Source organism: Aeromonas sp. s2 (assembly GCF_040907935.1).
In the GTDB taxonomy this organism is placed as follows: domain Bacteria; phylum Pseudomonadota; class Gammaproteobacteria; order Enterobacterales; family Aeromonadaceae; genus Aeromonas; species Aeromonas dhakensis.
Map to the genome: position 1 here is coordinate 75,673 of NZ_JBFOCR010000030.1, position 50,000 is coordinate 125,672.

48 protein-coding genes and 2 tRNA genes (1 of these 50 running past the window's edge) are annotated in these 50,000 nt (G+C 59.3%); 27 read left to right on the plus strand and 23 right to left on the minus strand.

The genetic code is table 11. The annotated features are described in order from the left end of the window. The first annotated feature begins 44 nt into the window (after positions 1-44). Genes ispF through rpoS form a run of 7 tightly spaced genes read left to right on the plus strand, consistent with a single transcriptional unit; the run spans position 45 to position 5,602 of the window. Positions 45-521, plus strand: a complete 477-nt coding sequence (gene ispF, locus AB5Y81_RS21225) for a 2-C-methyl-D-erythritol 2,4-cyclodiphosphate synthase (RefSeq protein ID WP_005309431.1) — start codon at positions 45-47, stop codon at positions 519-521. Continuing rightward, entirely contained in the window at positions 521-1,579 is a 1,059-nt protein-coding gene (gene truD, locus AB5Y81_RS21230; protein ID WP_017780945.1) for a tRNA pseudouridine(13) synthase TruD, read from the plus strand. Before ispF ends, truD begins: the two co-directional genes overlap by 1 nt. Beyond that, positions 1,560-2,306 (plus strand): 5'/3'-nucleotidase SurE, encoded by a 747-nt coding sequence (gene surE / locus AB5Y81_RS21235; RefSeq protein ID WP_279484827.1) that lies wholly within the window; start codon positions 1,560-1,562, stop codon positions 2,304-2,306. Before truD ends, surE begins: the two co-directional genes overlap by 20 nt. A gap of 4 nt (positions 2,307-2,310) precedes the next feature. Further along, on the plus strand, positions 2,311-2,928 hold the full coding sequence (locus tag AB5Y81_RS21240) for a protein-L-isoaspartate(D-aspartate) O-methyltransferase (protein ID WP_279484826.1): 618 nt from the start codon (positions 2,311-2,313) through the stop codon (positions 2,926-2,928). Beyond that, positions 2,925-3,506 carry a YqaA family protein gene (locus AB5Y81_RS21245; protein WP_026141142.1) on the plus strand — a complete coding sequence of 194 codons (582 nt, stop codon included), beginning with the start codon at positions 2,925-2,927 and terminating at the stop codon, positions 3,504-3,506. Before AB5Y81_RS21240 ends, AB5Y81_RS21245 begins: the two co-directional genes overlap by 4 nt. Positions 3,507-3,515: 9 nt before the next feature. Beyond that, positions 3,516-4,571, plus strand: coding sequence for a peptidoglycan DD-metalloendopeptidase family protein (locus tag AB5Y81_RS21250; RefSeq protein ID WP_026141487.1), 1,056 nt, complete (start codon positions 3,516-3,518; stop codon positions 4,569-4,571). 47 nt (positions 4,572-4,618) lie between these two features. Further along, positions 4,619-5,602 carry an RNA polymerase sigma factor RpoS gene (gene rpoS / locus AB5Y81_RS21255; protein ID WP_005309444.1) on the plus strand — a complete coding sequence of 328 codons (984 nt, stop codon included), beginning with the start codon at positions 4,619-4,621 and terminating at the stop codon, positions 5,600-5,602. Between the two features lie 84 nt (positions 5,603-5,686). Here the strand turns inward: rpoS and tsaD are convergent, their stop codons facing one another. Further along, positions 5,687-6,700: a tRNA (adenosine(37)-N6)-threonylcarbamoyltransferase complex transferase subunit TsaD gene (gene tsaD, locus AB5Y81_RS21260; protein WP_017780946.1), complete on the minus strand. Its 1,014-nt coding sequence runs from the start codon at positions 6,698-6,700 to the stop codon at positions 5,687-5,689. A 179-nt stretch (positions 6,701-6,879) separates the two neighbouring features. Between tsaD and rpsU the strand changes: the two genes are divergently transcribed. The 5 genes from rpsU (at position 6,880) to AB5Y81_RS21285 (ending at position 11,780) form a co-directional block, all read left to right on the plus strand. After that, on the plus strand, positions 6,880-7,095 hold the full coding sequence (gene rpsU / locus AB5Y81_RS21265; RefSeq protein WP_005309452.1) for a 30S ribosomal protein S21: 216 nt from the start codon (positions 6,880-6,882) through the stop codon (positions 7,093-7,095). Between the two features lie 15 nt (positions 7,096-7,110). After that, on the plus strand, positions 7,111-7,554 hold the full coding sequence (locus tag AB5Y81_RS21270) for a GatB/YqeY domain-containing protein (RefSeq protein WP_017780947.1): 444 nt from the start codon (positions 7,111-7,113) through the stop codon (positions 7,552-7,554). Positions 7,555-7,642: 88 nt separating this feature from the next. Next, positions 7,643-9,430: a DNA primase gene (gene dnaG, locus AB5Y81_RS21275; RefSeq protein WP_017764736.1), complete on the plus strand. Its 1,788-nt coding sequence runs from the start codon at positions 7,643-7,645 to the stop codon at positions 9,428-9,430. Between the two features lie 183 nt (positions 9,431-9,613). Then, positions 9,614-11,509, plus strand: a complete 1,896-nt coding sequence (gene rpoD, locus AB5Y81_RS21280; RefSeq protein ID WP_322111590.1) for an RNA polymerase sigma factor RpoD — start codon at positions 9,614-9,616, stop codon at positions 11,507-11,509. 194 nt (positions 11,510-11,703) lie between these two features. Beyond that, positions 11,704-11,780 (plus strand) — tRNA-Ile (locus tag AB5Y81_RS21285). A 434-nt stretch (positions 11,781-12,214) separates the two neighbouring features. Here the strand turns inward: AB5Y81_RS21285 and AB5Y81_RS21290 are convergent. The 7 genes from AB5Y81_RS21290 to AB5Y81_RS21320 form a co-directional block, all read right to left on the minus strand. Next, complete coding sequence (locus tag AB5Y81_RS21290) at positions 12,215-12,646, minus strand: hypothetical protein (RefSeq protein WP_279484825.1); 432 nt, start codon at positions 12,644-12,646, stop codon at positions 12,215-12,217. Next, positions 12,646-13,020 (minus strand): hypothetical protein, encoded by a 375-nt coding sequence (locus AB5Y81_RS21295; RefSeq protein ID WP_279484824.1) that lies wholly within the window; start codon positions 13,018-13,020, stop codon positions 12,646-12,648. The genes AB5Y81_RS21290 and AB5Y81_RS21295 overlap by 1 nt, the downstream gene beginning before the upstream one ends. 226 nt (positions 13,021-13,246) lie before the next feature. Next, complete coding sequence (locus AB5Y81_RS21300; protein WP_279484823.1) at positions 13,247-13,600, minus strand: hypothetical protein; 354 nt, start codon at positions 13,598-13,600, stop codon at positions 13,247-13,249. Positions 13,601-13,805: 205 nt separating this feature from the next. Further along, positions 13,806-14,066, minus strand: coding sequence for a recombinase-like helix-turn-helix domain-containing protein (locus AB5Y81_RS21305; protein ID WP_279484822.1), 261 nt, complete (start codon positions 14,064-14,066; stop codon positions 13,806-13,808). Between the two features lie 81 nt (positions 14,067-14,147). Beyond that, a complete protein-coding gene (locus tag AB5Y81_RS21310) occupies positions 14,148-14,729 on the minus strand; it encodes a hypothetical protein (protein ID WP_279484821.1) in 582 nt (193 codons plus the stop codon). Positions 14,730-15,761: 1,032 nt separating this feature from the next. Next, a complete protein-coding gene (locus AB5Y81_RS21315; RefSeq protein ID WP_128821499.1) occupies positions 15,762-16,244 on the minus strand; it encodes a hypothetical protein in 483 nt (160 codons plus the stop codon). A 147-nt stretch (positions 16,245-16,391) separates the two neighbouring features. Beyond that, positions 16,392-17,693, minus strand: a complete 1,302-nt coding sequence (locus tag AB5Y81_RS21320) for a site-specific integrase (RefSeq protein WP_270824938.1) — start codon at positions 17,691-17,693, stop codon at positions 16,392-16,394. 168 nt (positions 17,694-17,861) lie between these two features. Here AB5Y81_RS21320 and AB5Y81_RS21325 point away from each other — a divergent pair. Then, positions 17,862-17,938 (plus strand) — tRNA-Ile (locus AB5Y81_RS21325). A 67-nt stretch (positions 17,939-18,005) separates the two neighbouring features. On the opposite strand, the gene AB5Y81_RS21330 is transcribed toward AB5Y81_RS21325, so the two are convergent. From AB5Y81_RS21330 to purH, 4 genes are all read right to left on the minus strand, one after another. Continuing rightward, positions 18,006-18,572, minus strand: coding sequence for a cytochrome b/b6 domain-containing protein (locus AB5Y81_RS21330; RefSeq protein WP_017780949.1), 567 nt, complete (start codon positions 18,570-18,572; stop codon positions 18,006-18,008). Continuing rightward, complete coding sequence (locus tag AB5Y81_RS21335; RefSeq protein ID WP_005309462.1) at positions 18,553-18,927, minus strand: cytochrome b562; 375 nt, start codon at positions 18,925-18,927, stop codon at positions 18,553-18,555. The genes AB5Y81_RS21330 and AB5Y81_RS21335 overlap by 20 nt, the downstream gene beginning before the upstream one ends. A gap of 255 nt (positions 18,928-19,182) precedes the next feature. Then, positions 19,183-20,472 carry a phosphoribosylamine--glycine ligase gene (gene purD, locus AB5Y81_RS21340; RefSeq protein WP_279484820.1) on the minus strand — a complete coding sequence of 430 codons (1,290 nt, stop codon included), beginning with the start codon at positions 20,470-20,472 and terminating at the stop codon, positions 19,183-19,185. 110 nt (positions 20,473-20,582) lie between these two features. After that, positions 20,583-22,175, minus strand: a complete 1,593-nt coding sequence (gene purH, locus AB5Y81_RS21345; protein ID WP_279484819.1) for a bifunctional phosphoribosylaminoimidazolecarboxamide formyltransferase/IMP cyclohydrolase — start codon at positions 22,173-22,175, stop codon at positions 20,583-20,585. A 408-nt stretch (positions 22,176-22,583) separates the two neighbouring features. On the opposite strand from purH, the gene zntR reads away from it, so the two are divergent. The 3 genes from zntR (at position 22,584) to AB5Y81_RS21360 (ending at position 23,894) form a co-directional block, all read left to right on the plus strand. Continuing rightward, positions 22,584-23,021: a Zn(2+)-responsive transcriptional regulator gene (gene zntR / locus AB5Y81_RS21350; RefSeq protein WP_005309469.1), complete on the plus strand. Its 438-nt coding sequence runs from the start codon at positions 22,584-22,586 to the stop codon at positions 23,019-23,021. Next, complete coding sequence (locus tag AB5Y81_RS21355) at positions 23,011-23,547, plus strand: dihydrofolate reductase family protein (protein WP_279484818.1); 537 nt, start codon at positions 23,011-23,013, stop codon at positions 23,545-23,547. Before zntR ends, AB5Y81_RS21355 begins: the two co-directional genes overlap by 11 nt. 128 nt (positions 23,548-23,675) lie before the next feature. Further along, on the plus strand, positions 23,676-23,894 hold the full coding sequence (locus tag AB5Y81_RS21360) for an alternative ribosome-rescue factor A (RefSeq protein WP_017410628.1): 219 nt from the start codon (positions 23,676-23,678) through the stop codon (positions 23,892-23,894). A 253-nt stretch (positions 23,895-24,147) separates the two neighbouring features. Here AB5Y81_RS21360 and hemW read toward each other — a convergent pair whose 3' ends face one another. Both hemW and rdgB read right to left on the minus strand, forming a co-directional pair. After that, complete coding sequence (gene hemW, locus AB5Y81_RS21365; RefSeq protein WP_279484816.1) at positions 24,148-25,293, minus strand: radical SAM family heme chaperone HemW; 1,146 nt, start codon at positions 25,291-25,293, stop codon at positions 24,148-24,150. A 133-nt stretch (positions 25,294-25,426) separates the two neighbouring features. Beyond that, positions 25,427-26,023, minus strand: a complete 597-nt coding sequence (gene rdgB / locus AB5Y81_RS21370; RefSeq protein WP_279484815.1) for an RdgB/HAM1 family non-canonical purine NTP pyrophosphatase — start codon at positions 26,021-26,023, stop codon at positions 25,427-25,429. A 221-nt stretch (positions 26,024-26,244) separates the two neighbouring features. Here rdgB and AB5Y81_RS21375 point away from each other — a divergent pair, with 221 nt between their 5' ends. The 3 genes from AB5Y81_RS21375 to AB5Y81_RS21385 all read left to right on the plus strand — a co-directional run bounded on the left by AB5Y81_RS21375 (position 26,245) and on the right by AB5Y81_RS21385 (position 29,121). After that, on the plus strand, positions 26,245-27,408 hold the full coding sequence (locus AB5Y81_RS21375; protein ID WP_279484814.1) for a multidrug effflux MFS transporter: 1,164 nt from the start codon (positions 26,245-26,247) through the stop codon (positions 27,406-27,408). A 108-nt stretch (positions 27,409-27,516) separates the two neighbouring features. Continuing rightward, positions 27,517-28,566 carry an oxidoreductase gene (locus AB5Y81_RS21380; protein WP_279484813.1) on the plus strand — a complete coding sequence of 350 codons (1,050 nt, stop codon included), beginning with the start codon at positions 27,517-27,519 and terminating at the stop codon, positions 28,564-28,566. A gap of 309 nt (positions 28,567-28,875) precedes the next feature. Continuing rightward, a complete protein-coding gene (locus AB5Y81_RS21385) occupies positions 28,876-29,121 on the plus strand; it encodes a hypothetical protein (RefSeq protein ID WP_005309486.1) in 246 nt (81 codons plus the stop codon). 98 nt (positions 29,122-29,219) lie between these two features. Here AB5Y81_RS21385 and rimJ read toward each other — a convergent pair whose 3' ends face one another. Next, positions 29,220-29,771, minus strand: a complete 552-nt coding sequence (gene rimJ, locus AB5Y81_RS21390; RefSeq protein ID WP_279484812.1) for a ribosomal protein S5-alanine N-acetyltransferase — start codon at positions 29,769-29,771, stop codon at positions 29,220-29,222. Beyond that, the gene (locus AB5Y81_RS21395) at positions 29,771-30,325 is read right to left on the minus strand and encodes a GNAT family N-acetyltransferase (RefSeq protein ID WP_005309490.1); all 555 of its coding nucleotides are present in this window, start codon (positions 30,323-30,325) and stop codon (positions 29,771-29,773) included. The genes rimJ and AB5Y81_RS21395 overlap by 1 nt, the downstream gene beginning before the upstream one ends. A 352-nt stretch (positions 30,326-30,677) precedes the next feature. On the opposite strand from AB5Y81_RS21395, the gene AB5Y81_RS21400 reads away from it, so the two are divergent. Continuing rightward, positions 30,678-32,447: a M4 family metallopeptidase gene (locus AB5Y81_RS21400; RefSeq protein ID WP_279484811.1), complete on the plus strand. Its 1,770-nt coding sequence runs from the start codon at positions 30,678-30,680 to the stop codon at positions 32,445-32,447. Between the two features lie 52 nt (positions 32,448-32,499). On the opposite strand, the gene AB5Y81_RS21405 is transcribed toward AB5Y81_RS21400, so the two are convergent. Beyond that, the gene (locus tag AB5Y81_RS21405; RefSeq protein ID WP_017764724.1) at positions 32,500-33,399 is read right to left on the minus strand and encodes a LysR family transcriptional regulator; all 900 of its coding nucleotides are present in this window, start codon (positions 33,397-33,399) and stop codon (positions 32,500-32,502) included. Between the two features lie 209 nt (positions 33,400-33,608). Here AB5Y81_RS21405 and mdtH point away from each other — a divergent pair, with 209 nt between their 5' ends. Then, entirely contained in the window at positions 33,609-34,802 is a 1,194-nt protein-coding gene (gene mdtH / locus AB5Y81_RS21410) for a multidrug efflux MFS transporter MdtH (protein ID WP_017785680.1), read from the plus strand. A gap of 61 nt (positions 34,803-34,863) precedes the next feature. Here the strand turns inward: mdtH and AB5Y81_RS21415 are convergent, their stop codons facing one another. The 3 genes from AB5Y81_RS21415 to aspA all read right to left on the minus strand — a co-directional run bounded on the left by AB5Y81_RS21415 (position 34,864) and on the right by aspA (position 39,054). After that, positions 34,864-35,964, minus strand: a complete 1,101-nt coding sequence (locus tag AB5Y81_RS21415) for a porin (RefSeq protein ID WP_279974458.1) — start codon at positions 35,962-35,964, stop codon at positions 34,864-34,866. A gap of 200 nt (positions 35,965-36,164) precedes the next feature. Next, complete coding sequence (locus AB5Y81_RS21420; RefSeq protein ID WP_005309503.1) at positions 36,165-37,484, minus strand: anaerobic C4-dicarboxylate transporter; 1,320 nt, start codon at positions 37,482-37,484, stop codon at positions 36,165-36,167. Between the two features lie 127 nt (positions 37,485-37,611). Continuing rightward, complete coding sequence (gene aspA / locus AB5Y81_RS21425; RefSeq protein WP_005309505.1) at positions 37,612-39,054, minus strand: aspartate ammonia-lyase; 1,443 nt, start codon at positions 39,052-39,054, stop codon at positions 37,612-37,614. Between the two features lie 449 nt (positions 39,055-39,503). Here aspA and AB5Y81_RS21430 point away from each other — a divergent pair, with 449 nt between their 5' ends. Then, positions 39,504-39,980, plus strand: coding sequence for an FxsA family protein (locus AB5Y81_RS21430; RefSeq protein ID WP_042051174.1), 477 nt, complete (start codon positions 39,504-39,506; stop codon positions 39,978-39,980). A 23-nt stretch (positions 39,981-40,003) separates the two neighbouring features. Here the strand turns inward: AB5Y81_RS21430 and AB5Y81_RS21435 are convergent, their stop codons facing one another. After that, complete coding sequence (locus AB5Y81_RS21435; protein WP_279485510.1) at positions 40,004-41,404, minus strand: MATE family efflux transporter; 1,401 nt, start codon at positions 41,402-41,404, stop codon at positions 40,004-40,006. A gap of 181 nt (positions 41,405-41,585) precedes the next feature. On the opposite strand from AB5Y81_RS21435, the gene AB5Y81_RS21440 reads away from it, so the two are divergent. The 5 genes from AB5Y81_RS21440 (at position 41,586) to AB5Y81_RS21460 (ending at position 46,350) form a co-directional block, all read left to right on the plus strand. Beyond that, positions 41,586-41,879, plus strand: a complete 294-nt coding sequence (locus AB5Y81_RS21440; protein ID WP_005309514.1) for a co-chaperone GroES — start codon at positions 41,586-41,588, stop codon at positions 41,877-41,879. A 42-nt stretch (positions 41,880-41,921) separates the two neighbouring features. Further along, complete coding sequence (gene groL, locus AB5Y81_RS21445; protein ID WP_005309517.1) at positions 41,922-43,556, plus strand: chaperonin GroEL; 1,635 nt, start codon at positions 41,922-41,924, stop codon at positions 43,554-43,556. A 95-nt stretch (positions 43,557-43,651) separates the two neighbouring features. Continuing rightward, positions 43,652-44,149 (plus strand): hypothetical protein, encoded by a 498-nt coding sequence (locus AB5Y81_RS21450; protein ID WP_005309520.1) that lies wholly within the window; start codon positions 43,652-43,654, stop codon positions 44,147-44,149. Positions 44,150-44,172: 23 nt separating this feature from the next. Then, a complete protein-coding gene (locus tag AB5Y81_RS21455; RefSeq protein WP_017785684.1) occupies positions 44,173-46,104 on the plus strand; it encodes a bifunctional diguanylate cyclase/phosphodiesterase in 1,932 nt (643 codons plus the stop codon). A gap of 57 nt (positions 46,105-46,161) precedes the next feature. Continuing rightward, positions 46,162-46,350, plus strand: coding sequence for a hypothetical protein (locus tag AB5Y81_RS21460; protein WP_080628999.1), 189 nt, complete (start codon positions 46,162-46,164; stop codon positions 46,348-46,350). 73 nt (positions 46,351-46,423) lie between these two features. Here the strand turns inward: AB5Y81_RS21460 and rluA are convergent, their stop codons facing one another. Both rluA and rapA read right to left on the minus strand, forming a co-directional pair. Next, positions 46,424-47,080 (minus strand): bifunctional tRNA pseudouridine(32) synthase/23S rRNA pseudouridine(746) synthase RluA, encoded by a 657-nt coding sequence (rluA, locus tag AB5Y81_RS21465; RefSeq protein WP_279484809.1) that lies wholly within the window; start codon positions 47,078-47,080, stop codon positions 46,424-46,426. A 221-nt stretch (positions 47,081-47,301) separates the two neighbouring features. Continuing rightward, positions 47,302-50,000: the 3' portion of an RNA polymerase-associated protein RapA gene (gene rapA / locus AB5Y81_RS21470; protein ID WP_279484808.1), read on the minus strand. It continues 169 nt past the right edge of the window; only the last 2,699 of its 2,868 coding nucleotides appear in the window; its start codon lies beyond the right edge, outside the window; it ends in the stop codon at positions 47,302-47,304.

Here is a 50,000-nt window from a genome sequence, read left to right on the forward strand (position 1 = left end):
GCGCGCCGGCCGGCGCGACCCGATTCACCCACAGAGGAGCTGGCATGATCCGGATTGGACATGGTTTTGATGTACACAAGTTTGGCGGGGTTGGCCCCTGCATGCTGGGCGGGGTGGCGGTGCCGTATGAACAGGGCCTGCTGGCTCACTCCGATGGTGATGTGGTGCTGCATGCGGTGAGCGATGCCCTGCTGGGGGCCATAGGCGCCGGCGACATCGGCCGCCATTTCCCCGATACTGCGGCCGAATTCAAGGGCATCGACAGCCGCATCCTGCTGCGGGACGTGTTTGCACGGGTGCAGAAGGCGGGTTATGCCATCGGCAATCTGGATGTGACCATCATCGCCCAGGCGCCCAAGATGGCGCCCCACATCGACGCCATGTGCGCCGTGCTGGCCGCCGATCTGCAATGTGATTTGAACCGGGTGAACGTCAAGGCGACGACCACCGAACAGCTTGGATTCACGGGGCGCAAGGAAGGGATCGCCACCGAAGCCGTCGTCTTACTGGTGAAACAATAATGCTCGAACAACTGGCCTACCTGCACGGGGCGCCCACGGCCCGCGGCATCCTCAAGGCGCAAGCCGCCGACTTCGTGGTCAATGAAGATCTCGGGTTTGAACCCTGCGGCGAGGGTGAGCACATCTTCGTCCAGGTGCGCAAAACCGGCGAGAACACCGCCTGGGTGGCGGGCCTGCTGGCCGATGCGGCCGGGGTTGCCCGCAATGCGGTGACCTGGGCCGGTCTGAAAGATCGCCACGCGGTGACCGAACAGTGGTTCGGTATCCACCTGCCTGGCAAGGCAGAGCCGGACCTCTCGGTCATCGAGAGCGACAGCATCCGGATCCTGCAGGTGAAGCGTCACAACAAGAAGCTGCGGGTCGGCTATCTCAAGGGCAACCACTTCACCCTGCGCCTCACCGGACTGGAGCAGGCCGACGGGCTGGAGTCCCGCCTGCAGGCCATCGCCGACCAGGGCGTGCCCAACTACTACGGCGAGCAGCGTTTCGGCCGTGGTGGCAACAATCTGGAGGCCGCCAAGGCGATGTTCGCCGGCAAGCGGATCAAGGATCGCAACAAGCGCTCCCTCTACCTCTCCGCCGCTCGCAGCATGCTGTTCAACGCTATCGTCAGCGCCCGCATCGAGCAGGGGCTGGCCCATCAGCTGCTGGCTGGCGACTGCGTGATGCTCAAAGGCAGCCACTCCATCTTCAGCGAAGAGAGCGTGACGCCCGAGCTGGAGGCGCGTCTCGCCTCCGGCGACGTGCAGCTCACCGCGCCCCAGTGGGGGCGTGGTCGCTCTGCCAGCCAGGGCGCCGCCGCCGAGTTCGAGCAGGCAGTGCTGGCGCCTTATCACGAGTGGTGCGAGGGGCTGGAGAAGGCGGGGCTGGATCAGGATCGCCGCCCCTTGCTGCTCAAGCCGCAGGCCATGAGCTGGCAGTTGGAGGGGGCTGTGCTGACCCTGTCGTTCTTCCTGCCGGCCGGGGCGTTTGCCACCAGCGTGGTGCGCGAGTTAATGCAGGCCGAAGAGGCCGATCATGGTTTCAGGAATCAGTCCGATGAGAATTCTGGTCAGTAATGACGACGGTGTGCATGCCGAGGGTATCCGTGCCCTCAGCGAGGCGCTGGCCGCCTGCGGCGAGGTCATCGTGGTGGCGCCGGATCGCAACCGCAGCGGGGCGAGTCACTCCCTGACGCTGGAAGTGCCGCTGCGGGTCACCCGCATCGCCGAAACCGGATACCATGCGGTGAAGGGAACCCCGACCGACTGCGTGCACCTGGCGGTCAACGAGCTGGTGCGCCCCGAGCCCGACATGGTGGTGGCCGGCATCAACCACGGTGCCAACCTGGGGGATGACGTCATCTACTCGGGCACGGTGGCGGCTGCGACCGAGGGGCGCCACCTCGGCTTCCCCTCGCTGGCCATCTCGCTGGTAGGCAAGACCCATTTCGCCACGGCGGCCCATTACGCGGCCCTGATGGTGAAAGGCATGATGGTGCACCCGTTGCCTGCCGATCAGATCCTCAACGTCAATGTGCCTGACCTGCCCCTCGACCAGATCAAGGGGATCAGAGTAACGCGCCTTGGCAACCGCCACCGGGCGGAGTCAGTGATCTGCACCGAGGATCCCCGCGGCCAGCCCATCTACTGGATCGGCCCCCCCGGCAGCCAGCAAGATGCGGGAGAAGGCACGGATTTCGCCGCCATCGAGCAGGGCTACGTCTCGATCACCCCCCTGACCATCGATATGACTGCCTACAGCAGTCTGGCGGGGCTGGGGGCTTGGTTGGACCTGCAGGGATGAAGGTGTGATAGTACAGCGCCTGTTAAACCAGCTGATTGCGCAGGACATTCGCGATTTCCGCGTACTCGCGGCGATTGCCAAGGTGCCGCGCCAGCTGTTCGTGGATGAAGCCATGGCCCACAAGGCCTGGGACAATACGGCCCTGCCCATCGGTCACGGCCAGACCATCTCGCAGCCCTACATGGTGGCGCGCATGACCGAACTGCTGATCCAGAACAATCCGGCCCACGTGCTGGAGATTGGCACAGGATCGGGTTATCAGACGGCGGTGCTGGCTCATCTGGTGGAGCACGTCTACACGGTGGAGCGGATCAAGTCGCTGCAGTTTCAGGCCCGGCGCCGGCTGCGTCAGCTCGATCTGCACAATGTCTCCGCCAAGCACGGCAATGGCTGGCTGGGCTGGCCCAATAAGGGGCCGTTTGACGCCATTCTGGTCACGGCGGCCGCCAGCGAGGTGCCCGCGGCCCTCACCGATCAGCTGGCCGACGGTGGTCGGCTGGTGTTGCCGGTGGGGGATAGCCAGCAGACCCTGCAGCTGATCGAGCGGTCGGGCTCCCAGCTCACCAGCCGGACCCTGGAGCCGGTCCGTTTTGTTCCCCTGATTGACGGAGATGTCGAGTGAAGTTGTTTTCCCGCCTCTATGTGCTGGTGATGCAGTGGGCGCGCCACAAATATGCCCCCTGGTATCTGGCGATCACCGCCTTCATCGAGTCGGTGTTCTGGCCCATCCCGGTGGATGTGATGCTGGCCCCCATGGCGCTCGGCAAACCCCGACGGGCCTGGCACTATGCCGCGCTCGCCACCCTGTTTTCGGTACTGGGCGCCCTGGTGGGTTACCTGCTCGGCTATGCCCTGTGGGAGCCGGTGGTCCAGCCGCTGGTTGCGTCGGTCGGCTATGAGGAGAAGATTGCCGTGGCCGAACAGTGGTTTCAGCAGTGGGGTATCTGGGTGATTTTTATTGCCAGCTTCACGCCGATCCCCTACAAGGTGTTTACCGTCACGGCCGGTCTGCTGCAAATGGCACTGCTGCCCTTCATCGTGACCTCGCTGATCGGGCGTGGCATGCGCTTTTTCCTGGTGGCGGGTCTGATGCGCTGGGGTGGCGAAAAGATGGAGCGCAAGCTGATGCACTATGTGGATGTGCTGGGTTGGCTCTGTATTGGTTTGGCCGTCGTGGCCTATTTCTGGTTTAGTCGTTGAGGATCCACTATGCGTTCGCGTATTTGGCAAGGAAGCAGTGTCGTCGTGTTGTCATGGCTGTTGCTTGCTTGCGCTTCCAGCAAGACCGCCGCCCCCGTCCAGGGACTGGGCAATGACGGTCTTGTTTCCACCATTCCGGCGCGCCAGATGGCGGCCCAGCCCACCATTCAGGGCAACAGCTACACGGTGAAGAAAGGGGATACGCTCTACTCCATCGCCTTCAACTCGGGCAATGACGTGCCCTCGCTGGCCAGCCTCAATGGCATCAGTCCCCCCTACAACATCTATCCGGGTCAGCAGATCCGGCTCGACGCCTCTGGCAGCACCATGGCGGTGGCACGCAGCGCGGGCACCTATCAGGTTCGACCCGGTGATACCCTGAGCAGCATTGGCCGCCAGTTCGGCATGTCGAATCAGACCCTGGCCCAGAACAACAATCTGAGAGCCCCCTTTGCCCTTCAGGTGGGGCAGGTGCTGAACGTGCAGTCCTCCGAGGCGAGCAGTGGCCAGATGGTGGCGGCGACCTCGCCGGTGACCGCTCCGGTGGTCAGCCAGAGCAGTGGTCCCAAACCCTTGGCTCCGGCAACGTCAGGTACGACCACTCCGTTCATCAAACAAAAAACCGTTGCTCAGCCATCTTCAAAAGAATACGCTCAGGCAAAAGAACAAAAAAACGACAACAAGCCTCAGTCGAGACTTTCTTGGCACTGGCCTACCAAAGGCCGGATCGTCGAGGGTTTCTCTGTTGCAGAACAGGGGAACAAGGGCATAGATATCGCCGGCCAAAAGGGGCAACCCATCTACGCGGCGAGCGGCGGCAAGGTCGTCTATGCGGGTAGCGCACTAAGGGGTTATGGCAAGCTGATCATCCTCAAGCACGATGATGACTACCTTTCAGCCTACGCTCACAACGATGAGCTGCGGGTCAAGGAAGGGGATTCGGTGCAGGGCGGATCTGTCATTGCCAACATGGGTAGCACGGACGCGCCGGATGTGCGATTGCACTTTGAAATCCGGTACAGAGGCAAGTCGATCAACCCGATGAGCCATTTGCCAAAGCGTTAGACCCAGAGAGTTAAGTCTTACTCTGGTGCAGGTCAGGGAGACACGCCATGAGCCAAGAACAACTGGTAATGCAGGATGCAGAGTTAGAGTTCGACGAAGAGCTGGAGAGTCAGGAAGAAGAAGAGATACAGGAAGTTGCGGCCGAGGCCGAAGAGACGATTTCCGATGAGCTGATGGCACCTGAACTGAACAAGGTGATGGATGCCACCCAGCTCTATCTCGGGGAGATTGGCTTCTCCCCCCTGCTCACGGCAGAAGAGGAAGTCTATTATGCTCGCCGTGCCTTGCGGGGCGACAAAGCCGCCCGCAAGCGCATGATCGAGTCCAACCTGCGACTGGTGGTCAAGATCGCCCGTCGTTACAACAACCGCGGCCTGGTGCTGCTGGATCTCATCGAAGAGGGCAACCTCGGTCTCATCCGCGCGGTCGAAAAATTCGATCCGGAGCGCGGCTTCCGCTTCTCCACCTATGCCACCTGGTGGATCCGCCAGACCATAGAGCGGGCCATCATGAACCAGACCCGTACCATTCGTCTGCCCATTCATGTGGTCAAGGAGTTAAACGTTTACCTGCGCACTGCGCGCGAACTCTCTCATCGCCTCGATCATGAACCGACCGCCGAGGATATCGCCCAGGCGCTCGATCGCTCGGTGGACGATGTGAACCGCATGCTCAAGCTCAACGAGAAGATCACCTCGGTCGATACCCCGATTGGTGGCGATCGCGACAAGGCGCTGCTGGATGTGCTCTCTGATGAGCGCGGCATGGGCCCTGAGCTGGAGTCACAGGATGACGACATGCGCGCCAGCATAGTGCACTGGCTGGAAGAGCTGAATCCCAAGCAGCGTGAGGTGCTGGCCCGTCGCTTCGGTCTGCTCGGCTATGAGCCGGCGACCCTGGAAGACGTGGGGGCCGAGATTGGTCTGACCCGGGAGCGGGTGCGCCAAATCCAGGTGGAGGGGCTGCGCCGTCTGCGGGAGATCCTACTGGGGCAGGGGCTCTCCATCGAGGCGCTGTTCCGCACCAACTAATTGCTGCGAGTGAGTGAAGATGCTTACCAGGCAAAACCAAAAGGGGCCCATAGCCCCTTTTTCATGTCGACTGGATCCACAGGATCAAACCGGATCCAGCGTATCCAGCGGCCAGCGCGGCACGGCCTTCACGGCCAGCGGCTCGAACACGCCCGCTTTCAGGCGCTGCATGCCGGCATAGGCGATCATGGCGCCGTTGTCGGTGCAATATTCGGTACGTGGGTAGAAGACTTCCCCCTTGAGGCTCTCCATCAGCTCGGCCAGCTGAGCGCGCAGGTGACGGTTGGCGCTGACGCCGCCGGCCACCACCAGGCGATTGAGACCGGTCTCCTTCAGGGCCCGGCGACACTTGATGGCCAGCGTATCGACCACCGCATCCTCAAACGCCCGGGCGATGTCGGCACGGGTCTGCTCGTCGTCGCCATTGGCGGCGATGGTGTTGGCGGCAAAGGTCTTGAGGCCGGAGAAGCTCATGTCGAGCCCGGGGCGGTCGGTCATGGGACGCGGGAAGGTGAAGCGGCCCTTGAGGCCTTTCTCAGCCAAGCGGGAGAGCAGCGGACCACCGGGATAGTCCAGACCCATCAGCTTGGCGGTCTTGTCGAACGCCTCGCCGGCGGCATCGTCGATGGATTCCCCGAGCAGCTGATAGTTGCCGATACCGTCGACCCGCACCAGCATGGAGTGGCCGCCAGAGACCAAGAGCGCCACAAAGGGGAACTCGGGAGCCTTCTCTTCCAGCATGGGCGCCAGCAGGTGGCCTTCCATGTGGTGCACGGCGATGGCTGGCTTGTTCCATGCCATGGCAAGTGAGCGGCCAATGGTGGCCCCCACCAGGATGGCGCCAACCAGACCCGGGCCCGCGGTATAGGCGATGCCGTCGATGTCATCCTTGCCCAGTCCGGCCTCTTGCAACGCCGCCTGGATCAAGGGGATCGTCTTGCGCACATGGTCCCGGCTGGCCAGCTCGGGAACGACGCCGCCGTAGTCCGCATGCAGCTTGACCTGGCTGTATAACTGGTGGGAAAGGATCCCTTTTTGATCGTCGAAGATCGCGATCCCGGTTTCGTCACAGGATGTCTCTATGCCCAATACACGCATTGCTAAAAAATTTCACTGCTAAAATGAGACGGCTATGGTAACCTTCGCGGGTTTTTTAAACCAGAGCGATCTCTGCGGGTTTACTTTCATTCCCTGTCCAGAGTATAATTTCGCACCATTTTAAGACATGCTGATCGATTGAAGGTCAGCTAACAATTTATCACTGAGGTGAAAGGCACATGCCAGTAATCAAAGTCCGTGAAAATGAGCCGTTTGACGTTGCTCTGCGTCGCTTCAAGCGTTCTTGCGAAAAAGCCGGTATCCTGTCCGAAGTTCGTAGCCGTGAGTTCTACGAGAAGCCGACTACCATTCGCAAGCGTGCCAAAGCGTCCGCCGTTAAGCGTCACGCCAAGAAGCTGTCCCGCGAAAACGCACGTCGTATCCGCCTGTACTAATCAAGGGATCATGCCGTGTCTCTGAAGGATCAACTCAAGGATCAGCAAAAGCTCGCCATGCTTGCCAAAGACAAGCAGCGGCTGGGCGCGATCCGTCTGTTGATGGCTGAAATCAAGCAGCGTGAAGTTGACACCCGTGTCGAGCTCGATGATCAGGATATCCTCGCTGTGGTGACCAAGATGGTCAAACAGCGCCGTGATTCCATCAGTCAATTCGAGGCCGCCGGTCGCCAGGATCTCGCCGACAAAGAGTCCGCCGAGATCGCTGTGTTGCAGGAATTCCTGCCGCAACAGCTGACCGCAGCCGAGATTGCCGCACTGATTGAGCAAGCCATCGCTGAAAGTGGTGCTGCCGTCATGGCTGACATGGGCAAGGTCATGGCTGTCTTGAAGCCGAAAATTCAGGGGCGTGCCGATGTCGGCGCCGTCAGTGCGCAGGTGAAAACCCGCTTGGCGTAACAGGCAACTCTCTTGTTTGGTCAAAGAAGCCGTGCTTCCCTGGGAATGCGCGGCTTTTTTATTTTCTACGCAATGAAACAGGACGGTTATGGCAGGCAGGATCCCACAATCCTTTATCGATGATCTGCTGGTACGCACAGACATTGTCGAGTTGATCGACTCCCGTGTGCGGCTGAAGAAAGCCGGTAAGAACTACCAGGCTTGCTGCCCTTTTCATAACGAAAAAAGCCCCTCGTTTACTGTCAGTCAGGAGAAGCAGTTCTATCACTGTTTCGGCTGCGGTGCCCACGGCAATGCCATCGGCTTTGTGATGGAGTACGACGGGCTCGAGTTTCCCGATGCCATCGAGGAGCTGGCCAGCCTGCATGGCATGCAGGTCCCCCGTGAGCAAACGGCGGGGGGAGCCAGCAATAGCCAACCGGCCGTCAGCAAGGATCTGTTCGAGCTGATGAACCAGATTGCGCGCTTCTACGAGAGTAATCTCAAGAACGCGCCACAGGCGGTGGAGTATCTGAAAGGCAGAGGCCTGACTGGCGAGGTGGTCAAGCGCTTCAACATCGGGTATGCCCCCGGAGACTGGGATCAGGTGCGTCGCCGCTTTGGATCCAGCCGGGAGCACGAGCAGCTGCTCATCTCAGGCGGCATGCTGATCCCGCGGGACAGCGGCCCGGGCAGCTATGATCGCTTCCGAGATCGCATCATGTTCCCGATCCGCGACAAACGCGGCCGGGTCATCGGCTTCGGTGGCCGGGTGTTGGGGGATGGCACGCCCAAGTATCTTAACTCTCCCGAAACGCCCATCTTCCACAAGGGGCGGGAGCTGTTTGGTCTCTACGAGGTCAAGCAGGCGCACAAGGATCCGCGTCGGATCCTTGTAGTGGAGGGCTATATGGATGTGGTGGCGCTCGGCCAGTACGACATCGATTATGCGGTGGCTGCGCTGGGAACCGCGACCACCAGCGACCATATCCATACCCTGTTTCGCACCACGGCTGAGGTGGTCTGCTGTTACGACGGCGACAATGCCGGCCGTGAGGCGGCCTGGCGGGCATTGGATAACGCGCTGTCCCATCTGCAGGATGGCCGTGAACTCAAGTTCGTGTTTCTGCCGGATGGCGAGGATCCCGACTCGCTGGTGCGCCAGATCGGCAAGGAGGGGTTCGAAGCGCTGCTCGACCAGGCTCAGCCGTTTGCCGACTTCATGTTCGAACGTCTCGGTCGTGATGCGGCCCTCTCGGGTGAGGCAGGCAAGTTCGAAGTGGCCAACAAGGCCGCCGAGCTGATCCGCCGGGTGCCGGAAGGCTTTACCCGCGAGGGGTTGATCACCCGGCTCTCCAGCATGATGCGTTGGGGTGAAAACAAACAGCGGATCGCCGAACTGTTTGCCCGCAACAGCCAGCCGAAGGCCGAGGTGAGCAAGCCCAAGGCGGCCAAGCTGACACCACTGCGCCGGGCGTTGGCATTGATGGTGCAATATCCGGCGATCACCGCCGAGCTGCCGGCCATGCCTGAGCTGGCTGGCCTGCGTCTGCAGGGGATCCAGTTCCTGCTGCAACTGCATCAGCAGATCCTGACTCAGCCCGGGGTGACAACGGGTATCCTGCTGGAACACTGGCGCGGTACCAAAGAGGGAGAGATCCTGGCCCAGCTGGCGATGCACGATTTGTTTGAAGAGGTAAAGCTCGACCAGGAGCCCGATATTCTGGGAGAATTACAGGATACTTTCGTCGGTTTCATCAACCTGTTCCTGAAGCAGCGCATCGAGGAATTGCAGGCCAAGGTGGCGCAGGAAGGGCTAAGCTCTGAGGAAACTCAGGAGCTGATGATGCTGATCAGAGAGGTGCAGATTGAGAAAAGAAATGAGAGTGGGGCTTGATATTTGAGTGATTAACCCCAATATGAATACCGTTGCCCGAATGGACGGGATTAAAAGCAAACATTTTATAACCGCCTGGCCCCGACAATACTGCGGGCAGGGGTTTCTCATGACCGACGCCGCAACCAGACATAGCATGTCTGGCGGTTTTCTATTAGAATTGGCTATTTGCGCAGCAGCGCACTGTACGCGCAACCTAGCAACACCAACCGGATGAGTTCTATGGAGCAAACCCCGCAGTCTCAGCTTAAACTCCTCGTTGCCAAAGGTAAAGAACAGGGCTACCTGACCTATGCCGAGGTGAACGATCACCTCCCGCAAGACATTGTCGACTCTGACCAGATCGAAGACATCATCCAGATGATCAACGACATGGGTATCCAGGTGGTGGAGAACGCCCCGGATGCCGATGATCTTATCATGGCTGAAGGTGGTACCGCCGATGAGGACGCTGCCGAAGCAGCGGCCCAGGCTCTGGCATCTGTTGAATCCGAGATTGGTCGCACGACCGATCCCGTCCGCATGTACATGCGGGAAATGGGTACCGTCGAACTGCTGACCCGCGAAGGCGAAATCGATATCGCCAAGCGGATCGAAGACGGTATCAACCAGGTACAAAGCTCCGTCGCCGAGTACCCGGAAGCGATTACCTATCTGCTTGAACAATATGACAAGTATGAAGCCGAACAGCTGCGCCTGTCCGACATCATCTCCGGCTTCATCGATCCCAATGAGACCGACGACGTCGCACCGACCGCCACTCACATCGGCTCCGAGCTCAGCGAGGAAGATCTGGCTGACGAGGATGAAGACGAAGACGAAGACGAAGACGGTGATGGGGATGACTCCGACGATGATGGCGACGGTGGTCCGGATCCGGAAGTTGCTCGCGAGAAGTTCGGTGAGCTGCGCGCCCAGTACGAGGTAACCCGCCTCTCCATTCAGCAGAATGGCCGCGCGCACGAAGATACCCAGAATGCCATCTCCCAGCTGGCAGACGTGTTCCGTCAATTCCGCCTGATGCCCAAGCAGTTCGATCGCCTGGTCAACAACATGCGCGAGATGATGGAGCGGGTCCGCGTGCAGGAACGTATCATCATGAAACTCTGCGTTGAGCAGGCCAAGATGCCGAAGAAGACCTTCGTCGCGGCCTTCACCAACAACGAGTGCGAAACTGCCTGGTTCGAATACCAGAAGCAGGCCGGCAAGGCCTGGTCACCGCGTCTGGTGGAGATGGACGAAGACGTGCTGCGCGCCATTGGCAAGCTGCAGCAGATAGAGGAAGAGACCGGTCTGTCCATCGCCCAGATCAAGGACATCAACCGTCGCATGAGCATCGGTGAGGCCAAGGCCCGCCGCGCCAAGAAAGAGATGGTCGAGGCCAACCTGCGTCTGGTTATCTCCATTGCCAAGAAGTACACCAACCGCGGTCTGCAGTTCCTGGATCTGATCCAGGAAGGCAACATCGGTCTGATGAAGGCGGTCGACAAGTTCGAATATCGTCGTGGCTACAAGTTCTCGACCTATGCAACCTGGTGGATCCGTCAGGCCATTACCCGCTCCATAGCGGATCAGGCCCGTACCATCCGTATCCCGGTACACATGATCGAGACCATCAACAAGCTCAACCGGATCTCCCGTCAGATGCTGCAGGAGATGGGTCGTGAACCGAACCCGGAAGAGCTGGCCATGCGCATGGGCATGCCGGAAGACAAGATCCGCAAGGTACTGAAAATCGCCAAAGAGCCCATCTCCATGGAGACGCCCATCGGTGATGATGAAGATTCCCACTTGGGCGACTTCATCGAAGATACCACCCTGGCCCTGCCGGCCGATGCGGCCACCAGCGAGAGCCTGCGCAACGCGACCCGCGAAGTGCTGGCCGGTCTGACCGCTCGTGAGGCCAAGGTACTGCGCATGCGTTTCGGTATCGACATGAACACTGACCACACCCTTGAGGAAGTGGGCAAGCAGTTCGACGTGACCCGTGAGCGTATCCGTCAGATCGAAGCCAAGGCGCTGCGCAAGCTGCGCCATCCGAGCCGCTCCGAAGTACTGCGCAGCTTCCTGGACGAGTAATCCTGGGCGGGTCCAACCCGTAACCGCTGTCAAAAAGCCCCGCCATGCGGGGCTTTGTTTTATCCGTGGCGATGGGGCGCTGACGATGAACCACGGAACCGCTTGAATATGGATGAAATCTCGCCAAGTGGTTGATATGCCTATGGACTGGCTAACGGACATCCCCTATAATCCACGCCGCAAAAGCACATTTCGGCCCCTTAGCTCAGTTGGTTAGAGCAGTCGACTCATAATCGATTGGTCGCCCGTTCAAGTCGGGCAGGGGCCACCACATTCAGAAAGGCGCAGTAGGTTAGTAACCGCTGCGCCTTTTCTATTTCTGGCGTTTTGAAGTGTACTTGTGAGTGTACTTAGCTAACTGCTAGGGGCGGAATGATGACGGCATTCCAAGCCCTATCAATTGCCCAGTGATGGGTTGACACAATGACAGTGGTTTTAGGGGACAGGAAGAAAAGTTGTGTGGGGAGCGGAGAGAGGCATCGTCGATTTGCTGGGGAAATGCTGGTTGCACCAGCCAGGGGAGGGGGTAAGGGGGGGTTCTTATATATATGCAATGTAGCTTGAAAAAATCTCACAGAAAATATGACAAATGGCCCCCTCTGCAAGAGTCAATACAACCCCATGAGCATACTGGCTATAGGGGATAGTAATCAGATGGGGGCTGTATGTCTTGAGAGGCGTAAGGGGTAAAGTACCTCTCCTCTATCACCGGATTACTTCATCTTTCACGGTTTCATAGTAGGAATAGTGAGAGTATCGGGCGCATAAGGGGCAAGAAATCCGCTCCTCTTGCCAATCTCTCTTCTGAATGAGCGTTACGCCCTTACAAGCTGGACACCGATGGTTGATATTCAGCGCCCTTAGTTCTTCTTGGCGTTCACTGTCAACATTCAGAAATGCCAAATCAAGCGCCCCTTGTAGCGAACGAGTATCGGTATAGACACCATCACACAAAGCCATATCAAAGCCTTTAAGTTTGGGTGGCGTAATGCGGTAGCTAGAGCCTTTACGCTCAATGACAATGCCCTTGTAAGAGAATCTAGTAATTTCTGATTTGTATTCATGGAAGCGGACAGGCTTATCAGCCTGCCCTCCGAACTTGTAATTTGCAGCCTTTGGCGTCTTGATGAGAGACATTAACCACCTCTAAGTTTCTTGAAGAAGTCAGCAGCGTCTTGGCTGTTGGTGAGTGGGCTAGGCTTGTAACCAGCTTTCACACGTCTAGCACGCTCCCATTGATTCCATTGCTTGGTTGTCCAATTGGGATTAGCTAATTCATCCCCTGTAAACTCTGTTTTTTGAATAGGATCTGAGAAACCATGTTTACGCATGGCGTCAGTCTTAAGAGAGTGCATGTATTCAATGTGCTCTTTAGATCCTGCACCAATACCAAGAGCTTTCATGCTCTTACTCACCTTAGAGGCGTCTCCTTGTGCCTCTTGGATGATGGCTGCAAGCTGATCATCATTGATTGATTCGTCTTGAAACAGGTCTTTGATTTGTTCATTCATCTTTAGTTTCTCCGAAAGGAATTGGGTGCCCAGGTGAAAGAGGCGTCAATGTCATAGTTCTTGAATTTTGAATAATCGCGGTAGTGATCACAGTGGGTTACAGGAACCCGTTTGTGTGTGTTAAGAAAACACCACATAGTAAGAGTCCTACTTTGCTAAAATTGGCTATTTTAAGCCTTGATATACAAGGGCTAGAGAGGAAGTGGCACAGGGGGGAGGTACTACCCTACAGGGTAGGAGGAGTGGCACTAATAAGCTCGTTACGCAATCGGTGATAGGTACGTTTAGAAAGGCCGTATTTGGTATGTAATACGGAATGTGAACAACCTAGCTTGATTTCTTGCTCTAACTCGGGGGTACGCTGGTAACGCATCCCTTTCGATTTATTCAATTGCTCTTGCTTGGTGAGCAAGGATTCATCGATTGCCTCTGAGAGAGCGTAGGTATCAGTGACTAGCATTCGGCTGTAAAGGCTGGTCGGCCTGACACCTGCAATAATCTTGATGATACCATTTGTGCCTTGGCGCTCTACACACACCGCCTTGTCTTGTTGGTTGTAATAGACATAATAGAGGTTCATACAGTAACAACCTCCTTGCCAACTACGACTGTGACACCCTGAGACGAGACGGTGTTGCTAATCTCTCGCATAGCCAAGCTTATGTATTTTTCTGGGAGTTCTTTGTAACTCACCGCGTTATCTAAGCTCCCTGCCAGGAGGATTAATTCACCTGCTCGCCCTCGTTCTACAGCACAGCAGCGACCATGCTTATCGAGGTGTGCTATTATTGTTCTTTGCATTCTTCTTCTGCTCCCACTGTAGAAAGCCCTAAGTTATTTAGCAGGGTGCGCACACTCTCACGAGTGAAGGGCTTACCTCGTTGGGTTAGATATCCTTTTGCATTAAGAGCTGAGGCTAGGGAAACATACCCGAAACCAAACGCCAATAGCTCTTCGACTGGTTCACGCAACTTATCGAAGTACGTCGCGTTAGCAGCAGCTCTAGCCTGCATAAATTGTTCATGAGTTGAGTTGTATCGTTGCATTTGTTTTTACCTATTATTGGAGGATAAAGATGGAAAGTGCGTGAGTTAAGTAAACTATCAATGGATATAAAATTAGAAGTTTCATATGCTTGACTCCCACTCCCCAGTGAGTAGCGCTTTTCTTCTGATTGCGTTTCGTTTTTCCCAATCACCCTTCCAGAAAAGATGGGGATTGAATAGAATGACTCTCGTCTTCTCCCTAAGACCTCTTGGTGTGAACACTTTGATGAATCCACCTTCGATAAGAGGTGCTAATTCTCTGGACAGATGGCTTGGGCTAACGCCTATCGCCTTTGATACAGAAACGGTATTTGTAATTGCCACATTGCGTTGATTTATTAGAGCAGCTAATTGCATAGCCCTCCATTGAAGAATCCCGTCGAACTCGATGATCTTACTCTTGACAATGTCGAATAACTTACCAGAATCAAACTCAATTGTTTGGTGTGTCTTATCATCATTGGTGCAAACGTCTTCTAGTTCTTCTAATGTCTTGCACTCAGAGGGCTTGCGTAATGAGGCCGTATGCTGTGGCAATCCGATATGTGCATAAGGGACGGATTCTAAATGGTCGGTAAGTGGTGTCCTAAAAACCTCTCCTGTCTCTACATCAAAGACATAGGTTTCTTCTGCTACTTCTTTGTAGCTCAAATCTTCACGCACAAGTACTCCTAAAAATGACAGTATCCTATTCTCCAAAATTGGTGAAAGGACAAGGCTCCAGCCCAGAGCCAGCCTGAAGGGGAAGTTTTCTCTTATATTAAGAATAGAGGAATGACCTATCTAAGCAGGCTACATTTCAAATAGCTTGTATATACTTATACTGTTAGTTGTATGTTTTCATAGACAAATATTTTCATGAATGTTTGTTAAGTGTGTGTGCTCTCTAGGTAAGCGAGATGCCTACCCTGCAATTAGGAGTAGCTCTAGGACATGGCTGGATTGAAGGGCTAAAAGAAGAAGAGGAGATGATACCATTTGTAATGAGGGAGCATCCTCTAAGTGCAAGAGAGGTGGCACTATTTGCCCAATAACAGATAACATAACAAATAAAATAAGCAATTATTATCCGGCACGTAGTGCCACCCTCTTGTGCCGAAGGCGTTATAGAGGATTATGAGAGATATGTGCCTCAGGCCGGCAGGGCCAAGCTAAAGAAGACGCCTAAAGGAAAAGAGAGAAAAGACAAAGCCCTTCCCCTGTCCTTGTAGCCCTTGTCTACTAACTACCTATTGCGTAGGTTTCTTCTCTTCTTTCTGGCGTATCTTTACTCTTTGCCGAAGGCGTTAGTCTGCTCACTTATACTATATAGTGTCACTAGGCGTAGCCCAGGGGATTCTATAGGTAAGCCTCTAAACCTCGTCAGGGACGATCCTAGACGCCTTCCTGTGTGTTTATCTAATCAGTGTTACTTTCTTCAATCACACACAACCGTCCTTTAGTTTGGATCAAAATGTGTCTGGGTTTACCACTGTCCAATATTCCCCAGACACCGACCAATTCGATTCTATCGTCATAAACCTTGATGTCCCTCCCTTCAAAGCTAACGTGCCCTCCTTGTGATTCACACATAACTTTTCCCTTTTCAAAGTTTGGATAAAAATTGAATAGGAATGGCCCTGCCACCAAAGTCAGCAACATTACAATGATCGCTATGAAGGAAACCTTTCTATAGAAACCCATACAATCCCTACACTAATGTAAAACTAGCTTTGGCGGTTCCCTTGTGCCATCACTGTCAAGATACTCTTCATATTCGGCCATAAAGACAGAGAGGTTTTGGTTGAATCTGCGCAGGTCGTACCCCCGTAATTCAATACCACCTAGTAGTGACTGTGCGATACTTAACGCATGCGTATCTGTACTGATCTGATCAATCAAAAATCCCTGTTTTGCTAGATGTTGGTGCATCCAATTGATGTCACCAGCACTCTTATACAAACACCAATGGAAGAAAAATATTAGTGCGCCACATTCATAGATGAAGCGGAAAGGATCAGTTGCACTCCCCTCCGTTTTTGCAATCATCAGCCCTAGTTCGTTACCACACTCAGGCCCAAGATCCCCCATCATACGTGATACCAATGATGGGTTAACCCCTAGAGTACGTGACAATATGTCCACTGCCTTTCTTACTGTTTTTGCTTCGGTGAATAGTTGAGAAATGAGCTTGAGCATTTTTTTAAGTACTCCAAGTGCATTGCTGACGATTTTGTGAGCTAAGTTAGCACGCTGTTATTGCAAAGAGCTATTGTCACCCTTTATTGAGTAACGCCATTAGGGCTCACATTACTATTCATTGTCGCTAAAGCAATGCCTTTGGCGTCAGGAAGATAACCCACGTCCCCCAAAGTTAACGGAAACCACGGTATCCGCTGCCAGATCCAATAACCGCCGTTCCCATAGCTCCAAGGCTCGGCGCTTCTCTGGCAGGTACTCATATCGGTCATAGTGTTTACTGGATACGTCATTCAGGGCGTGATTCTGTAGGCGGTCGCGCAGATCTTTAGCTATGCCAAGCTCACCCATCAGGGTTTTACAGGTTCGGCGGAAATCACGGGGGATAAAGTGCGCCATCTCGGCGCGTTTGCGGTAACGATCAATCGCTTGGCTAAGTGAAGCCATCGGCATTGGTTCGCTCGGCTTGGTGGCGTGGGCAAAGATAAAGGGACTATCCCCCGTTGCCGCTTGCTGCTCTCTCAACACCCGCAAGGCGCTATCAGTGAGCGGGATCAGGTGAGGGCGGCCATTCTTGGAAAGCTCGGCGGTAATCGTCAGGGTTTTGGCTTCCCAGTCGATACTTGCCCAGCGTGAGGCGGCCAGCTCATAAGGGCGTTGGCCACCCGTGAAGAAACAAAGCCGGATCAGGCTACGCAGGGTCAAGCCTAGGCTAGTGGACTGCTCCATATCATCAAGCAATTTGCGAGCCTCTGCCCACGTCAGGAAGCGTTCCCCGACACGCTCGGCGGCCTTTTGCTTGGGTATGGCAGCCACCGGATTAAGCACCAAGCCAAATTTGGCATCGTCTATAAAATTGGCGGGGTCGTTGTCATGCTTGAGGCCGTAATTAAACGCCGCCATCAGGTAACTTCTGACACGATTGGATTGGGTATCAGCACCACGGCGAATCATATGCGCCAGGATCACTTTGATGTCGTGCGGGGTCACGTCCTTGGCTTTGGTCGTGGGTTTGATCACTGGATAGGTTTCTTTCTCCAAAGCCGCCAATACAGCCTCATGGGTGCGCTTCCCGTCCTTCTTCATCTGCTCGGTATAGCTTTTGAATAACTGCTCAATGGTTCCTTGCTGCTCACGCTCCCGCTTTTCTTGCTCCCGCTCCTTTGCTTGACGAGCCAGCTCATCTTTGGGGTCTAGGCCATCACGGATCATCTGGCCAAACGCCTTGGCCTTTTCGCGGGCATCAGCAAGGCTGAGGTTTGGGAAGCTACCAAGCGGTATAAATGCCCACTTCCCATCTCGCCTATAGCGAAACGTCAGGGTCTTTGTGCCGCTAGGGAATACCTGTACCCCTAATCTCCCTTCTCCTCGGGTACGATTGTCGTCAGTCTGAAAATATGGGTTCCTTTTCGCGGGTAGCGCGTTTACTTCACTGTGAGTCAATGGCATTGGATGGCAAACCTCGCTAAGTGCACTTCGATATTTTCAAAGTGTACTTGCAAGTGTACTTGGAGTGAAGCTACCAGATACGACTTGAGGCCGAGCAATATGAGGGAAATGATGCAAGTTGCTGATATTATAGTGGTAATTTAATCCACGCCGCAAAACCAACATCATGGCCCCTTAGCTCAGTTGGTTAGAGCAGTCGACTCATAATCGATTGGTCGCCCGTTCAAGTCGGGCAGGGGCCACCAAATTTCCTAAAAAGGCCGCTCATCATGAGCGGCCTTTTTGCTTGCTGGCGTTTCGCCTCAAACTGGGTCAGGAGCCCTGATCCTGCTGGATGGGGGCCTGCTCGGGGGCGCTTGGGCGTCGCCGAGCGGGCAACATGCGCCTTACCAGATTGCTGCGCTGGCGCCAGGAGGTGAACAGGATGGCCAGCAGGTGCAGCGCTATCATCCCCTGCAGGGCCCAGGTGCACCAGACGTGCCAGTCGTCAGCCCCCAGTTCGAACCCCATCTCGGTATTTTGGAACCAGCCGGTGCCGGCGGTGGCCAGGATCAGCAGCCAGAGTGTCCAGACCGCCAGCTTGCCGCTGCCGTGGTGACCGGGAGCCGGTGGCGTGCGCTCGCGCAGCTCCAGCGCTTGCTGGCGAAAATCTTCCCGGCTTGGGATGAGGGCTCGCAACCGGGCATGACCCCTGGCAAACGAGAGCCCCCACGCCAGGCGCAGGCTGATCAGGGCGATGGCCAGGTAACCCAGCCGCTCGTGCCACTCCTCGCCCGCCTCGTTGAGCCAGAGGTTGCCGATACAGATGGCCGCCACACCCCAGTGGGTGAGGCGGACCAGACTATCCCAGCGGAAGGGATCAGCCTTTTTGCTTGGCATATTTGTGGTACTCCTTCTTCAGGTCGTTGACCTTGGCCAGGTGCTCGCGCGCCTTGGCTTCGTCACCCGCCTTGAGGGCTGCCAGGCTGGCATCCAGTTCGGTCTGCACTTCGTTCATGCCTTCCAGGAACTTCTCTTTCTTGGCGGCCGGCATGTTCTTCTGCTTGGCGATGTCGAACTGTGCCTTCATCTCGTTGATGTACTTCTCCATGGTGGCGGCATCCTCGGCCTTGACCGCCTGCTTGTAGTTGAAGCCGATCTTCTTCATCGGCTGCTCCAGCTCACCGGCCATGGCGGGCAGGGTCATCAGGCCAAACATCAGGGGCAGCAACAGGGGGCGTACAGTTTTCAACATGGGATTTCCTTATTTAAACGACATGCTTATCGATTCTATGTGGCTTCTTATGAACCCTTATCTGGATTCATTACAGGCATGATGCCATGACAGTACGTGAACTGTTTGTGAATATTGCTGTTTTTTGTCACAAAGGGTAACAGGGAGGGGGGAGATGCAAGGAGGATGTTGAGCCAATCGAACCATGCCATATGGACCATGCTGCCAGGCTGGCCGAGGGCAAGCTAAAGAGAGGGCCCTTGCGGGCCCTGTTCATTACTGCTGCTGTTCACGCTCGATGGCGCGCCAGCCGATGTCGTTGCGGTAGAAGATGCCGTCCCACTTGATGCGCCCGGCCAGCTGATAGGCCCGCTGCTGCGCCTCGGCGACCGTGTGGCCGAGGGCCGTGGCGCACAGTACGCGCCCCCCGGCGGTGACCACGGTGTCGCCTTCCATGCGGGAGCCGGCGTGGAATACCTTCTCGCCGCTTGCCTCTTCCACCGGCAGGCCGCTGATGGGCTTGCCCTGCTGGTAGTCGCCGGGATAACCGCCGGCGGCCAGCACCACGCCGATGGCGACGCGGGTGTCATAGATGGCCTCGACCTGATCCAGCTTGCCGGCACAGGCCGCCAGGCAGAGCTCCACCAGATCGGAGCGCATGCGCAGCATGATGGGTTGGGTCTCGGGATCGCCGAAGCGGCAGTTGAACTCGATCACCTTGGGATTGCCCTGGCCATCGATCATCAGACCGGCGTAGAGGAAACCGGTATAGACGTTGCCTTCGGCCGCCATGCCGCGTACCGTCGGCATGATCACCCGCTCTATCACCTTGCGATGCACCTCGTCGGTGACCACGGGGGCGGGGGAGTAAGCCCCCATGCCGCCGGTATTGAGGCCGGTATCGCCATCGCCCACCCGCTTGTGATCCTGACTGGTGGCCATCGGCAGCACGTGCTCGCCGTCCACCATGACGATGAAGCTAGCTTCTTCCCCCTCAAGGAACTCCTCGATCACCACCCGGGCCCCGGCGTCACCAAAGGCGTTGCCGGAGAGCATGTCGCGTACCGCCTCTTCGGCCTCGCTCAGGGTCATGGCAACGATGACCCCCTTGCCAGCGGCCAGGCCGTCAGCCTTGATGACGATGGGCGCGCCCTTCTCGCGCAGGTAGGCCAGCGCCGGCTCCACCTCGGTGAAGTTCTGGTACTCGGCGGTCGGGATGGCGTGGCGGGCCAGAAAATCCTTGGCAAAGGCCTTGGAGCCTTCCAGCTGGGCGGCGGCGGCGGTCGGGCCGAAGATGGCCAGCCCCTCGGCACGGAATGCATCGACCACCCCTTTCACCAGCGGTGCTTCCGGTCCGACGATGGTCAGACCGATGCGCTGCTCCTTGGCAAACGCCAGCAGGGCCGGGATGTCGGTAGCCGAGATGGCTACGTTCTCGATGCTCCCTTCGTGGGCGGTGCCGGCATTGCCGGGGGCGACGAAGACCCGGGTTACCAGGGGGGATTGTTTGGCCTTCCAGGCCAGGGCGTGTTCACGGCCACCGTTGCCAATGATCAGTACTTTCATCGTATCGCTCGCTTCTATTCGTGGTCACGGGCGGGCCTGAGGCCTGCGCCGGTGAAAATAGCCAGGTGAAAAGAGACAACAAAAGGGCCGCCGGCGGCGGCCCTGATCCATCAGTGACGGAAGTGGCGCATGTTGGTGAACAGCATGCACATGCCGTGTTCGTCGGCGGCGTCGATCACCTCCTGATCGCGCATCGAGCCACCGGGCTGGATGACGCAGGAGATACCGGCGGCGGCCGCGGCGTCGATGCCATCGCGGAACGGGAAGAAGGCGTCGGAGGCCATGACGGAGCCCGCCACGGTCAGCCCTTCATCCTCGGCCTTGATGCCGGCAATCTTGGCCGAGTAGACGCGGCTCATCTGGCCGGCGCCCACACCGATGGTCTGGCCGTCTTTGGCGTAGACGATGGCGTTGGATTTGACGAACTTGGCCACTTTCCAGCAGAACAGCAGGTCGTTCAGCTCAGCTTCGGTGGGCTGGCGCTTGCTGACCACGGTCAGATCCCCCAGGGTCACCATGCCAAGGTCGCGCTCCTGCACCAGCAGGCCGCCGTTGACGCGCTTGAAGTCAAAGCCTTGTGCCGGCGCGGTCCATTGGCCGCACTCGAGCAGCCGCACGTTCTGCTTGGCGGCGACCGCGTCTCGAGCCTCCTGGCTGACGGTGGGGGCGATGATCACCTCGACGAACTGACGCTCGACGATGGCCTTGGCGGTGGCGCCATCCAGTTCACGGTTGAAGGCGATGATGCCGCCAAAGGCGGAGGTGGGGTCGGTCTGCCAGGCGCGCTCGTAGGCGCTCAGCAGGTCGCTGCCGATGGCTACGCCGCACGGGTTGGCGTGCTTGACGATGACGCAGGCCGGCTGGTCGAACTCCTTGACGCACTCCAGCGCCGCGTCGGTGTCGGCGATGTTGTTGTAGGAGAGGGCCTTGCCCTGCAGCTGGACAGCGCTCGCCACCGAGCCCGGCGCGGCATGCTCCTCGGCATAGAAAGCAGCGGCCTGGTGGCTGTTCTCGCCGTAGCGCATGTCCTGCTTCTTGATGAACTGGCTGTTGAAGGTACGCGGGAAGCGGGACTCCTCGTCACCCTCCTTGTTGTCACCGTAGGAAGGAACCAGGGTGCCGAAGTAGTTGGCGATCATGCCGTCGTAGGCGGCGGTGTGCTCGAAGGCGGCGATGGCCAGATCGAAGCGGGTGGCCAGTTTCAGGCTGTTGCCGTTGCCATCCATTTCGCGAATGACGCGGTCGTAGTCGGCAGCCTTGACCACGATTGCCACATCTTTGTGGTTCTTGGCGGCGGAGCGAACCATGGTCGGCCCGCCGATGTCGATGTTCTCGACCGCATCGGCCAGGGTGCAATCGGGCTTGGCGACGGTGGCGGCGAAGGGATAGAGGTTGACCACGACCATGTCGATGGGGGAGATGTGGTGCTGAGCCATGATGGCGTCATCTTGCTCGCGACGGCCGAGAATGCCGCCGTGGACCTTGGGATGCAGGGTCTTGACCCGGCCGTCCATCATCTCGGGGAATCCGGTGTAGTCGGAGACCTCGGTCACCGGCAGACCCGCCTCGGCCAGCAGCTTGGCGGTACCACCGGTGGAGAGCAGGGCCACGCCGCGCTCGTTGAGTGCCTTGGCAAATTCCACGATGCCAGTCTTGTCAGACACACTCAGCAGTGCACGGCGAATGGGTCGAGCTTGTTCCATCACACTATCGTCCTCAGCATAACGGGGACCGTTCCATGGGAGGCGAGGCTCAACACAGAGAGTCCCCAAATAAATGGAAGTGGGGGATTTCGCAAACCGCTCTCGCCTGAAACCTGCCGCCAGGCAAAAGCGTTTTAGGAAATACCCGCTTGACGCGTCGCTCTCTTGTGGGCGCGTATTCTACACAAAAAATGTGACCCGTGGTGGATTTTTTAAAGTGACAAAGCCTTGTCTGGTGCGGTGTTAAACGTTTTCTGGTGGTTTTTTGTGAAACGTTTGTCTTTTCAGTGTCTTGATGGCAAAAGGGTGGCCGCATCCTCTTTCCCGCTGCCGACTGGCAATCGTCCGGCAAAGGGGCGATAGTGGGTGCCGGTTGTGGTTCTTGACTCATTTGGGAGGGGGAAAGGCATGTATCGGATCGGGGAGCTGGCCAAGGCGTGCGGGGTGAAGGCGGATACTCTGCGCTTTTACGAGAAAAACGGTCTCATCTCGCCGGGCATTCGCAACGAGTCCGGCTATCGCCTCTATGGCGAGCAGGACAAGCGGCGGCTGGAGTTCATCATCCGCGCCAAGTCGGTAGGGTTCTCGCTGGCCGACATCGGCGAGCTGCTGGATCTCGACACCAACAAGGCCAAGGTCACCTGTCAGGAGGTGAAGGCGGTGGCTGACACCAAGCTCGAACAGGTGGAGCAGAAGATCGTCGAACTGACCCGTTTTCGCGACAACCTGCGGGAGCTCTCCAACATCTGCTGCGGTGGCCCGCGCTCGGCGGAGCACTGCGCCATCCTCGAGACGCTGGAATCCGGTGCTCCCTCCCGCCACGAGCACCACGATCATGAGCACTGAGCAGCGCCGGCCCCGGGTATCCGCCTTTCTCGCCCTCTCCCTCGACGGCTTCATTGCCGGGGAGGGGGGTGATCTGGCCTGGCTTGAACCCTACAACGGCGACTCCCAGGAAGAGACCGGCTACGGCGCGCTGATGGCGAGTACTGATACCCTGCTGATGGGGCGCAACACCTATGACATTGTGAACGCCTTTCCCGAGTGGTTTTATGGCGACAAACCTGTGGTGGTACTGACCCACAGACCCGCCGCTCCCCGTGAGCATGTCTCCTTTCGGCAGGGGGCGCTGGCGCAGGTGCTGGACGAGCTGTGGCAGGCGGGCAGCCGCCACCTCTATCTGGATGGCGGCGAGCTGGTGAGGCAGGGTCTGCAGGGGGCCCTGGTGGACGAGCTGATCCTGTTTTGGGTACCGGTCACCCTGGGGCGCGGGGTGCCGCTCTTTGCTGGCTCCCTGCCCGGCGCACTGAGGCCTGTGTCCAGTACCTTGCTGCCGAGCGGGCTGGTGCGGGTCGTTTATCAACCGGCCTGAAGATCCCGCCAGCACTCTTGCAGGCGGGCCGAGAGAGGCGCACAATCGGCACGTTTTTTCGCCGCCAGCCCCGATTCTGTGGGGGCAGGGGCGCTGGGCAAACACGACAATCCCATCAAGGAGCCGATATGGCTAAGAAGAAGGTGACCCGGGTCACCACCGAGCCCGCCTGCGAACATCAGCGCGGCATCATTCAGGACAACCACCTCAAGGCACTGGTGACCTCCCCCCTGTTCCAGGCCCGGGTCGAACCGAGCAAGAAGGGCAAGGGCAGCTATCAGCGCAAGGCCAAGCACGGCAAGCGGTGGGAGCCCGGCCAACAGCAGATGGTACGCGTCTGCTGCTGAGCGGGTTTCTGCTTTGGCACCTGTCCACGATCTTGCTGCGAGGCCGTGATCAAGGCTCATGTGCTGCTCGCAATCCTCATGTGTACTTACACACTCCGGTTCCTGCGCTGCTCTTCACCTTGCTGACAGCCTCTCGCGACAGACCGTGAACAGTTCTTGGAACCAAAACAATCAGGGCGCCAATGGCGCCCTGATTGTTTTTCTATTCGCTGGTGCTGATTCACTCTCTTGCCGCAAGAGAGTGAACCCGTATTCACTCGTCCATAAAGAGTTCGAGCAGCACGTTGAGATAGCGATGGCCGAGGGGGGTGAGCTGCCAGCTGTCGCCGAGATCTTCGATCAACTCCTTGCTCTGGGCGATGGTCAGCATGGTTTCTACCCGCTCCAATTCAAGGCCGGTGTAGGCCTCGAACTCCGCCTTGGGGGCCGGTTCAAACAATCTGAACCGGTTCATGAAGTACTCGAGCGGCAGATCGTCCGCACTCACTTGCCACTGCTCGTCCAGATAGGGACGGCTCGGATCCAGATAGCCTTTCGGGTGCTTCACCTTGGCGGTGCGCAGGATCTGCTGGTTGGCGAGATCCGTCACCTTGCCGTGGGCGCCGCAGCCGATCCCCAGATAGTCGCCGAAGCGCCAGTAGTTGAGGTTGTGGCGGCACTGGTAGCCCGCCTTGGCATAGGCCGAGATCTCGTACTGCTGATAGCCCTTGGCGGTCAGCATGGCGTGGCCCTGCTCGTAGATCTCCCACAGGGTGTCATCTTCCGGCAGTTTGGGCGGCTTGGAGGCAAACGCCGTGTTCGGCTCTATGGTGAGCTGATACCAGGAGAGATGCGGCGGCGCACAGTCGATAGCCTGCTGCAGGTCGTAGAGTGCATCGTCTAGGCTCTGATCCGGCAGGCCGTGCATCAGATCCAGGTTGAAAGTAGGAAGCTTGATGGCGTGGGCCAGTTCGGCGGCCTTGCGCGCCTCCTCGGGGCCGTGGATGCGGCCGAGGCGGGTCAGCTTCTCCTGCTGGAAGCTCTGCACCCCGATGGAGATGCGGTTGATGCCTGCCCGCTGGAAGCCGGCGAACTTGTCCGCCTCCACCGTGCCCGGGTTGGCCTCCATGGTGATCTCGCAGTCCGCAGTGAGTTCGATGCGTGCGCGCACCCCGTCCAGCAGCGCCTGCATGGCCTCCACGGAGAGCAGGCTCGGCGTGCCGCCACCGATAAAGATGGAGGAGAGGGGGCGCCCCTGGGCCCAGTGCAGGTCTTGCTCCAGATCCTCCAGCAGGGCGGCCACATACTCGAGGTGGGGCAGCTCCCCCTTCTGGGCGTGGGAGTTGAAGTCGCAGTAGGGGCACTTCTGGACACACCAGGGCACGTGGATATAGAGGGAGAGGGGCGGCAGTTGCAGCATGGGGTTTCCAGTATTCAACAATCAAAAGGGGTCGGGTTGCACTTGTCGTCGATGACAACGGGCCGGGGCGCCGCGAACGAAACGGGGGCCGACGGCCCCCATTGTAGATGACAACGCGGCGGGAGACAGTGCTTTAGTTGACCGCCGCCAGGGCCGCTTTGAGCTTGGCCAGGGCCTGGCCACGGTGGCTGAGCTGGTTCTTGAGCTCGGCCGGCATCTGGGCCGAGGTGCAGTCATGGTCGGGGACGAAGAACACGGGGTCGTAGCCGAAGCCGTGCTGACCGCGCGGCTCGTCGATGATCATCCCTTCCCAGCTCGCCTGGCAGATGACGGGGGTGGGATCGTCGGCGTGGCGCATGTAGACCAGCACGCACCAGAAGCGGGCGCTCTTGAGGTACTCGGGGGCCCCTTTCAGCTCGCCCAGCAGCTTGTCGATGTTGTCCTTGTCGCTGGCACCGGCGCCGGCAAAACGGGCGGAGTAGACGCCGGGGCGGCCGTGCAGCAGATCCACTTCCAGGCCGGAGTCGTCGGCAACCGCCGGCAGGCCGGTGACGCGGGCGGCGTGGCGGGCCTTGATGATGGCATTCTCGACGAAGGTGGTGCCGGTCTCGTCGGCATCGGAGACCGCAAACTCGCTCTGTGGGATCACCTGGATCTTCATATCGGCCAGCATGGCGGCCAATTCCTTCACCTTTTTCTGGTTCCCTGTTGCCAGGACAAGCTTGTTCATCGAGCACCTCCGCAAAAATAATCTGCGCATTCTATGCGGGGCTGGCGTCCAGGAAAAGCGCCAATTGCCCTGGATCACCCTCGCCGGGGTCATGGCAAGATGTGGATAAAATGAATGTTTCCTGAATGGAATAACAGAAGTGATTAAATACCATTTCAATTCATTACTGTGAGTCAGTAGACTCGCGCCCCAATCCATTTCCCCATGCCACGAGGTGACTGATGCCATTGATTCTTCTGCTTGTACTCCTGGTGCTGTTCAGTCCGCTGGCCATCGACATCTACCTGCCCGCCATTCCGCAGATGGCCGAGCAGCTGGGCGCCGAGGTGACCCTGATGCAGGGCACCATTACCTGGTTCCTGTTCAGCATGGGACTGGGGCAACTGCTGGTAGGGCCGCTGGCCGACCGCTACGGCCGCAAGCCCATCGCCCTCGGCGGCGTGCTGCTCTACGGTCTGAGCGCCCTGGGTGCCGGCTTTGCCGCCAGCCTTGGCGAGCTGATGCTGGCGCGGGTGCTGCAGGGCCTCGGCGCCTGTGCCACCTCGGTGGCCGCCTTCTCGGTGGTACGTGACAGCTACGGCCCCAAGAAGAGCGGTCAGATGATCTCCTACCTGAACGGTGCCATCTGTTTCATTCCGGCGCTGGCCCCCCTGCTCGGTGGCTGGCTTACCGCCAAGGCGGGTTGGTCGGCCAACTTCTGGTTTATGGCCGGATACGCCGTCGTAGTCGGCAGCTGGCTGCTGTGGCGGATGCCGGAAACCCGCCCGGAAGAGACCCGCAGCGGCGGCCCGCTCATCAGCTGGTCGCGCTATAGCCCGGTGCTGCGCTCCCCGAGCTTCTTGTTCAACGCCTCCCTCTGCATGTTGGCGATGGCGGTGATCCTGGCCTATGTCACCGCGGCGCCGGTGCAACTGATGGTGAGGCTGGGGCTGGACATGAGCGGCTTCAGCTACTGGTTTGCGGCCAACGCGGCGCTCAACATCCTGGCCTGCTTCCTGGCGCCCCGTTTCATCGCCAAGGTGGGGCCAAGACGCACCCTGCGCATCGGCCTGCTGGTGCTGCTGCTCTCCGCCATCTCCCTGAGCCTGTCGATGCACATTGCGCATCCGCTGGCCATGATGGGCCCGGTGTTCCTCTCCAGCATCGGCTTTGCCATGATCCTGGGCTCTGCCGCCGGCATGGCGCTGGCACCATTCGGTCACTGCGCCGGTACCGCCGCCGCCCTGCTCGGCCTGTTCCAGATGAGCGGCTCCGGTGCGCTGGTGGGCTTTATTGGCGCGCTGATGCACGACCCGCTGAACCAGCTGGCGCTGCACATGTGGCTGTTGCTGCCCCCGCTGGTGGTGCTGATGACCCGCCAGGGCCGGCGCTTGTGTTTGCAATAAATCCTGTGCTCTGATGGGCACACTCAGGGGGCCTTGGGCCCCCTTCTCTTTTGGCAGGCCAAAGGTTCGCCTGCATCTCATGACACAGCTACCCGTGGAGAAAACCGGATGAGCCACACAATCAATGCCGCCCTGGTGGGCTACGGCTTTGCAGGCCAAACCTTTCACGCCCCGTTTCTGACCAGCACGCCCGGGCTCTCCCTTGGCTGGGTGGTGAGCCGCGATGCCGCCAAGGTGCAGAGCGAGCTGCCCGGCTGCCGGGTCGGTTCGCTGGCCGAGGTGCTGGCTGATCCGTCGGTCGATCTGGTGGTGATCGCCACCCCCAACGACACCCATGCCCCCATCGCCCGCGAGGCGCTGCTGGCGGGCAAGCACGTGGTGATCGACAAGCCGTTCGCCCTGGACCTGGCCGAGGCGAAGGCGCTGGTGGAGCTGGCGCAGAAGCAGCAGCGACTGCTCAGCATCTTCCACAACCGGCGCTGGGACGGTGACTTTCTCACCGTACGCCGCCTGCTGGCTGAGGGGGCGCTCGGTCAGATCGCCCAGTTCGAATCCCACTTCGATCGCTATCGTCCCGAGGTGCGCCAGCGCTGGCGCGAGGCGGGCGGTCCGGGCTCCGGCCTCTGGTTCGATCTCGGCCCCCACATCCTCGATCAGTCGCTGCAACTGTTCGGTCAGCCGGACTGGTTGCAGGCGGATCTGGCCCAGCAGCGCCCCGGTGCCCTGGCTGATGACTACTTCCATGTGGTGCTGGGCTATGGCGAGATGCGGGTCGTGCTGCACGGCAGCTGCCTGGTGTCGGCCACCATGCCACGTTTCGTCATCCACGGCAGCGAGGGCTCCTTCATCAAGTTCGGCATGGATGTGCAGGAGGAGCAGCTCAAGCTAGGCATGCGGCCGCCGGCGGCAGACTGGGGGGTGGACAACGAACCCGGCCAGCTCAGCCGGATCCGCGACGGTCAGCTGCAGCAGCAGAGCGTGGCCGGCGAGGCGGGGGACTACGGCGCCTACTATCGCGGCGTCTGCGCCGCCATCCGTGGGGAGGGGGAGAACCCGGTGCCGGCCGGCGAGGCGCTGGCGGTGATGGCGCTGCTGGACCTGGCCCGCGACAGCGCCCGCGAGGGTAAGCGGCTGGCTTGTCAGATCCTGTCTGACTGAGGCGGGGTCCGCGCGTGATGGCCGACACCATACAATAGCCGTTTATTGCCAGCCATCACGGGGCCTGTGGCGTTTTATTGTACGAATTCACGCCGTTTACAGTGTTTTGTATTAATGTTTGTCGCTGTAGTAGTTCTTTTCATCCAGCCAACGAGAAAATATCATTGTGATACTCGTTTTCATTGGGCGCGTATGGGGATATATTTCGCGCGCCTCTTGGCTCCCGGCATATGGTTTTTTCACCGGGTGAAAGGACGCACTGTGATGGTTGTACCGACCATCTCTCCATATTTTTCTGAGGGTATGCACATGAACAAAGTACTGGTAGCCGGTATCCTGGGTCTGATGTTGACCGCTTGTGGTCAGAAAGAAGAAGCCGCCGCACCGGCCGCTACTCCGGCCGCCGACGTTGCTGCAACTGTTGAGAAAGCCGCTAGCGAAGCCACCTCTACCGTAGAGAAGGCTGCTTCCGAAGCGACTGCAACCGTTGAGAAGGCTGCCGCTGACGTAGCCACCAAGGCAGAAGCCGCAGTGAGCGATGCCAAGGCCAACTAAGCCTGCACCTCATCTGAAGAACGGGCCCGAAGGTGACTTCGGGCCCGTTTTTTATGTCCGCTCTGCTCAGCTCCCCGCCTTTGGCTGGACACCGCCGGCTAGCACGCCGGATTGAGGCGGGAGGTGAGGATGTGATCCTCCCAGCGGCCGTTGATCATCAGGTAGTCTTTGGCGTACCCCTCCCGCTCGAAGCCGAGCCGCTCGAGCAGGGCGCCGCTGCGCTGATTGGCCGGCATGTAGCTGGCCATGATGCGGTGCAGGCTGTGCTCCCTGAACAGATAGTCGATGCCGGCCCCGACGATCTCCTGCATCAGCCCCTGTCCCTGGTGGGCCTGATCGATGGCGTAGCCCAGGTGGCAGGCCTTGAAGGCACCCATCAGGATGTTGGTGAAGTTGCAGGTGGCGATCACCTGCTCGCCGTCCGGCTCGAGCGCCACCAGGTGCACCCCGCTGCCGTTGAAGAACTGACCGTAGCTGTCGCGCAGCCGGCCGTGCCAGTGGCTCAGGGTATAGAAGCTCTCGTCCCGGCTGGGCTCCCAGGGGGTGAGGTGAGCGCGGTTGCGCAGATAGAAATCCAGCATCAGATCGGCCCGCTCGGGGGGCAGTACGGTGAGCCGGCTGCGGGCCGTGCACAGGTGTGGCAGTGCCATCAGTGATCCCTCTGTCCAAGCCACTCATCGCGCAGCAGGCTGTAGTGAACGTGATCCACGATGCGGTCGGCCAGCCGCTCGGCACGGCGGGTGATCCCCTCCTGCTGCATGCCGAGGCGCTCGCAGACGGCCCGGCTGGGCTCGTTGTCGATGGCGGCGCTGATCTCCACCTTCTCCATCCCCATCTCCTCGAAGGCGTGATGGATCAGGGCCTGGCAGGCGCGGGTGATGATGCCGTTGCCCTGCCAGCGTTCGGCCAGCCAGTAGCCGATGCTGACCTTGGCCAGCGCCCGGTCGATCTGGTTGTAACCAATGACACCGACCACCTCCCCCTGATACTCGATGGCGGTGGTCAGCCCCTCGCCGCGGGCGAATTTCTCGATGGCGTGGCGGATGAAGGTGGCGCTGTCGGCGGGTTGCTGAATGTAGGGGGGCCAGGGTAGCCACTGGGTCAGGTAGTCGCGATTCTCCCGACAGAGGGCAAAGAGTTCGCTGGCCATGTCGGGCTGCAGGAACAGCAGCGCCAGCTCGTCATCCAGTTGCCATGAAAACATCCGCACCTCCCGTTGCCGCAGGGGCCCGCAATGGGCCGTAGAACCGCCAATGTAGCCAATCAACCCCTTGTTAGCCAAGGACTTTCAGCCGTTATCAAGGCTGCGCTATCCCCATATGGAGGGGCGGCTCCGACCGTCATTGGGGCGCCTTGTCATTGTTCGGCCTTTCCTGGTGTTATTCGCCATTTTTTCGGCTCTTTACGCTACCAAAAACAGGCAACAGCAGATTCTGCTATGGATTCATGCTGGGCTGTCACATATGACAGGCAGCAATTCCGATCGCGCCAACTAGTGTAGGAGCGCTGGGCAACGGACCCGGCGTGTAATCTTCATCGACTTAAGGAAAAGACGGATGAACAAAGTCTATTTGGCCGTGGTATTGGCCTGCTGGGGAAGCGCAGCCTTGGCTGCAGAACAGGTTGACGTACATCAGGTTGCCGGCATTCAGGGAGCACCGAGCGGTGCCGCCGGCGTCAGCGCGCTGGCCGGGGATGGCGAGTTCCGCCAGGTGCGGGCAGTCAAGCTGCCAAACGGCCAGCAGCGGGTGCGCTATGAGCAGACCTGGCACGGTATCCCGGTCTGGGGTCAGGTGCTGGTGGCCGAGCAGTCCCTCGGCGGCCAGATCAGCCAGGTCTCCGGTCAGATCCTGCGCCAGATCGATGCCGATCTGGCCAGCCCGACCGCGGCCCTGTCGCCGGCTGATGCCGCCAGCAAGGCGCGGGCCGGGGCCAAGGGCAGCAACGAGCGGGTCAAGCTGTTCGTGATGCAGGATGAGGCCGGTCAGGCCCGCCTGGTCTATCTGGTCTCCTGGCTGGCGGCGAGCGACGAGCCGAGCCGCCCCTTTGTGGTGATCGATGCCCAGACCGGCAACGAGCTCAAGCGCTGGGAAGGGATCAACCACAAGGACGCCACCGGCCCGGGTGGCAACGTCAAGACCGGCAAGTATTTCTACGGCGCTGACTTCGGTCCGCTGCTGGTGGACGACAACTGCCGGATGACCAGCCCGAACGTGGACACCCTCAACATGAATCACGCCACCACGGGCGGTGCCATTCATCAGTTCACCTGCCCGGAGAACACGGTCAAGGAGATCAACGGTGCCTACTCGCCCCTCAACGATGCCCACTACTTCGGCAACGTGGTGTTCGACATGTACCGCAACTGGTACAACACGGCGCCGCTGACCTTCAAACTGAAGATGCGGGTGCACTACAGCCGCAACTACGAGAACGCCTTCTGGGACGGCAGCCAGATGACCTTCGGTGACGGCGCCACCACCTTCTATCCGCTGGTGAGCCTGGATGTGGCAGCCCACGAGGTGAGCCACGGTTTCACCGAGCAGAACTCGGGGCTGGTCTACTCCGGCCAGTCGGGCGGCATCAACGAGGCCTTCTCCGACATGGCGGGGGAAGCGGCCGAGAACTACATGAAGGGCAGCAACGACTGGCTGGTGGGCGCCCAGATCTTCAAGGGCAACGGCTCCCTGCGCTACTTCGAGGATCCGACCCGGGATGGCAGCTCCATCGGCCACGCCAGCGACTACTATGACGGCATCGACGTGCACCACAGCTCGGGTGTCTACAACCGCGCCTTCTACCTGCTGGCCAACACCAGCGGCTGGAATACCCGCAAGGCCTTCGAAGTGTTCGTGCTGGCCAACCGTCTCTACTGGGGTGCCAACACCACCTTCGATCAGGGCGCCTGTGGCGTGACCAAGGCGGCGACCGATCTCGGTTACAGCGTGACCGACGTGGCGGCCGCCTTTACCACGGTCGGTGTCAATGCCACCTGTGGCGGCACCACTCCGCCCACTGGCAGCGTGCTGCAAAACGGGGTACCGGTGACCGGTCTCTCCGCCGCCAAGGGTGGCAAGCTGAACTTCACCATCGACGTGCCGGCCGGCAAGAGCCAGCTGGTGATTGCCAGCAGTGGCGGTACTGGCGATGCTGACCTCTATGTGAAGTTTGGCAGCGTGCCGACCAGCAGCAGCTATGACTGCCGTCCGTACAAGAGCGGCAACGCCGAGACCTGCACCCTGAACTCGCCCAAGGCGGGGACCTGGAACGTGCAGCTGAGCGCCTTCAGCGCCTTCTCCGGGGTGACCCTCAAGGCCAGCTACTGATCACCAGTGGCCGTTGACAACAGTGAAGCGCCGGACTTGTCCGGCGCTTTTTTTATGCGGGTTTGCCCGCCCAGCGGGCGGCCAGGGTACGGGCTGCCTCCAGTACCCGCTCCTTGGCGGGGTTGGGGCGCTTGCCGCTGCGCCAGGCCATCATCACGTCCCAGTGATCCGGCGGCAGATCCACAACGTCCAGCTGCACCAGTCGGCCAAATTCCAGATCCCGGGCGATGGCGAGCGCCGGCATCAGGGTGATGAAGCCGTGTTCCAGCGCCAGCTCCCGCGCCGCGCTGGCGGGCTGGATGGCGTGCAGCGGGCTCGCCACCTGGCGCAGCAGACGCAACTGCAGGATCAGCTCGTCGCAGCCAGTGCCCCACTGCTGGGGCGCCAGCCGCTCGTTGGCGATGTCCTGCAGGGTCAACCCCTGTCGCCCGGCCAGCGGATGGGTGGCGCAGGCCACCGCTATGATGGGGGAGCGATAGAGCAGCTCGAGCTGGATGCCGGCGATGGCGGGGCACTTGAGGATGAAGCCGACGTCGGTCTCGCCGGTCAGCAGCTCCTGCATGATAATGCCGGAGTGATCCGTGTTGCAGCGGATCTCGAAGGTCTCGTCGACCAGTGCCAGCAGCAGGGGGCCGAACACCACTGTCGTCAGGGAGGGCAGGCAGGCGAGCCGGATGCGTGGCAGCGCCGGCGCCCCCTGCATGGCCAGCCGACCCCCTTCCAATGCGCTGAGGGCCGCGCTCGCCGCGGGCAGAAACTGCTCGCAGGCCGGGGTGGGGGTGGCGCCGCGCCGATGGCGACGAAACAGGGGCTGGCCCAGATCCTGCTCCAGCACGGCGATCCGCTGGCTCACCATGGGTTGCGACCAGCCGCGCACGGCCGCCGCCTTGCTGAAACTGCCGCGATTGACCACATCCAGCAGCAACTGCAGATCGTCGAGGGTCATAGCCATAAGATAATCCAATATGAAATATAGCCAGTTGTCGGCTACCACTATATCTGGCGTCCTTCCAGAATAGCAGTATCAATCGTTGTGCTTTGGCATATTGCCACACCGGCTCAGGGGCTTGCAGCACCTTGAGTCCGTTTGGTGACGGCGTCATTCGGGCGACGAGCAGTAATCGATATGAATGTCATCAAAGCAGCAGGGGACGGGTAGTCATGGTGGATCGGGCGAGGCGGTTGGGACGGTGGTTTTTGGCGTTGGATTCCCTGTTGGTGATCCTGGGGTTCTTCGTGGTGATGCCCATGATCAGCCTGCGCTTTGTGGATCAGCTCGGCTGGGCGGCCGGGGTGGTCGGGCTGGCGCTGGGGTTGCGTCAGCTGACCCAGCAGGGGCTGGGCATTCTGGGGGGCTCGCTGGCGGACAAGTTCGGAGCACGCCCGCTCATCGTGGGCGGCATGCTGCTGCGGGCGGCGGGTTTTGCCAGCCTGGCCTATGCCCAGAGCGGCCTTGAGCTGATCCTCTCCTGCATCATCTCGGGGCTCGGCGGCTGCCTGTTCGACCCGCCCCGGGCGGCGCTGGTGATCAAGTTCACCCGGCCGCGGGAGCGGGGTCGCTACATCTCGTTGCTGATGATGCTGGAGAGCGCCGGCGCCGTGGTGGGGGCCTTGCTCGGCAGCTGGCTGCTCAACTTCGATTTCGAATACGTCTGTCTGCTGGGGGCCGGCCTGTTCGTCTGCGCCGCCCTGTGCAACCTGCTGATCCTGCCCGCCTACAAGCTCTCGGTGCGGCCGACCCCGATCCGCGCCGGTCTCGGCCAGGTGCTGGCCGACAAGGCATTCTGCCGACTGGTGCTGATCCTGAGCGGCTACTACGCGCTCTGGGTGCAGGTGATGCTGATCTTCCCCATCCTGGTCAAACAGATGGCGGGCAGTACCACAGCGGTTGGCTGGATGTATACCCTGGAGACCGCCATCTCGCTGGCGCTGCTCTATCCGCTGGCGCGCTATGGCGAGCGGCGCTTCAAGCTGGAGAGCCGGCTGATGGCCGGAGTACTGCTGATGACCACCGGCATCGGGTTGGTGGCCTTTGCCAACACCCTGCCAGCCGTGTTCATGCTGCTGGCCTGCTTCTATCTGGGGATAGTCATCGCCGAGCCGGCGCGGGAGACCCTGATGACCAAGCTGGCGCAGCCGGGGGCGCGCGGCAGCTACATGGGTTTCAGCCGGCTGGGGCTGGCGCTGGGAGGCATGACGGGGTATGTAGGGGGCGGCGCCCTGCATGACTACGCCATGGCTCAGGGACAGCCCTGGTTGCCCTGGCTGGTGCTGGGCACAGTGGGCGTGACCACCTTGCTGCTGCTGGCCAACTGCTTTCATCGCGAGTCGAGTCTGGCGCGGGTCAACGTCTGAACGGGCATAAAAAAACCGGCCGCAGGCGGCCGGTAAAAAATACAGTAGGCTACAGGAAGACTTAGAAGTTGTACTGCAGGGCCACGGCGACCACGTCGTCGGTGTTCTTGCCCAGCGAGTTGGTGTGGGAGTCAGAACCGTTGTTGTCCAGCAGGTTGATCTTGTAGTCAACGTAGGCGTTGAAGTTGTCGGTGAAGTTGTACCAGGCACCGATGGAGACGTATTCGGTGGCGGTGTCATCGATGCCGTGGGCGCTGTCCTTCACGTCGGTACGCAGGTAGGCCACGGACGGCTTGAACTTGCCGAAGGCATACTGGGCGACGGCTTCGTAGCCATCCATCTTCTCGGCATAGCCGTTGTAGCTGGAAGTGCTGACGTACATGTGGTCTTCACCGTGGGAGTAGGTGGCAGCCAGGTAGAGGTCGCCGACGGCGTACTTGGCGCCCACGCCGTACAGTTTGGCGTCGCTGTCGCCACCGAAGGAGGCGTTGGCAGCCTGCTCGTCGGTCTTGCCGGCCTGGTTGTAGGCGGCACCCAGGCTCAGGCCCATGTCGAAGTCATAGTTGGCGGACACGGCGAAGCCTTCGGCGGAACCCTTCGGATTCCAGGTGCTGTTGGTGCCAGTCAGGTTGGAGCGATCGGCGTTCTGCGGATCGTTGTTGCCGGTGAACTGGGCACCCAGGGTCAGGCCCTGATAGGTGTAGATGTATTGAGCCAGGCCATTGGTACGACCGGTGCCGAACACTTCGGTGTCCTTGCCCAGGCCGTCACCACCCCACTCGGGCAGCACGTCGGTGTAGTTGTTCACGGCTTTGGTGAACAGGCCGTCCTGACGACCGTAGCTGAAGGCACCGAAGCGATCGTGCTTGATGCCGGCGTAGGCGTAACGCAGCTCGTCATTGTCGGAACCTGAGGTCGGCAGGTTGTACTCGGCAAAGCCGAAGGCCTGCATTTCCGGAGCAATCTTGGTTTCGCCGGCAACGTGCAGACGCAGGTAGCTGGCGTCGCCTTCAGAACCGTTGTCATCAGTGCCGTAGTACATGCCCTGGGCGCGACCACCGATGTCGAGCTTGGTGTCGTTCTGGTTGTAAACGGTCGCGGCTTGCGCACCACCGGCCAGCAGCAGGCTGGAGATGGCCATGGTCAATGCTGTTTTTTTCATTGTTCGTTCCTCTGGTGTAAACACTGTCGGACCTGTGCTCGGCCCTGTTGATCGGTTTCTGTTCCGATAGCCCAGAGTAGCCCTGCGAACCTTGATAGAAACTGAAGCGGACAAGGATTAATTAATGGTTTGACCAGAAAGGCAGGCATAAAAAACGGCCCAGAGAGGGCCGTTTGAACATTTGTGGAATTAAATGCTGTTTAGAGCATCATGCCACCGAAGAAGAAGCCGAGCGCCACGGCGATGGCGATGGTGGCCACACCCGGTACGAAGAAGGGGTGGTTGAACACGGCCTTGCCGATGCGGGTGGAGCCGGTGTCGTCCATCTCGACCGCGGCCAGCAGGGTCGGGTAGGTGGGCAGCACGAACAGGGCGCTCACGGCGGCGAAGGAGGCGATGGCGGTCAGCGGGCTGACACCCAGTGCCAGGGCGGCCGGCATCAGGGCCTTGGTGGTGGCGCCTTGTGAGTAGAGCAGCATGGCGGCGAAGAACAGCACCACGGCCAGCAGCCAGGAGTACTGGTTCAGCAGGTCGCCAGCGATGAGCTGGATGGTATCCATGTTGCCCTTCACGAAGACGTTGCCGAGCCAGGCCACACCCAGTACGCAGATACAGGCGGACATACCGGACTTGAAGGTCGGCATGTTGGTGACCTGGGTCACGTCCAGTTTGCACACCAGAGTCATGATGGTGGCCGCGGCCAGCATGATGCCCATGATGGCGCCGTCACGGGGGATCGGCGGGTTGGTGATGAGGCCCACTTTACCGGAGATGGCGGTGGCATAGGCCATCACGGCCACGATGGCGGCGATGAAGATCCAGACCGACAGCTTGGCGTAGGGTTTGATCTCGAGCTGGGTGGTACCACGCAGCTTGATCTGCCCCTTGGCCTTGCGCTCCAAGTAGACTTCATCCTGGTCCAGCGGCTTGCCCAGCATGTTGGCGACGAAAGCGCCGAGGATGCAGGCGATGAAGGTGGAGGGGATGCAGATGGCCAGCAGGGTCAAGTAGTCAACACCGAACGGCTCCAGCATGCCGGAGAAGGCGACCACGGCTGCGGAGATGGGCGAGGCAGTGATGGCGATCTGGGAGGCGACGACCGCGATGGAGAGCGGACGGGACGGGCGGATGCCCTGCTCCTTGGCCACTTCGGCGATCACCGGCAGGGTGGAGAAGGCGGTGTGACCGGTACCGGCCAGCATGGTCATCAGGTAGGTGACCACAGGGGCGGCGAAGGTGATGTATTTGGGGTTCTTGCGCAGGGCTTTTTCGGCCAGGTGCACCAAGTAGTCCATCCCGCCGGCCAGCTGCATGCAGGCGATGGCGCAGATGACGGACGCGATGATCATGATCACGTCCCAGGGGATGTAGGTGACCAGCTGATCGCTCGGGATCTGCACCCCGAGGCCCCAGGTCAGTACCAGTACCCCCAAACCACCGGCAAAGCCGATGCCGATGCTGCCTATCCGGGCCCCCAGATAGATAGCGGCGAGCACGACGAGCAACTCGATTCCAATCATAGTGAACACTCCATTTTCCAGTTTTTTTAGGTTTTATTTGGCAGAAAAGCCAATTCCCGATGGGGCTGGGCAAGACCTATCGGGAACTGACTCTATGGGCCGGGATGATCCCGGCCCATTTGCTCGCTTATACGGTGGCTTCGCGGGTGTAACGCTTGGCTTTGTATTGCGGGTTCATCAGGTTCTCGATGGAGAGGATTTCGTCCAGCTGTTCGGCGGTCAGCAGGCCGCGTTCCAGCACGACTTCACGGACGTTCTTGCCGGTCTGTGCACAGATCTTGCCGACGATGTCGCCCTCGTGGTGGCCGATGAAGGGGTTCAGGTAGGTCACGATACCGATGGAGTTCAGCACGTGGTTCATGCAGATTTCCGGGTTGGCGGTGATGCCTTCCACGCACTTCTCGCGCAGGGAGATGCAGGCCTTTTCCATCAGGCTCAGGGATTCGAACATCGCCTGACCGATCACCGGCTCCATGACGTTCAGCTGCAGCTGACCGGCTTCGGCGGCGAAGGTGATGGTGACGTCGTTGCCAAATACCTTGAAGCAGGACTGGTTGACCACTTCCGGAATGACCGGGTTGACCTTGGCCGGCATGATGGAGGAGCCAGCCTGCATTTCCGGCAGGTTGATCTCTTTGAGTGCGGTGCGCGGGCCGGAGGAGAGCAGACGCAGGTCGTTACAGATCTTGGAGAGCTTCATCGCCATGCGCTTGATGGCGCCGTGCAGCATCACGTAGGCGCCGCAGTCGGAGGTCGCTTCGATCAGATCTTCAGCCGGCACATAGGCGCGACCGGTGATCTCGGCCAGGCGCTTGATGGCCAGGGCGGAGTACTCGGGCGGGGTGTTGAGGCCGGTACCGATGGCGGTGGCGCCCAGGTTCACTTCCAGCAGCAGCTCCTGGCAACGCTTGATGGACTTGATCTCTTCGCGCAGGGTGACGGCGAAGGCGTGGAACTCCTGACCCAGGGTCATGGGTACCGCGTCCTGCAGCTGGGTACGACCCATCTTCAGGATGTTCTTGAACTCGGCAGCCTTGGCATCGAAGGCGGCGATCAGCGCTTCCAGGGCAAACAGGGTGGTGTCGGTGCTGTTCACCACGGCGACGCGGAAACCGGTGGGGTAGGCGTCGTTGGTGGACTGGCACTTGTTGACATGGTCATTGGGGTTGATGACGTCGTAGCGGCCTTTTTCCAGACCCATCAGCTCGAGGGCGATGTTGGCCAGTACTTCGTTGGTGTTCATGTTGACGGAGGTGCCGGCACCGCCCTGGTAAACGTCGACCGGGAACTGGTCGAAGCATTTGCCGGTGTTCAGCATCAGGTCGCAGGCTTCCACGATCTTGTCTGCAATTTCAGGACGGATGGTGCCCAGCTCGCCGTTTGCCAGCGCGGCGGCCTTTTTGGTCAGCACCATGCCGCGGACGAATTCCGGAACGTCAGAAATCTTCTGAGAGCTGATCTTGAAGTTCTCGACGGCGCGCAGGGTGTGTACGCCGTAGTACATGTCGTTGGAAACTTCTTTGGTGCCCAGCAGGTCTTCTTCAATGCGGACGTTCTTGATGTCGCTCATTGTAATGCCTCAGAAATCAGATAAATGGAAACGATCCTCACCGAGTGGTCGCGAGTTCCTTACGCACGGTTCATCCTGAAGCACCACACATCGAGTGGGGCGGTTGGAGGCCTTTTTTGCCTCCTTCATTACTGGCGTCGATATTACCCCAATTGAGGTATCTGATATTAGACCTGGATCACTAAATTTGAGACAACCTCAAATAACTTGTGGTCATTAAACAGATATTGCAATCGACCGATTAACTTTGACAGAACAATGACTTCAATCACAGTCCGGCAAGCCGGTTTTTCTGCGGATCCGGCGCTGCGTCACCCTCCGCACTTGAAAAGTGCGCGCTGACCCCCATTTTAATCAACAGGAACCGATATCATGGTGGGTTGGCAGCGGCATCGACGGCTGTCTGGTCTGCCGGCGGTTCATTCACATTCACCCGCACTGAGGTTGTTATGGGCAAGTTGTTTCTATTGTTGGTCGGTCTGGTGGTGCTCGAGCTCACCGTGATGATCGAGGTGGGCTCCGTGATCGGCGCCTTGCCGACCGTCGGCCTGCTCATTCTGACGGCGGTGCTGGGCTCCTCTCTGGTGCGCAGCGAAGGGATCAAGACCCTGTTCAACGCGCAGCAGAAGATGCAGCAGGGGGAGATGCCTGGACGTGAGGTGATGGGGGGCATGATGCTGGCGCTGGCCGGTCTGTTGCTGATCATCCCGGGCTTCGTGACCGATTTCTTCGGCATCCTGCTGCTGCAACCCTGGCTGCGCAACAAGCTGGCCGACAAGCTGATCGGCAGCAACCAGTTCAGAATGCAGATGGGCGGTTTTCAAAGCCGTCAGCAGCCGTTCGACGAGGTGCCTGGCAGTGACCAGCCGGGTCAATCCCCGCGCGCCGGTACCACCATCGAAGGGGAGTTCGAGCGCAAGGAGTAAGCGCTGCGCTCAATCCCGGGCCATCAGGGCTTGCCCTGATGGCACAACTGCTCGAAGCGGTGGCGGGCATACCACCAGGCCAGAGTGCCCGCCGCCAGGTTCGCCAGCAGGATCCCCAGATAAATCCCCTGTTCTCCCCCCAGTTTTGCCCCCAGCCAGGCTCCTGGCAGCAAGAAGACAAACAATCGCAAGCCGTTGAACAGAAAAGAGATGCTGGATGCCCTCACGCCATTCAAGGCGGATGCCAGCAACATCACCATGCCCTGAAAGCCGTAACCGATGGGCACCAGGTGCAGATAGAGCACGATGAGGCGCACCACCTGCGGGTGATCGCTGAACAGATCGGCGATGAAGGGGGCCAGCAGCCAGGTCAGCGCATAGACCGTCAGCTGGAACAGCAGGGCGAAGCGCATGCAGAGCTGCAGCGCCGCCTTGGCGCGGGCCGGGTTGCCGGCGCCACAGTTCTGCGAGATGAAGGGAGCCAGCACCGAGGAGAGCGCCATCATCACGATGAGCAGCAGGGCCTCAACTCTCGAGGCGGCGCCGTAGGCGGCCACCACTTCGGTGCCCAGTCCGGCGAAGATGGTCATCAGCACCGCATTGGCCAGCGGGTTGAGCATGTTGGTGAAGGAGGCGGGCACGGCCACGTGCAGCAGGGCGCGCCAGTGGGCCAGCAACTGCGGGCGCGGGGAGAGGCGCCAGCGCAGCAGGCCCTCGCGGTGGCGCAATATATAGAGGCTGACCAGCATGGCCATCAGCCAGGAGAGGGAGGTGGCGATGGCAGCCCCGCGGATCCCCCACTCGGGAAAGGGGCCTATGCCGAAGATGAGCAGGGGATCCAGCACGCCGTTGACCAGCCCGGCCACCGTCATCACCAGGCTCGGGGTCTTGGTATCGCCGGTGGCCCGGATGGCGGCATTGCCCACCATGGGCAGCACCAGCATGGGGACGGTCAGATACCAGATCAGCATGTAGTCGTAGATGAGGGCGATCAGCGCATCGCTGGCACCGAGCAGCCTGAACAGCGGGTGTATGGTGAGCGCCCCCGCCACGGCGATGAAGGTGACCAGCAGCACCGCCAGAAACAGGTTGTCGGTGGTGATGCGGGCGGCCTCTTCATGCTTGCCCTGGCCGAGGGCATGACCCATCACGGCGGAGAGGCCGGCCCCCAGCCCCATGGCCAGCGAGGTGACCACGAAGGTGACCGGAAAGGTGAAGCTGATGGCGGCCAACGCCTGGGTGCCCAGCATGCCGATGAAGAAGGTATCGACCAGGTTGAAGGCGAGGATGGCGACGATGCCGAGGATCATGGGGCCCGTCATGCGCAGCAGTACGGACGTCATGGGGGCTGTCAGCAGGGGATTGGGTCGGGTCACGGGCTGGTCTCTGTACATCTGGCGGAGTTCTGGCTGCTGGCAGCACAAACCGGTTTCCTGACCGGGACTCGGGCGATCCATCGAAGACCTTCATAGTACGTGAAAATATTTTTTTTGTATTTGCCCTTGAAGGGTTAACAAACGTACCCCACATCGGAGACATATCTAATTTGGCCAGGAATGGCCATTCCTCAAAGCAACACAGAGACTCATTTTGGGAGAGTTATCGATGAAAATTCGTCCACTGCACGACCGCGTCATCATCAAGCGCATCGAAGCTGAAGCCAAATCCGCTGGCGGCATTGTCTTGACTGGTACGGCGGCCCAGAAGTCCACCCGTGGTGAAGTTCTTGCCGTGGGGACTGGCCGAATTCTGGATAATGGCGACGTCAAAGCCCTCGCCGTCAAGGTTGGTGACAAGGTGATCTTCAACGAAGGCTACGGTGTGAAGACCGAGAAGCTGGATGGTCAGGACGTGCTGATCCTGTCTGAAACCGACATCCTGGCGATTGTCGAAGAGTAATCCACCCCTTTCCCCCAAGAATTGATTGAAGGACTGAACAAAATGGCAGCTAAAGAAGTCAAGTTTGGCAACGAAGCCCGCATCAAGATGCTGGAAGGCGTCAACATCCTGGCCGATGCCGTCAAGGTGACCCTGGGCCCGAAAGGCCGCAACGTGGTGCTGGACAAATCTTTCGGCGCTCCGACCATCACCAAGGATGGCGTCTCCGTCGCTCGTGAAATCGAACTGGAAGACAAGTTCCAGAACATGGGCGCCCAGATGGTCAAGGAAGTCGCTTCCAAGGCCAACGACGCCGCCGGTGATGGTACCACCACCGCGACCGTACTGGCCCAGGCCATCGTCAACGAAGGCCTGAAGGCCGTTGCCGCCGGTATGAACCCGATGGATCTGAAGCGCGGTATCGACAAGGCCGTGGTAGCCGCCGTTGCCGAGTTGCAAGCGCTGTCCCAGCCCTGCGCAGACAACAACGCCATCGCTCAGGTAGGCACCATCTCCGCCAACTCCGACGAGAAAGTCGGCAAGCTGATTGCCGAAGCAATGGACAAAGTGGGCCGTGACGGCGTCATCACTGTAGAAGACGGTCAGGGTCTGGAAGACGAGCTGGCTGTGGTTGAAGGTATGCAGTTCGACCGTGGCTACCTCTCCCCGTATTTCGTCAACAAGCCGGAAACCGGTGCCGTCGAGCTGGACGACCCCTTCATCCTGCTGGTTGACAAGAAAATCTCCAACATCCGCGAAATGCTGCCGGTGCTGGAAGGCGTGGCCAAGGCTGGCAAGCCGCTGATCATCGTCGCCGAAGACGTTGAAGGTGAAGCGCTGGCGACTCTGGTGGTCAACACCATGCGTGGCATCGTGAAAGTGGCTGCCGTCAAGGCGCCGGGCTTCGGTGACCGTCGCAAGGCCATGCTGCAGGATATCGCCATCCTGACTGGCGGTACCGTGATCTCCGAAGAAGTGGGCATGGAGCTGGAAAAAGCGACCCTGGAAGACCTGGGCCGTGCCAAGCGCATCGTCATCACCAAAGAGAACACTACCATCATCGATGGCGTGGGTGACGCAGGCCTGATCGAGAGCCGTGTAGCCCAGATCCGTCAGCAGATCGAAGAGACCTCTTCCGATTACGACCGTGAGAAGCTGCAAGAGCGCGTAGCCAAACTGGCTGGCGGCGTTGCGGTGATCAAGGTGGGTGCTGCTACTGAAGTCGAGATGAAAGAGAAGAAAGCACGCGTCGACGATGCCCTGCACGCGACTCGCGCTGCGGTAGAAGAAGGCGTGGTTGCCGGTGGTGGTGTGGCGCTGGTGCGTGTTGCTGCCAAACTGACCGGTCTGCGTGGCGACAACGAAGACCAGAACGTGGGTATCAAGGTTGCCCTGCGTGCCATGGAAGCTCCGCTGCGTCAAATCGTCATCAACGCCGGTGAAGAGGCCTCCGTCATCGCCAACGCGGTGAAGAACGGCGAAGGCAACTATGGCTACAACGCCTACACCGAACAGTACGGCGACATGCTGGCCATGGGCATCCTGGATCCGACCAAGGTGACCCGTTCTGCCCTGCAGTTTGCCTCTTCCGTTGCCGGTCTGATGATCACCACCGAGTGCATGGTCTCCGAGCTGCCGAAGAAAGATACCCCTGCCATGCCTGACATGGGCGGCATGGGTGGCATGGGCATGATGTAATTCAGCCTGGGTTACCAAACGGCTCGCTTTTGCGAGCCGTTTTTTTTATGGCGACTAGACTGAGTCTATTGTCAGTGACTTTATCCGAGGTGAACATGCGTGTACTGGGTTTGATTTCATTACTGTTTTCTCTGGCCATGCCGGCAATGGCGCTGGAAACGCCGCAAGGTCCCGTCATCCTGAAGGTGACCGGCAATGTACAACCGGCGGAAGCGACCGAAGGGGTGGTCTCCTTTGATCTGGCGATGCTCAAAGCCTTGCCGCAGCACGAGATCGTGACCGCCAACCCCTGGGTCGACAAGCCGCACAAATATGTGGGCCCCAAGCTGGCTGATCTGCTGGCCGCCGTCGGCGCGGATGGCAAGGCGATCACCTTGACCGCATTGAACAGTTTTCAGATCAGGCTCAACTGGGATAAGGTCAAGCAATACGACCCGATTCTGGCCTGGCAAGATGATGGGGTCACCATGCGGGTACGGAATAAGGGACCGCTTTGGTTTATCCTACCGCTGGATCAATATCCCGAGCTGAAACGCTCGGAGTTTACCGACATGATGATTTGGCAATTGAATGCCATTGATATTCAGCATTGATGTAGTGGCTTCTGGGAGCACGAGTGAAAGCAAAGACCAAGGCGTGGCCTTTACTCATCGTTCTTTATCTATCCATCCTGCTGTTCACCGGGAGCACTCTGTATTGCCTCGCACAAATACAGAATGCGACCCGGGTGATGGAGAAGTATACCTATGACGTCTCCTGGGCCCTGATGCAGTTGCAACTGGAGTTGGGGCGCTTCCTCAACTCCGTCGAGATTTACCATTATGGCGGTATCGATCACGATACCCTGATGTTGCGCTACGACATCCTCTGGAGCCGCACCCCCATCCTGCTCAGCGGCCAGTTGCGTCAGAGCATGAAGGACAAGCAGAAGACCCTGCGGCTTGTGCAGTTGATCGAAAGCAATATCCGCGAGATGGAGCCCAACATCACCAACCTGAAGTCGGGAACGCCGGATTATCAGCAGATCATGATGAGGCTGTCGCCTCTGCAGGAACCGCTCTCCTATTCCCTCGCCTCCGTGATGCAGAAGAACATCAACGTCTATTCGGGCAATGACAAGCGCTTCGGCCAGTTGCGCAATGCCCTGCTGTTCATGGTATCCGGGCTGGTGTTGTCGGTGATGCTGCTGAGCGGTCTATTGATCCGCGAGGCGCGCCGCCATTTCAGAGTGGCACGGATAGATCCCCTGACCGGGCTCTCCAATCGTCTGGCCCTGCTCGAGAAGATGGAATCCTACGCCAGCAAGGAGACGCCGTTTGGTCTGGTGCTGGTGGACATCAATGACTTTCGCGACATCAACAGCAAGTTCGGTTACAACACCGGTGACTTCCTGTTGCAGGAGCTGGCGAAACGGATGCGCGGCCTGTGTGAAAACGGTGAGTGGGTGGCCAGGCTTGGCGGTGACCAGTTCGCCATGATCCAGCGCGAGAGCAGTGATCTGCGTCAGGTGAGGGAGCTGGTAGCCCGTCTGCTGCACGCGCTCAAGCAGGACATCATCATCGACAACTATCCGTTCCGGCTGGAGGTGGGCATCGGCATCGCCTTCTTCCCGATGGACAGCAAACAGGCCCAGGAACTGCTCAGCCGGGCCGAGCAGGCACTGTTCCACAGTCGCAAGACCCATGTGCCATACGTCATCTACGACAGCTCGCTGCTCAATGAGACAGCGCGTCGCAAGCATCTGGCCAGCGACATGATCATGGCGCTGGAGCACAATGCGCTCGAGCTCTACTACCAGCCCATCGTCAACCTGGAAAGCGGCCGCTGCGAGGCGGTCGAGGCCCTGCTGCGCTGGCGTCACCCTGAGCTTGGTTTCATCCCGCCCAACGAGGTGATCCAGGTCGCCGAAGAGTTTCAGCTGGCCGAAAAGCTGGGTAGCTGGGTGCTGAATACCGCCTGTGAGCAGCTCTATCAATGGCAGCAGCTGGGCCTGGTGGATCTGCAGATGTGCGTGAACATCTCTCCCGGCATGTATCAGCGCAACCTGTTGAAGCTGGTGGCCAAGGCGCTGATGGACCACCATATCCCGGCTGCCAGCCTGGTGCTGGAAGTGACGGAAGACACCACCATGCGCGAGGTGAAAAACTCCCTGCAGCTGATGCAGGATCTCAACCAGCAAGGGGTACAGCTGGCGCTGGATGACTTCGGGACGGGCTACTCGTCTCTCAGTTATCTGCAGAAACTGCCGGTCAGCAAGGTGAAGATCGATCGCTCCTTCATTCAGGGGATCGATACCTCCATCGAAGCGTCCGAGCTGGTCGCCAACATCTGCCGTATGGGCTCCATGTTGGGCAAGAGTCTGGTGTGCGAAGGGATTGAAACCCAGGCCCAGCTCGACGTGCTGCGCACTTTGACCGACATCCATCTCTATGGTCAGGGTTATCTGTTCAGCCGTCCCGAGCAGGCGGAGAAGGTCTATCAGACCCTGCTGGAGATGGAAGAGGAGTGGCTGGAGCGGCGTCAGCCCGACAAGGCGTATTTAATTTAGCCAAAGTGCTCATGTCTGGCCTAAGATGGCCGATAGTCTTAGGGCAGGAGGTACACCATGGATATATCTAGTTCTGCATCTGCGTCATTTGGTTCTGCATTGATGACGGCCAGCCTGGCCAAGAAACAGCAGACCCAAGAAGGTGAATCTGCATTGAAACTGCTGCAAACAGCGGCTCAATCAGCACCGGTTGCACCGACATCGGCCAACGCTTCTCTGGGAAGTAAAATCGATATTCGCGTCTGACCCTAACGAAAAAGCCCCTATCTCGTCGATGGGGGCTTTTTTATGTCTGCGATATCGCAATGTCTCTCTTGGCTCAGACCGGAAAAGGGGCCGGAGCCTCGAAGGTCATCCGTTCGCCGCTGCGGGGATGGCTGATGGTCAGGCTGGCCGCATGCAGGTAAAGATGAGGCGCCGCTGTCAGGGCATCCGGGTGAGCGTAGAGGTTGTCGCCGAGGATGGGGTGCCCCAGCTCCAGCATATGAACCCGTAGCTGATGGGAGCGACCGGTAATGGGGGTCAGCTTGAGCAAGCTGTTGCCATTTTCCACCTTCAGCTTCTGCCACAAGGTCAGGGCGTGACGCCCCTCCTCAAAGTCCACCTTCTGCTTCGGGCGGTTGGGCCAGTCGACACAGAGCGGCAGATCCACTTCACCCGCATCCAGTTCCGGCTCGCCCCACACCCAGGCCAGATAGTGCTTCTCGGTTTCCCGCTCGCGGAATTGCCGGCTCAGCTCCCGGTGAGAGTTGGGATTGAGGGGGATCACCAGCACGCCTGTGGTCGCCATGTCGAGACGATGGGCTGCCGCCGCCTTAGGGTGCTGTTGTTTCACCCGATGGAGCACGCTGTCTTCATTCTCGGGGCCGCGCCCGGGGACGCTCAGCAGGCCAGTGGGCTTGTTGACCACCATGATGTCCTTGTCCTTGAACAGGATATCGAGCCAGGGTTCCAGGGGCGGTGAGTATACAAACATAGCGTCTCGCATCTTTGGTCAAAGTGGGGGCAAGCCCCCATCAGTTATGGATTACCACGATAAAAGTGCATGGCAGCCAACTCGCGTTGGGTCTGGTCGTTATCAACCAGACGATGCCTTCACCGTTTTATCAGCTATGGGTAACCACGATAAAAAGTGCATGGCATCCAACTCACGTTGGGTCTGGTCGTTATCAACCAGACGATGCTTTCACCGTTTCATCAGTTATGAGTAACCACGATAAAGCGGATGGCATCCAGCTTGAGTTGGGTCTGGTCGATCAGGTGGTGCAATTCTGCCTGCAGATTGCGCAGATAATCCAGTTCGCTGTCGCGCACGTTCGGGTTGACCGCCTTGAGCGCCTCCAGACGATCGAGATCCTGCTGCAGAGTTTGCGCCATCTGAGAACGGGCCTGCTCGACAATATTCGCCTTCAGTCCTTCGGCAATCGCCTGACCCTGGCCAATCAGACCGTGGATCACTGGCTGGGAAGCGGTGACCAGTTTGCTGCCCAGGTGGCGGTTGACCGGCGTCAGCTGGCGGTTGAAGGCATCGAAGGCCACCTTCTCACCCAGGTTGTTGCCGTTCTTGTCCATCAGCAGCCGGATTGGGGTAGGCGGCATGAAGCGGTAGAGCTGGGGATGGGCCGCAGACTCGGCAACGAAGATCAGCTCCAGCAGGATGGAACCGACCGGCAACGCCTTGTTCTTGAGCAGGGCCACCGAGGTGGCGCCGATCTCGGAGCCGAGGATCAGGTCGATACCGCCGCGCATCATGGGGTGATCCCAGGAGAGGAACGACATGTCGTCCCGCGACAGGGCGGTGGTGCGATCAAAGGTGATGGTCATGCCGTCTTGCGGCAGGCCCGGGAAGCTCGGCACCAGCATGTGATCGCCCGGCATCAGCACCAGAGCGTTCTCACCGCGATCATCCTGATTGACGCCGATCTCGTCGAACATCTTGAGGGCGAAGGAGATCATACCGGTGTCGTCATCTTCGGCGGCCAGCTTCTCGACCAGCTGCTGGGCGGCTTCGCCACCGCTGGAGTGGATCTCAAGCAGACGATCGCGGCCCTGTTCCAGTTTGGCCTTGAGGGGCTCGTGCAACTCGCGGGTGCGGGTCAGCAGTGCTTCTAGGGTCGCCTGCTCACCGGTGTTGGCGGCCAGCAGCTCGAACAGTTCGTCACGCACCGCTTCGAATACCGGGCGGGCGGTCGGACAGGTCTGCTCGAACGCATCGAGGCCATCGTGATACCAGAGCTGCAGGGCGCGCTGGGAGGTGCCCTCCAGATAGGGAACGTGGATCTCGACGGTGTTCTGCTGACCGATGCGATCCAGTCGGCCGATCCGCTGTTCCAGCAGATCCGGGTTGAGGGGCAGATCGAACAGCACCAGATGGCTGGCAAACTGGAAGTTGCGACCTTCGGAGCCGATCTCGGAGCAGAGCAGCACCTGAGCGCCCCCCTCTTGCTGGGCGAAATAGGCGGAGGCCTTGTCCCGTTCCAGGATGGACATCCCTTCGTGGAAGACGGCGGCGCGGATCCCCTCGCGGGTACGCACGGCCTCTTCCAGCGCGATGGCGGTGGCCGCTTCGGAGCAGATCACCAATATCTTCTGCTGACGGGCAGAGATCAGCAACTCAAGCAGCCAGTCGACGCGCGGGTCAAACAGGGTCCAGCTGGCGTTGTCGCCTTCAAACTGCTGGAAGATCTTCTCGGGATAGAGGTAGCGCAGGGCACGGGTTTGCAGATCGCCGCCGTTGCCACCCATCATGCCCATCACCTTGATGGCGGTCTTGTACTGCTCCGGCAACGGCATGGGGTAGACGTTGAGATGACGCTCGGGGAATCCCTGAATGTTGGCGCGGCTGTTGCGAAACAGCACTCGACCGGTGCCGTGCTGATCCAGCAGCTTGGCGACTGCCTGCTGACGGGCGGCCGCATCAGTGAGATCCAGACCATCAAGTTGGCCTGCCAGGGTCTGTTTGGCAGCTTCGCTCAGGGCCTCGCCATCCAGCAACTCCTGGGCTGCACTGGCGACTTGGCCATAGGCTTGCTCCTCGGCGAGGAAGGCTTCGTAGTCGTAGAAACGCTCGGGGTCGAGCAGGCGCAGACGGGCAAAGTGGCTCTGATGGCCCAGCTGGTCCGGGGTCGCGGTCAGTAGCAGCACGCCTGGCACCTGTTCGGCCAGCGCTTCCACCATTTCATAGGCACGGCTCGGCGCCTCCTCGCTCCACTCCAGGTGATGTGCCTCGTCGACGACCAGCAGATCCCATTCGGCTTCCAGCAACTGTTCGAAGCGGCGGCGCTTCTTGCGCAGGAAGTCGAGGCTGCAGATCACCAGCTGTTCGGTTTCGAAGGGGTTTTCCGCATCGGCAAAGGCCTCGATGCAGCGCTCCTCGTCAAACAGGGAGAAGTGCAGGTTGAAGCGGCGCAGCATTTCGACCAGCCACTGGTGCTGGAGCGTTTCGGGCAGCAAGATGAGCACGCGATGGGCGCGGCCGGAGAGCAGCTGCTGATGAATGATCATGCCCGCTTCAATGGTCTTGCCGAGGCCCACCTCGTCTGCCAGCAGTACGCGCGGGGCATAACGGTGGCCTACTTCATGGGCGATATAGAGTTGGTGCGGGATCAGGCTGACCCGGCCACCGGCCAGACCGCGGGTCGGATTGCGACGACGTTTGTGCTGGTTGACCAGCGCTTCGTAGCGCAGGGTAAAGCGGGACATCCGGTCGATCTGGCCGGCGAACAGGCGATCCTGTGGCTTGTTGAACTTGATGAAGTTGTTGAGAAACACTTCCTTGAGGGCAACCGGCTCATCATTGTCGGTGCGAACACCTACATATATAAGCAGGCCATCTTTCTCCTGCACTTCATCGACCATCATGGTCCAGTCTTCGTGACTGGCTATCTGATCGCCCA

What these genes read in the sequence shown, in the direction of transcription:
- purH (WP_279484819.1), bottom strand. Translation starts at nt 22,175, where the DNA reads ATGGAACAAGCTCGACCCATTCGCCGTGCACTGCTGAGTGTGTCTGAC.
- AB5Y81_RS21430 (WP_042051174.1), top strand. Translation starts at nt 39,504, where the DNA reads ATGGGCAAGTTGTTTCTATTGTTGGTCGGTCTGGTGGTGCTCGAGCTC.
- AB5Y81_RS21420 (WP_005309503.1), bottom strand. Translation starts at nt 37,484, where the DNA reads ATGATTGGAATCGAGTTGCTCGTCGTGCTCGCCGCTATCTATCTGGGG.
- tsaD (WP_017780946.1), bottom strand. Translation starts at nt 6,700, where the DNA reads ATGCGTGTATTGGGCATAGAGACATCCTGTGACGAAACCGGGATCGCG.
- AB5Y81_RS21405 (WP_017764724.1), bottom strand. Translation starts at nt 33,399, where the DNA reads ATGGCTATGACCCTCGACGATCTGCAGTTGCTGCTGGATGTGGTCAAT.
- AB5Y81_RS21320 (WP_270824938.1), bottom strand. Translation starts at nt 17,693, where the DNA reads ATGCCATTGACTCACAGTGAAGTAAACGCGCTACCCGCGAAAAGGAAC.
- AB5Y81_RS21385 (WP_005309486.1), top strand. Translation starts at nt 28,876, where the DNA reads ATGAACAAAGTACTGGTAGCCGGTATCCTGGGTCTGATGTTGACCGCT.
- AB5Y81_RS21400 (WP_279484811.1), top strand. Translation starts at nt 30,678, where the DNA reads ATGAACAAAGTCTATTTGGCCGTGGTATTGGCCTGCTGGGGAAGCGCA.
- mdtH (WP_017785680.1), top strand. Translation starts at nt 33,609, where the DNA reads ATGGTGGATCGGGCGAGGCGGTTGGGACGGTGGTTTTTGGCGTTGGAT.
- AB5Y81_RS21315 (WP_128821499.1), bottom strand. Translation starts at nt 16,244, where the DNA reads ATGCTCAAGCTCATTTCTCAACTATTCACCGAAGCAAAAACAGTAAGA.
- hemW (WP_279484816.1), bottom strand. Translation starts at nt 25,293, where the DNA reads ATGCTGCAACTGCCGCCCCTCTCCCTCTATATCCACGTGCCCTGGTGT.
- surE (WP_279484827.1), top strand. Translation starts at nt 1,560, where the DNA reads ATGAGAATTCTGGTCAGTAATGACGACGGTGTGCATGCCGAGGGTATC.
- AB5Y81_RS21395 (WP_005309490.1), bottom strand. Translation starts at nt 30,325, where the DNA reads ATGTTTTCATGGCAACTGGATGACGAGCTGGCGCTGCTGTTCCTGCAG.
- ispF (WP_005309431.1), top strand. Translation starts at nt 45, where the DNA reads ATGATCCGGATTGGACATGGTTTTGATGTACACAAGTTTGGCGGGGTT.
- dnaG (WP_017764736.1), top strand. Translation starts at nt 7,643, where the DNA reads ATGGCAGGCAGGATCCCACAATCCTTTATCGATGATCTGCTGGTACGC.
- AB5Y81_RS21305 (WP_279484822.1), bottom strand. Translation starts at nt 14,066, where the DNA reads ATGCAACGATACAACTCAACTCATGAACAATTTATGCAGGCTAGAGCT.
- AB5Y81_RS21250 (WP_026141487.1), top strand. Translation starts at nt 3,516, where the DNA reads ATGCGTTCGCGTATTTGGCAAGGAAGCAGTGTCGTCGTGTTGTCATGG.
- AB5Y81_RS21290 (WP_279484825.1), bottom strand. Translation starts at nt 12,646, where the DNA reads ATGTCTCTCATCAAGACGCCAAAGGCTGCAAATTACAAGTTCGGAGGG.
- AB5Y81_RS21440 (WP_005309514.1), top strand. Translation starts at nt 41,586, where the DNA reads ATGAAAATTCGTCCACTGCACGACCGCGTCATCATCAAGCGCATCGAA.
- AB5Y81_RS21460 (WP_080628999.1), top strand. Translation starts at nt 46,162, where the DNA reads ATGGATATATCTAGTTCTGCATCTGCGTCATTTGGTTCTGCATTGATG.
- AB5Y81_RS21415 (WP_279974458.1), bottom strand. Translation starts at nt 35,964, where the DNA reads ATGAAAAAAACAGCATTGACCATGGCCATCTCCAGCCTGCTGCTGGCC.
- AB5Y81_RS21330 (WP_017780949.1), bottom strand. Translation starts at nt 18,572, where the DNA reads ATGCCAAGCAAAAAGGCTGATCCCTTCCGCTGGGATAGTCTGGTCCGC.
- zntR (WP_005309469.1), top strand. Translation starts at nt 22,584, where the DNA reads ATGTATCGGATCGGGGAGCTGGCCAAGGCGTGCGGGGTGAAGGCGGAT.
- AB5Y81_RS21300 (WP_279484823.1), bottom strand. Translation starts at nt 13,600, where the DNA reads ATGAACCTCTATTATGTCTATTACAACCAACAAGACAAGGCGGTGTGT.
- AB5Y81_RS21450 (WP_005309520.1), top strand. Translation starts at nt 43,652, where the DNA reads ATGCGTGTACTGGGTTTGATTTCATTACTGTTTTCTCTGGCCATGCCG.
- AB5Y81_RS21335 (WP_005309462.1), bottom strand. Translation starts at nt 18,927, where the DNA reads ATGTTGAAAACTGTACGCCCCCTGTTGCTGCCCCTGATGTTTGGCCTG.
- AB5Y81_RS21380 (WP_279484813.1), top strand. Translation starts at nt 27,517, where the DNA reads ATGAGCCACACAATCAATGCCGCCCTGGTGGGCTACGGCTTTGCAGGC.
- truD (WP_017780945.1), top strand. Translation starts at nt 521, where the DNA reads ATGCTCGAACAACTGGCCTACCTGCACGGGGCGCCCACGGCCCGCGGC.
- AB5Y81_RS21360 (WP_017410628.1), top strand. Translation starts at nt 23,676, where the DNA reads ATGGCTAAGAAGAAGGTGACCCGGGTCACCACCGAGCCCGCCTGCGAA.
- aspA (WP_005309505.1), bottom strand. Translation starts at nt 39,054, where the DNA reads ATGAGCGACATCAAGAACGTCCGCATTGAAGAAGACCTGCTGGGCACC.
- AB5Y81_RS21375 (WP_279484814.1), top strand. Translation starts at nt 26,245, where the DNA reads ATGCCATTGATTCTTCTGCTTGTACTCCTGGTGCTGTTCAGTCCGCTG.
- AB5Y81_RS21295 (WP_279484824.1), bottom strand. Translation starts at nt 13,020, where the DNA reads ATGAATGAACAAATCAAAGACCTGTTTCAAGACGAATCAATCAATGAT.
- rpoS (WP_005309444.1), top strand. Translation starts at nt 4,619, where the DNA reads ATGAGCCAAGAACAACTGGTAATGCAGGATGCAGAGTTAGAGTTCGAC.
- rluA (WP_279484809.1), bottom strand. Translation starts at nt 47,080, where the DNA reads ATGTTTGTATACTCACCGCCCCTGGAACCCTGGCTCGATATCCTGTTC.
- AB5Y81_RS21355 (WP_279484818.1), top strand. Translation starts at nt 23,011, where the DNA reads ATGAGCACTGAGCAGCGCCGGCCCCGGGTATCCGCCTTTCTCGCCCTC.
- purD (WP_279484820.1), bottom strand. Translation starts at nt 20,472, where the DNA reads ATGAAAGTACTGATCATTGGCAACGGTGGCCGTGAACACGCCCTGGCC.
- rpsU (WP_005309452.1), top strand. Translation starts at nt 6,880, where the DNA reads ATGCCAGTAATCAAAGTCCGTGAAAATGAGCCGTTTGACGTTGCTCTG.
- rimJ (WP_279484812.1), bottom strand. Translation starts at nt 29,771, where the DNA reads ATGGCACTGCCACACCTGTGCACGGCCCGCAGCCGGCTCACCGTACTG.
- rdgB (WP_279484815.1), bottom strand. Translation starts at nt 26,023, where the DNA reads ATGAACAAGCTTGTCCTGGCAACAGGGAACCAGAAAAAGGTGAAGGAA.
- groL (WP_005309517.1), top strand. Translation starts at nt 41,922, where the DNA reads ATGGCAGCTAAAGAAGTCAAGTTTGGCAACGAAGCCCGCATCAAGATG.